Annotated in this window: 46 protein-coding genes and 2 pseudogenes (2 of these 48 only partly in view); 31 read left to right on the top strand and 17 right to left on the bottom strand. The window is 72.9% G+C overall.

The genetic code is table 11. The features are described from left to right. On the bottom strand, positions 1 to 1183 hold the 5' portion of the coding sequence (locus Pen02_RS23595) for a sensor histidine kinase (RefSeq protein WP_239141127.1). The gene continues 98 nt to the left of window position 1, outside the view; 1183 of the gene's 1281 nt are visible here — the first part of the coding sequence; its start codon is at positions 1181 to 1183; the stop codon falls past the left edge of the window. Positions 1184 to 1808: 625 nt separating this feature from the next. Between Pen02_RS23595 and Pen02_RS23590 the strand changes: the two genes are divergently transcribed. The 7 genes and pseudogenes from Pen02_RS23590 to Pen02_RS23560 form a co-directional block, all read left to right on the top strand. Then, positions 1809 to 3167 (top strand): glycoside hydrolase family 5 protein, encoded by a 1359-nt coding sequence (locus Pen02_RS23590; RefSeq protein ID WP_203868218.1) that lies wholly within the window; start codon positions 1809 to 1811, stop codon positions 3165 to 3167. Between the two features lie 4 nt (positions 3168 to 3171). Beyond that, a complete protein-coding gene (locus Pen02_RS23585) occupies positions 3172 to 5433 on the top strand; it encodes a 3-dehydroquinate synthase family protein (protein ID WP_203868217.1) in 2262 nt (753 codons plus the stop codon). Then, entirely contained in the window at positions 5430 to 7751 is a 2322-nt protein-coding gene (locus Pen02_RS23580; RefSeq protein ID WP_203868216.1) for an ROK family protein, read from the top strand. Before Pen02_RS23585 ends, Pen02_RS23580 begins: the two co-directional genes overlap by 4 nt. Next, positions 7748 to 9196 (top strand): hypothetical protein, encoded by a 1449-nt coding sequence (locus Pen02_RS23575; RefSeq protein WP_203868215.1) that lies wholly within the window; start codon positions 7748 to 7750, stop codon positions 9194 to 9196. The genes Pen02_RS23580 and Pen02_RS23575 overlap by 4 nt, the downstream gene beginning before the upstream one ends. After that, the gene (locus Pen02_RS23570; RefSeq protein ID WP_203868214.1) at positions 9193 to 10203 is read left to right on the top strand and encodes a Gfo/Idh/MocA family protein; all 1011 of its coding nucleotides are present in this window, start codon (positions 9193 to 9195) and stop codon (positions 10201 to 10203) included. The genes Pen02_RS23575 and Pen02_RS23570 overlap by 4 nt, the downstream gene beginning before the upstream one ends. Beyond that, positions 10200 to 11126 carry a sugar phosphate isomerase/epimerase family protein gene (locus tag Pen02_RS23565; protein ID WP_203868213.1) on the top strand — a complete coding sequence of 309 codons (927 nt, stop codon included), beginning with the start codon at positions 10200 to 10202 and terminating at the stop codon, positions 11124 to 11126. The genes Pen02_RS23570 and Pen02_RS23565 overlap by 4 nt, the downstream gene beginning before the upstream one ends. Continuing rightward, a pseudogene (locus Pen02_RS23560) lies at positions 11123 to 12127 on the top strand (Gfo/Idh/MocA family protein); the annotation flags it as partial. The gene Pen02_RS23565 and the pseudogene Pen02_RS23560, both read left to right, overlap by 4 nt. A gap of 42 nt (positions 12128 to 12169) precedes the next feature. On the opposite strand, the gene Pen02_RS41935 reads toward Pen02_RS23560, so the two are convergent. After that, positions 12170 to 13042: a glycosyltransferase family 2 protein gene (locus tag Pen02_RS41935; RefSeq protein WP_239141125.1), complete on the bottom strand. Its 873-nt coding sequence runs from the start codon at positions 13040 to 13042 to the stop codon at positions 12170 to 12172. Further along, on the bottom strand, positions 13039 to 13914 hold the full coding sequence (locus Pen02_RS23555) for a DUF6071 family protein (protein WP_203868211.1): 876 nt from the start codon (positions 13912 to 13914) through the stop codon (positions 13039 to 13041). The genes Pen02_RS41935 and Pen02_RS23555 overlap by 4 nt, the downstream gene beginning before the upstream one ends. A gap of 214 nt (positions 13915 to 14128) precedes the next feature. On the opposite strand from Pen02_RS23555, the gene Pen02_RS23550 reads away from it, so the two are divergent. Continuing rightward, positions 14129 to 15361: a winged helix DNA-binding domain-containing protein gene (locus tag Pen02_RS23550; RefSeq protein WP_203868210.1), complete on the top strand. Its 1233-nt coding sequence runs from the start codon at positions 14129 to 14131 to the stop codon at positions 15359 to 15361. Here the strand turns inward: Pen02_RS23550 and Pen02_RS23545 are convergent. Both Pen02_RS23545 and Pen02_RS23540 read right to left on the bottom strand, forming a co-directional pair. Then, complete coding sequence (locus Pen02_RS23545) at positions 15339 to 16610, bottom strand: MFS transporter (protein WP_203868209.1); 1272 nt, start codon at positions 16608 to 16610, stop codon at positions 15339 to 15341. The two genes, Pen02_RS23550 and Pen02_RS23545, sit on opposite strands and share 23 nt — an antisense overlap. A gap of 150 nt (positions 16611 to 16760) precedes the next feature. Continuing rightward, positions 16761 to 17558 carry a TetR/AcrR family transcriptional regulator gene (locus tag Pen02_RS23540; RefSeq protein WP_239141123.1) on the bottom strand — a complete coding sequence of 266 codons (798 nt, stop codon included), beginning with the start codon at positions 17556 to 17558 and terminating at the stop codon, positions 16761 to 16763. 89 nt (positions 17559 to 17647) lie between these two features. On the opposite strand from Pen02_RS23540, the gene Pen02_RS23535 reads away from it, so the two are divergent. The 3 genes from Pen02_RS23535 (at position 17648) to Pen02_RS23525 (ending at position 20647) form a co-directional block, all read left to right on the top strand. Beyond that, positions 17648 to 18628 (top strand): ATP-binding cassette domain-containing protein, encoded by a 981-nt coding sequence (locus Pen02_RS23535; protein WP_203868208.1) that lies wholly within the window; start codon positions 17648 to 17650, stop codon positions 18626 to 18628. Further along, positions 18625 to 19458 (top strand): ABC transporter permease, encoded by an 834-nt coding sequence (locus Pen02_RS23530; protein ID WP_307837727.1) that lies wholly within the window; start codon positions 18625 to 18627, stop codon positions 19456 to 19458. The genes Pen02_RS23535 and Pen02_RS23530 overlap by 4 nt, the downstream gene beginning before the upstream one ends. 346 nt (positions 19459 to 19804) lie before the next feature. Further along, complete coding sequence (locus Pen02_RS23525) at positions 19805 to 20647, top strand: alpha/beta hydrolase (protein WP_203868207.1); 843 nt, start codon at positions 19805 to 19807, stop codon at positions 20645 to 20647. Between the two features lie 106 nt (positions 20648 to 20753). Here Pen02_RS23525 and Pen02_RS23520 read toward each other — a convergent pair whose 3' ends face one another. The 5 genes and pseudogenes from Pen02_RS23520 to Pen02_RS23500 all read right to left on the bottom strand — a co-directional run bounded on the left by Pen02_RS23520 (position 20754) and on the right by Pen02_RS23500 (position 25114). Then, positions 20754 to 21032, bottom strand: coding sequence for a YciI family protein (locus Pen02_RS23520; protein ID WP_203868206.1), 279 nt, complete (start codon positions 21030 to 21032; stop codon positions 20754 to 20756). Between the two features lie 81 nt (positions 21033 to 21113). Continuing rightward, positions 21114 to 22037: a quinone oxidoreductase family protein gene (locus Pen02_RS23515; RefSeq protein WP_203868205.1), complete on the bottom strand. Its 924-nt coding sequence runs from the start codon at positions 22035 to 22037 to the stop codon at positions 21114 to 21116. Positions 22038 to 22174: 137 nt separating this feature from the next. Beyond that, on the bottom strand, positions 22175 to 22897 hold the full coding sequence (locus Pen02_RS23510; protein WP_203868204.1) for a methyltransferase domain-containing protein: 723 nt from the start codon (positions 22895 to 22897) through the stop codon (positions 22175 to 22177). Positions 22898 to 23140: 243 nt separating this feature from the next. Beyond that, a pseudogene (locus tag Pen02_RS23505) lies at positions 23141 to 23389 on the bottom strand (hypothetical protein); the annotation flags it as partial. Between the two features lie 87 nt (positions 23390 to 23476). Continuing rightward, positions 23477 to 25114, bottom strand: coding sequence for an ABC-F family ATP-binding cassette domain-containing protein (locus tag Pen02_RS23500; protein ID WP_203868202.1), 1638 nt, complete (start codon positions 25112 to 25114; stop codon positions 23477 to 23479). A gap of 107 nt (positions 25115 to 25221) precedes the next feature. Here Pen02_RS23500 and Pen02_RS23495 point away from each other — a divergent pair, with 107 nt between their 5' ends. From Pen02_RS23495 to Pen02_RS23485, 3 genes are all read left to right on the top strand, one after another. Beyond that, entirely contained in the window at positions 25222 to 25980 is a 759-nt protein-coding gene (locus tag Pen02_RS23495; RefSeq protein ID WP_203868201.1) for an ROK family protein, read from the top strand. 215 nt (positions 25981 to 26195) lie between these two features. Next, a complete protein-coding gene (locus Pen02_RS23490) occupies positions 26196 to 26564 on the top strand; it encodes a tetratricopeptide repeat protein (RefSeq protein ID WP_203860757.1) in 369 nt (122 codons plus the stop codon). A gap of 91 nt (positions 26565 to 26655) precedes the next feature. Further along, entirely contained in the window at positions 26656 to 26910 is a 255-nt protein-coding gene (locus Pen02_RS23485) for a Smr/MutS family protein (RefSeq protein WP_101368268.1), read from the top strand. Here Pen02_RS23485 and Pen02_RS23480 read toward each other — a convergent pair. Together Pen02_RS23480 and Pen02_RS23475 are read right to left on the bottom strand one after the other, a co-directional pair. After that, a complete protein-coding gene (locus Pen02_RS23480) occupies positions 26897 to 27475 on the bottom strand; it encodes an Ntn hydrolase family protein (RefSeq protein WP_203868200.1) in 579 nt (192 codons plus the stop codon). The two genes, Pen02_RS23485 and Pen02_RS23480, sit on opposite strands and share 14 nt — an antisense overlap. Before the next feature lie 89 nt (positions 27476 to 27564). Continuing rightward, positions 27565 to 27999, bottom strand: coding sequence for a GNAT family N-acetyltransferase (locus Pen02_RS23475; protein WP_239141122.1), 435 nt, complete (start codon positions 27997 to 27999; stop codon positions 27565 to 27567). A 118-nt stretch (positions 28000 to 28117) separates the two neighbouring features. Here Pen02_RS23475 and Pen02_RS23470 point away from each other — a divergent pair, with 118 nt between their 5' ends. Then, positions 28118 to 28687 (top strand): dihydrofolate reductase family protein, encoded by a 570-nt coding sequence (locus tag Pen02_RS23470; protein WP_203868198.1) that lies wholly within the window; start codon positions 28118 to 28120, stop codon positions 28685 to 28687. A 16-nt stretch (positions 28688 to 28703) separates the two neighbouring features. Here the strand turns inward: Pen02_RS23470 and Pen02_RS23465 are convergent, their stop codons facing one another. Further along, positions 28704 to 31922 (bottom strand): AfsR/SARP family transcriptional regulator, encoded by a 3219-nt coding sequence (locus Pen02_RS23465; protein ID WP_203868197.1) that lies wholly within the window; start codon positions 31920 to 31922, stop codon positions 28704 to 28706. A gap of 149 nt (positions 31923 to 32071) precedes the next feature. Here Pen02_RS23465 and Pen02_RS23460 point away from each other — a divergent pair, with 149 nt between their 5' ends. Further along, on the top strand, positions 32072 to 33634 hold the full coding sequence (locus Pen02_RS23460; protein WP_203868196.1) for a pectate lyase family protein: 1563 nt from the start codon (positions 32072 to 32074) through the stop codon (positions 33632 to 33634). A gap of 65 nt (positions 33635 to 33699) precedes the next feature. Here Pen02_RS23460 and Pen02_RS23455 read toward each other — a convergent pair whose 3' ends face one another. Continuing rightward, complete coding sequence (locus Pen02_RS23455) at positions 33700 to 34320, bottom strand: HNH endonuclease family protein (protein ID WP_372445655.1); 621 nt, start codon at positions 34318 to 34320, stop codon at positions 33700 to 33702. Positions 34321 to 34615: 295 nt separating this feature from the next. Between Pen02_RS23455 and Pen02_RS23450 the strand changes: the two genes are divergently transcribed. After that, complete coding sequence (locus tag Pen02_RS23450; RefSeq protein ID WP_203868195.1) at positions 34616 to 35590, top strand: hypothetical protein; 975 nt, start codon at positions 34616 to 34618, stop codon at positions 35588 to 35590. A 192-nt stretch (positions 35591 to 35782) separates the two neighbouring features. Here the strand turns inward: Pen02_RS23450 and Pen02_RS23445 are convergent, their stop codons facing one another. Together Pen02_RS23445 and Pen02_RS23440 are read right to left on the bottom strand one after the other, a co-directional pair. After that, positions 35783 to 36166, bottom strand: a complete 384-nt coding sequence (locus Pen02_RS23445; RefSeq protein WP_203868194.1) for a hypothetical protein — start codon at positions 36164 to 36166, stop codon at positions 35783 to 35785. A 170-nt stretch (positions 36167 to 36336) separates the two neighbouring features. Then, the gene (locus tag Pen02_RS23440) at positions 36337 to 37293 is read right to left on the bottom strand and encodes an FAD-dependent oxidoreductase (protein ID WP_203868193.1); all 957 of its coding nucleotides are present in this window, start codon (positions 37291 to 37293) and stop codon (positions 36337 to 36339) included. Between the two features lie 608 nt (positions 37294 to 37901). Here Pen02_RS23440 and Pen02_RS23435 point away from each other — a divergent pair. Continuing rightward, positions 37902 to 40223, top strand: coding sequence for a glycoside hydrolase family 9 protein (locus Pen02_RS23435; RefSeq protein ID WP_203868192.1), 2322 nt, complete (start codon positions 37902 to 37904; stop codon positions 40221 to 40223). Positions 40224 to 40585: 362 nt separating this feature from the next. Here the strand turns inward: Pen02_RS23435 and Pen02_RS23430 are convergent, their stop codons facing one another. Beyond that, positions 40586 to 42943, bottom strand: coding sequence for a M28 family peptidase (locus Pen02_RS23430; RefSeq protein WP_239141168.1), 2358 nt, complete (start codon positions 42941 to 42943; stop codon positions 40586 to 40588). A gap of 330 nt (positions 42944 to 43273) precedes the next feature. Here Pen02_RS23430 and Pen02_RS23420 point away from each other — a divergent pair, with 330 nt between their 5' ends. The 13 genes from Pen02_RS23420 to Pen02_RS23360 all read left to right on the top strand — a co-directional run. Beyond that, the gene (locus tag Pen02_RS23420) at positions 43274 to 43657 is read left to right on the top strand and encodes a hypothetical protein (RefSeq protein WP_203868191.1); all 384 of its coding nucleotides are present in this window, start codon (positions 43274 to 43276) and stop codon (positions 43655 to 43657) included. 205 nt (positions 43658 to 43862) lie between these two features. Beyond that, positions 43863 to 45089 (top strand): PP2C family protein-serine/threonine phosphatase, encoded by a 1227-nt coding sequence (locus tag Pen02_RS23415; protein ID WP_372445647.1) that lies wholly within the window; start codon positions 43863 to 43865, stop codon positions 45087 to 45089. Beyond that, entirely contained in the window at positions 45086 to 46783 is a 1698-nt protein-coding gene (locus tag Pen02_RS23410; RefSeq protein ID WP_239141121.1) for a sensor histidine kinase, read from the top strand. The genes Pen02_RS23415 and Pen02_RS23410 overlap by 4 nt, the downstream gene beginning before the upstream one ends. A gap of 29 nt (positions 46784 to 46812) precedes the next feature. After that, on the top strand, positions 46813 to 47265 hold the full coding sequence (locus Pen02_RS23405) for a response regulator (RefSeq protein ID WP_203868281.1): 453 nt from the start codon (positions 46813 to 46815) through the stop codon (positions 47263 to 47265). Continuing rightward, positions 47258 to 48079 (top strand): inositol monophosphatase family protein, encoded by an 822-nt coding sequence (locus Pen02_RS23400; protein ID WP_203868190.1) that lies wholly within the window; start codon positions 47258 to 47260, stop codon positions 48077 to 48079. Before Pen02_RS23405 ends, Pen02_RS23400 begins: the two co-directional genes overlap by 8 nt. A 287-nt stretch (positions 48080 to 48366) precedes the next feature. Beyond that, a complete protein-coding gene (locus Pen02_RS23395) occupies positions 48367 to 49341 on the top strand; it encodes a coiled-coil domain-containing protein (RefSeq protein ID WP_239141158.1) in 975 nt (324 codons plus the stop codon). Between the two features lie 36 nt (positions 49342 to 49377). Further along, complete coding sequence (locus Pen02_RS23390) at positions 49378 to 50943, top strand: fused MFS/spermidine synthase (RefSeq protein ID WP_203868189.1); 1566 nt, start codon at positions 49378 to 49380, stop codon at positions 50941 to 50943. Between the two features lie 137 nt (positions 50944 to 51080). Continuing rightward, positions 51081 to 52796, top strand: a complete 1716-nt coding sequence (locus Pen02_RS23385; protein ID WP_203868188.1) for a protein kinase domain-containing protein — start codon at positions 51081 to 51083, stop codon at positions 52794 to 52796. Between the two features lie 240 nt (positions 52797 to 53036). Further along, a complete protein-coding gene (locus Pen02_RS23380) occupies positions 53037 to 54242 on the top strand; it encodes a substrate-binding domain-containing protein (RefSeq protein ID WP_203868187.1) in 1206 nt (401 codons plus the stop codon). 3 nt (positions 54243 to 54245) lie between these two features. After that, positions 54246 to 54989 carry an ABC transporter ATP-binding protein gene (locus Pen02_RS23375; protein ID WP_203868186.1) on the top strand — a complete coding sequence of 248 codons (744 nt, stop codon included), beginning with the start codon at positions 54246 to 54248 and terminating at the stop codon, positions 54987 to 54989. Further along, positions 54986 to 55795 carry an ABC transporter ATP-binding protein gene (locus Pen02_RS23370; RefSeq protein ID WP_203868185.1) on the top strand — a complete coding sequence of 270 codons (810 nt, stop codon included), beginning with the start codon at positions 54986 to 54988 and terminating at the stop codon, positions 55793 to 55795. The genes Pen02_RS23375 and Pen02_RS23370 overlap by 4 nt, the downstream gene beginning before the upstream one ends. Further along, entirely contained in the window at positions 55792 to 56682 is an 891-nt protein-coding gene (locus Pen02_RS23365) for a branched-chain amino acid ABC transporter permease (protein WP_203868184.1), read from the top strand. The genes Pen02_RS23370 and Pen02_RS23365 overlap by 4 nt, the downstream gene beginning before the upstream one ends. A 158-nt stretch (positions 56683 to 56840) precedes the next feature. Further along, positions 56841 to 57671, top strand: the 5' portion of a protein-coding gene (locus Pen02_RS23360; protein WP_203868279.1) for a branched-chain amino acid ABC transporter permease. 303 nt of this gene lie beyond the right edge of the window; the window shows 831 of its 1134 coding nt (coding positions 1-831); it begins with the start codon at positions 56841 to 56843; its stop codon lies beyond the right edge, outside the window.

The following is a 57671-nucleotide window of genomic DNA, read 5'->3' as shown; positions in this document are numbered from 1 at the left end:
GTACGGCAGGTTCCGTCCGATGATCCCCGGTCGTCGGGCCCGGCACGACGGCCTCGACCGTGAAGATCCCCTCGTGGTTCGCCGTCCGGAGCACCCCGTCGGCGTCCGCGAGCCGGTCGGCGAGGCCGCGCAGCCCCGAGCTGTGCCGGTCCGGCGCGGCCGGCCCCGCCCCGTCGTTGGCGATCGTCAGCCGGTACCGGTCGGCGTCCCGACCGACCTCGATCCTGCACCAGGTGGCCCGGCTGTGCCGCAGCAGGTTGGTGCTCGCCTCGCGCAGTACCGGAGCCAACTGCGCGGCGACCTCCGCCGGTACCTGCCCGGCCGGTTGCCCGACCGTGCAGCGTACGCCGGAGGAGCGCAGTACCTCGGCGGTCGCGGCGAGCTGTTCCGGCAGGTCGACGGTGCGGTAGCCGTGCACCGCCCCGCGTACCTCGGCCAGGGCGGAGACGGCCAGCCGCTGCACCTCACCGGCCTCCCGGCCGGCCCGTTCCGGGTCCACCGGCGCGAGCCGGGCCACGAGTTCGGCCTTCAGCGCGATCACCGACAGGTGGTGTCCGAACAGGTCGTGCACGTCCCGGGCGAACCGCAGCCGTTCCTCGGTGGCGGCCAGCCGGGCCTGGGCGGCCCGGCCCTGCTGCGCCTGGACCAGCAGGTCCCAGAACCACACCTGGAACCAACCGATCGACGCGACGCCGAGCCCGATGCCGCCGGTGATCAGCAGGTGGTCCGGCACGTCGCCGCCGGTCCACCGGGCCACTCCGACCGCGACGGCGACGGTCGCCGCCACGCCCAGGGTCGCGGTCCACCGGCCGAGCAGCAGGGGCGCGGTACCCACGATCGAGGCGCCCAGCCAGGCCCAGGTCGGCCAGTCGCCGCCCGCGACCGGACCGACCAGGGGTACGGAGGCGACGGCGGTCAGCGTGTAGCCGAGCAGCGCGCGGCGTCGGGCCGGGCCGGTGAGCCAGGGCGTGACCAGCACGTACAGCGCCACTATCTGGGCGGTGGCGACGGCGACGACGCCGACCGAGCCGAGCACCCTCCACATCGGAGCAGGCTCCAGGGCCAGCCCGATCCCCGGCATCATCAGCGCGGTCAGCAGCGTGCCGACCAGCGCGACCAGGGTGGCGATCCGGGGCCGGCGCAGCCGCGGATCGCGCCCGGCCGGCTCGGGGTCACTCGCCACCCGGCCGATGGTATGCCGTCGCCCCTCGACGTCTTCTGCCTGTCCTACCTGGCCGAGCCGCTGCGCCGCCGACTTGCCGGTGGTGCGGAGAATCCCGATTCGCACCGGGCGTCACTTGTAGAGAAACGGGTCACGGCGGTGGGGTCGGCGGCGGCGTCGGATCAGGCGCCGTACGACGGATAGGACTGACCTCAACGCTCGTGGCCAAACCATTTTCCCCCCGAGGGTGTGCGGCGGGACCGGTCGGTTGGGATCGCTAACATCCCCGCGCAAAATATCGCCTCGGATCGCGTACGGGCAACACCTGCGGCGGACCGTCCCGGAACTCATCCGGCTGACGGAGCAACGCTCCGGGCTCGACAGGTGTCCCGTGGGAGCGCGTCCATTTGATCATGTCGGACCTCTTGACGATTGACTCCGCATCGTATTGAGTCAATATCGATCCGAACGGGCAATGCACCCGACGACGGGAAAGGCAGGGGGTGGCATGTCCGTGTCCCGGTTTACTTTGGCATGCCCCGGAGGATTTCTCCGGACCAATGGCGATCAAATAGTTGACGGCGACGGACAGCCGGTTATCTGGCGGGGCATTGGCCTCGCCGGTTGGCTCAACTTCGAGAACTGGATGACCGGTTTCCCGGCGTACGAGCAGGGGATGCGGGCGGCCGTGCGGGACGTGCTCGGGCCGGGGCGGGCGGCGTTCTTCTTCGACCGCTTCCTGGAACACTTCTTCACCGCCGACGACGCGCGCTTCATCGCCGGGCTGGGCTGCAACGTCGTCCGGATTCCGGTCAACTACCGGCACCTGGAGGACGACCGGCGGCCGTTCGAGATCGTCGAGTCCGGCTTCCACCACCTGGACCGGGCCATCGAGCTGCTCGCCGCAGCCGGCGTACGCACCATCATCGACCTGCACGCCCTGCCCGGCTGGCAGAACCAGGACTGGCACAGCGACAACCCCACCCACGTCGCCCAGTTCTGGCAGCACCCGCACTTCCAGGACCGGGTCGTACACCTCTGGCGGGCGATCGCCGGCCGCTACCGGAACGAGCCGTGGGTCGCCGCGTACAACCCGGTGAACGAGCCGGCCGACCCGAGCGGGCAGGTGATCGGGCCGTACTCGCGCCGGCTGGTCGAGGCGATCCGCGAGGTCGACCCGGAGCACATCGTGATCCTGGAGGGCAACCGCTACTCCAACGACTTCGACGTCTACGGCGAGCCACTGCCGAACGTGGTCTACTCGCACCACGACTACGCGCCGCCAGGCTACGTACCGGACGGCCGCTATCCGGGAGTGGCGCACCTGACCCACGTCTGGGAGTCGCCGGACGGCGTCGGCTACGAGCACGGCATCCTGCTGCCGGACCAGTCCCGGGACCAGTACTTCGACGCGGGTGTGCTGGAGCGGACCTATCTCAAGCGCAGCGAGTACATGCTCCGCACCGGCACTCCGGTCTACGTCGGCGAGTTCAACGCGGTCTTCACCGGCGACGCCGAGCAGGACCGGATGCGGCTCGATCTGCTCGCCGACCAGTTCGAGATCTACACCCGGCACCGGGCCAACTGGGCGTTCTGGCCGTACAAGGACATCGGGGTGGCGGCACCGCTGACCGTCGACCCGGACAGCCCGTGGATGCGCCGGATCCGGCCGATGGTCGAGAAGAAGGCCCGGCTCGGCGTCGACCTGTGGGGCGGTCGGCACGACCACATCCAGCAGGTGATGCGCCCACTCAAGGAACTCTTCGCCCGGGAGTTCCCGGACTACCTGCCGTTCCCGTTCGGCAGCGAGTTCCTGATCGGCCGGCTGGTGCCGCAGATCCTCTTCGCCGAGGCGCTGCTCCCCGAGTTCGGCGAACTGTTCCGGGGCATGGACGAGTCGGCGATCGACGAGATGATGCGTTCCTTCCGGTTCGACCGGTGCCGACCGCGTCAGCCGCTGGTCGACCTGCTGCGCCGGGCCTGCGCCCAGCAAGCGCCGGTGTGAGGCGATGTCACCGACAACCGGGGCGCCGGCCCTGGCCCGGACCCGCGACCTGCCCGGGCCGGCCACGGCGTCGGCACCCGGGCTGAAGGACGTACTCCGGGCCGAGCTGATCGACACCTTCGAGCTGCGGATTCGGCGGGACCTGTGGCGGCCGGGCGATCCCACCCTGCTGCGGACCTTCGGCGGCGCGCGACGGATCGTCGCCGTCTGCGACCGGCCGGACCGGGCCCGCCGGCTCGACGCCTATCTCGGGTACTGGCGGGAGCGCGGCGCGCTCGACCACCACCGGACCGTCGACGCCCGGGACCTCGCCGCGCCGGCCGGCCCCGATCCGGTACCCGTGCTGGTCCGGGCCGGCGTCGCGGCCGGGCTCGGCCGGCGGGACGCCTTCGTCTCGCTCGCCGGCCCACCGGCAACCGCCGCCACCGCGCTGGCCGCCGCGATGTACCGCCGGTACACCCGGGCGGTCCGGGTGCACGACGACCTGCCGGGGTTGCTGGCGTCGCTGCACCGGAGCGCCCGGGTGGTGGCCGGTGCACCGGCACTCGCCGCCGAGGCGCGCGATCCGGTGCTGCTGGTCGACGTGGACACCCTGCTCGCCGACCCCACCCCGGTACGCCCCGACGAGGAGTCGGCGTTGCGCCACCTCGCCGGCCACGACGACGTACTCGCCGAGCACCTCGACCGGGCCGGCGACCCGGCCGGCATCCGGCAGGCGGCGCTGGACGCGGTGGCCCGGCTGCTGCACCGGCACGGCCCGGACGACAAGCACATCTGGTCCCCGCCCCCGTGCCCGGCCACCGCCGAGGCACCGGCACCCGTCCCGCCCTCGCCGCCTGTCCTGCACCCAACGCCGGTCCTGGCCCCGCCGCCGGTCCTGCCTTCAACGCCGGTCCTGCCTTCAACGCCTGTCCTGCCCCCGACGCATCCCCGGCCGTCGGCGCCGGTCCTGCCGTCGGCACACGCGCGACCGTCGACATCGGAGTCGCTGCCGGCGCGGGTCTCCGGGCGGCGGGCGTCGAGCACGGCACCGGTCCGGGTGCACCGGAGCCGAGAGCTGGGCTACCGGGTCACCTTCACCACCGGCGTGCTCGACCCGGACAACGTGGCGCTCTCCGCACACCTGCCCGTCGGCGCCCGCGTGATGGCGGTGGTGGACGACTATTCGCCGTCGGTGATCGCCGCCGTCCGGGACGGGCTCGCCCGGCGGTGTCGCCAGGGTCGGCTGGCCGGCTACACGGTGCTGCCGGTGCGCAGTTCACCGCAGGGCAAGACGTACGACGCTGCCCGGCGGCTGCTCCGCCGGGTAGCCCAGCTCGGACTGGGCCCCGACGACCGGATCCTGGCGGTCGGCGGCGGTACGGTGCTCGACCTGGTCGGTTACGTCGCCGCCTGCCATCCCGGCGAGACGCCGTACCTGCGGGTGCCGACCACTCTGGTCGGGCTGGTCGACGCCGGGGTCGGGCTGAAGGTCGGGGTTGACCTGGACGGCCGGAAGAACCTGCTCGGGGCGTACCATCCGCCGCTGGCCTGCCTCTGCGACGCCGGGTTCCTGGCGACCCTGCCGGTCGAGGAGTTCCGGTGCGGGCTGGCCGAGATCGTCAAGATCGCACTGGTCCGGGACGCCCGCCTCTACGCCCTGGTCGAGGAGCACCACGCCGTACTGCGTGACCCCGACGCCGCTCCGGTGCTCGACGAGGTGCTCCGACGCGCGGTTGCCGCGATGCTGGTCGAGCTGGAGGAGAACCCGTGGGAGCGGCGGTGGCGCCGGCTCGCCGACTTCGGCCACGAGTTCGGGCACGTACTGGAGGAGCGGTCCGGCTACCGGCTCCGGCACGGCGAGGCGGTGGCGATCGGGATGGCACTCTCCTGCCGGTTGGGCATGGCCGCCGGGCGGCTGCCGTACGGGGTCGTCGAGCGCGTCGAGACGCTGCTGCGCCGAATCGGGCTGCCGACGTACGACGACTGCTGCGACGCAGACGGGCTGTGGCGGGCACTGCGCACCCAGGTACTGCCGCACAAGGGCGGCGAACTGCACCTGGCCGTACCGGTCGGGATCGGGGTCGGCGGGTTCGTCGACTCGATCGACGAGATCGGCCTGGCGGACCTGCGTCGCGCCTGGTCCACGCTGCGCCACCGGGCCGGTACGCCGAGCCCGGTGGCCACCGTCGAGACGCCGATTACGCCCACCGCCGCCGAGACGTCGATGACGCCGACCGCCGCCCGAGGGTCGATCACGCCGGCCTGGGCGTGGAGTGGCTCGTGACCGGGTCGGCGGAGTGCGGCGTGGTGGTCGACGTCGGCGGCACCTGGACCCGGCTGGCGCTGGCCGAGGCGGGCCGGCTGGTCGGCGAGGTGGTCCGGTTCGCCACCCCGACCCGCCGGGGCCGTCCGGAACTGCCGCTGGCCGCTGCCCGGGACGGCCTGCTGGACCGGATCGCCGAGGCGGCCGACCGGCTGCACCGGGCGGCCGAGCCCACCGGCCGGCGGGACCTCGGGGTCGCCTTCGGCGCGGTGGTCACCGCCGACGGGGTGATCCGGGACGCCAGCGTGCTGTGGCAGGCCCAGTCGGCCGGCTTCGACGTCCGGGCCGGGCTCCGGGCCCGGCTGCCGTGGGCCCGGGTGACGGTGTTGAACGACGTGGCCGCCGCCGCCTGGCACTACCGGCGACTCGGCCGGTTCGCCCTGGTCACCGTGAGCACCGGGGTGGCGGTCAAGGTCTTCGACGACCGGCTGCCCGGCACCGCCAAGCTGCTCTCCGACCCGGCCGGGCTGGGCGGCGAGATCGGTCACGTGCCGGTGGAGCCGAGCCGGCTGGCCGAGGTGCCCGGCGGGCCGACCGGTGCCGCCCGGCTCGGTCGGGCCGCCGCCGCCGGAGACCGGGCCGCCCGGGAGCGACTCGCCGACCTGGACCTGCCGTGGTGCGACTGCGGCGCGGTGGCCGACCTCTGCGGGTACACCTCGGGTCCGGCCGTGGTGCGGGCCGCGATCCGGCGGGCGGAGCGGGACCGGGCCGACTTCGCCGGCTCGGTACTGCACCGCCTGGTCGGCGGCGACCCGGCCCGGATCGACGCCGGAGCGTTGGCCGACGCCGCCCGTACCGGGGACGCCTTCGTCGCCGACGTGCTGCGCGGAGCCACCCGGCATCTCGCGGTGGCGCTGTTGCAGGTCTGCGCCCAGCTCGGGCTCCGCACGGTGGTGGTGGTCGGCGGGTTCGCGCACGGCGTCGGCGCCCCGTGGTTCGCCGCGCTGCGGGAGTGGTTGGCGGCCCTGCTCGTCGACGCCGGCTGGTTCCAGGGCTGGACCGCCGCCGACCGGGACGGGCTGCTGCACGTACCCGAGGACGCCGAGGCCGCGACGCTGGCCGGGATGGCCGGCTACCTCGCCGCCCGGGAGGCCGAGACCCGGGAGGTGGTCAAGCCGATCGGCGAGTCCCGGCTGGTGCTGACCACCGGCGCCCGGCCGCGCTGCGGGCGCGAACAGCTACTGCTCCGCCCCAGGTACGCCGGGCTCTGCGGCACCGACCTGCAGATCCTGCGCGGCGAACGCGGGCTGGAGCCGGGGGTGCTCGGGCACGAGTGCGTGGCCGAGGTGGTCGAGGTCGGCGACGCTGTTCCCGGGCTCCGGCCCGGCGAGCTGGTGACGCTCAACCCCAACCATCCGACCGACGACTACCTCAAGCTCGGCCACAACGTACCCGGGGTGTTCCGGGACATCCTCGTCAGCGACCTCGGTGCACTGGCCCAGGGGCAGCTCGTCGGGGTACCGGCCGGCTGCGGACCGGAGTGGGTGCTGCTGGAGCCGCTGGCGGCGGTGCTGCGGGCGCACCGGCGACTCACCGGGGACTGGGCCGGCCGGGACGTACTCGTGGTCGGTGCCGGCGTGCTCGGCCTGCTGCACGTCGCCGTCGCCCGCGCCCGTGGCGCCCGTACGGTGACCGTGGCGGGTCGGACCGACCGGCGGCTCCGGGCGGCGGTGCGGCGCGGACTGCCGACCCCGGACGCGGTACTGCCCCTCGGGCCCGGACTCGCCGCCGGAGTCCGATCGGCCACCGCCGGCCGGGGCGCCGAACTGGCGGTGGTGGCGGTGGCCGGCGACGGCGGGCCGGCGGCGACCGAACTCACCTGGCCGGCGCTATCCGACGGCGCCAGCCTGCACCTGTTCGGCGGCTTCCGGGCCGGCCGCCTGCTCCGGGTCGGTGGCGGTGCGGTGCTGGACCCGGGGCCGCTGCGCGCTCAGTGTGCGAGCCGGGTCGTCGACAACCCGGCCGGCGGCCGGTGCACAGTGGTCGGCACCCGGGGCGGGCGCGCGGGTGACTTCGCCGCCGCCCGTGAACTGCTCACCGCCTCCCCGGCCGCCGCCACCCTCGGCAGGGGAGGCACCCCGGACGCCCCGACCAGTCCCGCCCTCGACCTGACACCGCTGGTCAGTCATCTCGTCTCGCTGCCCGCGCTGCCGGAGGTGGCGACCGAGATCCTCGACCACGGCACCGTCTCGGGCTGCTCGCCGCTGCGGGTGGTGGTCGACTTCCGCCTCGACGGCACGGTGGTGTCGCCGGTGCCGGCCCGCCGGGGTACGCCGTGACCGCCCGGCACTGGGGACGGGAGCCGAGCGGTGCCGAACTGTGGGCGTACGTGCGGGCGGCCGCGAGCGGGGAGCGGCACGGGCCGGCCGGTACGGTCGCCGCGCTCGCCAGCCTCGCCGGGGCGCCCCGACTGGGCTGGGTACACCCGCCGGCCTGGCCCCGGGTGTCCCGGCTCACCGCCGGACGTGGCGGCGGCACACTGCTGCGCGGCAGCCGCCGGGCGGTCTTCGCCGGTACCGGCGGTTGGGCGTACGGGCTGCGGGCGATCGCCGAGGCGGTGCCGGGGCAGCGCGCGGTCCGGGTACTCGACTCGCTCGACCCGGAGACCGTGCAGCGGATGCTGGGCGAGGTGGACGGGCGGGTCGACAGCGTCGGGTTCGCGGTCAGCGCCTCCGGGCGTACCCGGGAAACCCGGCTGCTGGCCGCGACCCTGGCGGTGGCCCGGCAGCGGACCGGCGGTGACGGCCCGGCCTGGCTCTGCGAACGCGGCGGCACGCTCTCGCTGACCGGCGACCGCGACCAGGTGGCGCTGTATCACGCCCCGCTCTCGGTGCCGGCGCTGCTCGCCGCCCGGATGCTGAGCTGGCCGCACTTCGACGACACCTACCGGGCGTTCGCCGGTGCAGCCCGGAGCATCGGCGAGTGGGCCGGCGAGGAGTCGGCCCGGCTACCCGCCACCGGCCGGCCGAGGGTGCTGTTCCGGCTGCCGCCCGACGCCGGCCCCGGGCTGCGACTGTGGACGTTGCAGGCCGCCCGGCAGGGCTGGGGCGGCAAGTCCGAACGGTTCCGGCCGTGGCCGGACGTCGCGGTCGGGCCGGTCCCCGGCGCGGTGGTCGTCGACGTCGCGGCGGGCATCGCGACACTGCCCCGGCCCGGCGGACCGGCCGGCGCGGTCGCCGCCGCGATGGCCGCCTGCTACGCGGTCGCCGCCCTGGTCGCCTGCGTCGCGGTCCGGCACGGGTTGCGGTTCGCCACGCACGACGCGGTGGACCACTACAAGCGGCTGGTGCCGGTGGCACCGACCGCCGCCGACCGGCCCGTCGGCAGCCGCCCGGTCGCCAGCGCCGACGAACTGGCCGGGGTACTCGCGGACTGGCTGGCGAACCGGCCGGACCTCACCGCCGTGCACGTCGTCGGGTACGGCAGCGGTCCGGCCGGCGCGGTCGGCGCCGAACGGCTGGCGCAGCGGCTCGGCCGCCCCGTCGAGGTGCACGAGGGCAGCGGCTGGAACCACCACTCCTACCAACTGGTCTGGCACACCCGGTCGGTCGGGGTGGCGGTGCTGCTCGCCCCGTACGCGCCGGTCGGCACCGGGGACCCGGCCCTGGACGGTGCGCTGGCGGCGCAGCGGTACACCCTGGACGCCATCGCCGGGGCCACCTACCGGTCGCTCGCCCCGCGCAGCCTGCTGCTGGACTGGTGCGGCGGGGAGTTGGTGCCATGACGTTCCGGATCGGCATCGTCGGCGCCGGCTTCCTGGCCCGCCGGTCGCTGCTGCCGGCCATCGCCGCCGCCGACGATCTGCGGCTGGTCGCCGTACTCGATCCGGACGAGGCGGCGTTGCGGGCGGTCGCCGCCGAGGCACCCGGAATCTGGTGTGGTACGGACGCCCGCGACTTCCTGCGTACGCCGCTGGACGGGGTGCACGTGGCGACGCCGAACCGGCGGCACGCCGAGTACGCCTGCCGGGCGCTGGCCCGGGGCATCCCGACGCTGGTGGAAAAGCCGCTGGCCGACACCGTCGCAGGTGGACAGTGGATCCTGCGGGCGGCGATGGCCTCCGGCGCACCGGCGATGGTCGGCTACATGTCCCGGTACAACGCGTACAACCGGGCGGTGGTCGAGCTGGTCCGGTCCGGGCAGCTCGGCGCGGCCCGCTCGATCAGCGCCTGCCACCTCGGGCACCGGCAGGGGGACTGGCGCAACCGGCGGGCCGACAGCGGGCTCGGCTGCCTCGGCGACCTGGCCATCTATCCGCTGCTGACCGCGGTCGACGTCTTCGACGCCGCGCCGACGGCGTGCCGGGCCACCGGCTATCCGGCCGGCGACCGGGAACGGACCGAGATCTTCGTGGAGGCGACGGTCTGGTTCGGCGAGGAGCGGCGGCTCCAGGTCGAGTCGTCCTTCACCGAGCCGCCGGACGTCGGCGTCTCGCGGTACACGGTCGTCTGCGAACGGGGCCTGCTGGTGGTCCGGGACTCGTGGGCGATGGACTCCGGCGGCTCGGTGCTGGTCTGCGACGAACGGGGACGGCGCTGGCTGCGCCCCGAGCCGGTGGATCCGTACCTCGCCCAGTACCGGGTCTTCGCCGCCAGCGCGGCCGGCGAGCCGGTACCGGTCGAGGTGGGTGTCGCCCGCGGGCTGCGGGACCTGCGGGTGCTGCACGCACTCGAACGAAGCGTCGCCAACGGCGGGATGCGGTTGGCGTTGACCGGAGGGCAGAACCCATGAAGCTCGTCCTGCACAGCTACACCTTCCGCCGGTACCCCCTGCGGCACGTCTTCGCGGTCGCCGCGCGGCACGGCTGGGACGGCATCGAGCTGGTGCACTTCCACTTCGACCCGGCCCGGGTCGAGGCCGAGGTCGCCGACGCGGTCGCGCTCGGCCGGCGGTACGGGGTGGGGGTGCACTGCGTCGGCTACACCGGGGACTTCGTCGACGCCGACCCGGCCCGCCGGATCCGTTCGCTGAACCTGGTCGAGCGGACCATCGCGGCGGCGGCCCGGCACGGCATCGGCATGGTCAACGGCTGGTCCGGAACGCTGGAGCGGGACCCGGACGACTGGCGGGTCAACGGCAGCGCGCTCGCCGAGGAGGTGCACTACGAGCGGGCCGCCGACGGCTACCGCCGGCTCGGCGAGTACGCCGCCCGGCACGGCGTACGGGTGGGGGTGGAGGTCTATCCGGGCTCGGTACACGACACCGTCGCCGGTGCCGCCAAGCTGCTGGCGATGGTGGACCATCCGGCCGTGGTCGCCACCGCCGACCCCGGGAACGCCTACGTGGTCAGCCCGGCCGACCGGGATCCCGCCGTGCTCGACCAACTCGCCGGCCGGCTCGGCTACTTCCACCTGAAGAACCTGCACCCCGGGGGCGGACGGGCGGACTTCAACGTGGACACCGCCGACGGGGTACTGGACAACTACGCCTGGATCACCAAGGCGGCCTCGCTCGGCGTACCGGCGATCTGCGTCGAGTACTGCGGCGACGGCGACCCGCATCCACCGATCGCCCGGGCCGGCGACTACGTACGCGACTGCCTGGCGCTGCGCGACGACCTCGCCCGTCGGCACGCCGAGGCCGAGGCGGCGGAGGCGGCCGACCAACCGCTGCGGCGGGCGGCGCTGGCCGGTGCGGCCGGGCCCGCCCGGTGAGCCCGGCGGCCCCGCCCGGCCGGTTACCCGAGCGACCGGTCCGGTGGGGTGTGCTGGGTACCGGCTGGATCGCCGGTAAGTTCGTCGAGGACCTGCTGCGACTGCCGGACGCCGAGGTGGTGGCGGTCGGCTCGCGCACGGCCGAGGCCGCCGAACGCTTCGCCACCCGGTACGCCGTCCCGTACGCACACGGAAGCTGGGACGCCTTCGCCGCCGACGACCGGGTCGACGTCGTCTACGTCGCCACCCCGCACGCCAGCCACCACGCCGCGACCGCGCTCTGCCTGGCCGCCGGGCGGCCGGTGCTCTGCGAGAAGCCGTTCACGCTCAACGCCGGCCAGGCCGTCGACCTGGCGGCCCGGGCCCGCTCCGCCGGCCTCTTCCTGATGGAGGCGATGTGGATGCGGTGCGTGCCGGCGATCCGCCGGCTGGTCGAACTGGTCCGGGACGGCGCGATCGGGGTACCCCGGCTGGTGCAGGGAGACTTCGGTCTGGTGGGGCCGGTCGACCCCGGCCACCGGCTGCGGGACCCGGCACTCGGCGGCGGTGCCCTGCTGGACCTCGGGATCTATCCGGTGACCCTGGCCCAGCTGCTGCTCGGCGTGCCCAGCTCGGTCACCGGGGTCGCCACGCTCAGCCCGTACGGCATCGACGAGACCACGGCGGTGGTGCTCGGCTATCCGGACGGCGCACTGGCCACCCTCTCCTGCTCGATCGTCGCCGACACACCGTGGACGGCCGCGGTCTGCGGCAGCGCCGGTCGGATCGAGCTGGACCGGGGGTTCTTCCGGCCCGCCAGGCTGCGGCTGCACCGGGGCGACGACGAGCCCCGAACCGTCGAGGTGCCGTACCAGGGGGAGGGGTTCGGGCACGAGGCGGTCGAGGTGATGCGCTGCCTGCGGGCCGGGCTGACCGAGAGCCCGCTGGCAACCCTGGCCGACACCGTGGCGGTGCTCCGGATCCTGGACGACGTCCGGTCCCGCACCGGGGTCCGGTACGCCGCCGACGACGACTGGCCTGCGGGAGCCGGGTGGCCGGCCGGGTCAGGGGAAGACGACGCGTTGACGCAGGCTGCCGACGAGCCGGCCACAACGCATAGCGCACCGGGTCACCCAGACGGCCCGGGCCTTGCGGGACCGGACCAGGTCGGGCAGGTGGACGAGGAGCCAGCGCCACTCACGGGCGGCCGACCGGACCGAGCGGGGTAGCCCGGCGGCGGCGAAGTCCCGGTACAGCCGGGGGTGGCTCAGGCCGTACGAGTAGTACTGCCGGGCCATCTCCCGGAGCCGGCGACGCAGCCGGTAGTGCACCACGGCGTCGGGCAGCGCCCCGATCCGGTACCCGGCGAGTTGCGCCCGCCAGAAGAAGCTCACCTCGTCCGAGCCGTACGGGTAGGCCGGGTCGAAGCCGCCCAACTCCTCGAAGACGGCCCGGCGTACGCCGCAGTTGGCGCCGAGCGCGTACGGGAGGAAGTCGAATCCGCCCTGGAGCGAGCCGGCCGGCTTCTCGGGCCGGGTGGCCAGCGCGACGTCGTCGTTGAGCAGCCGCCGCTCCACATGTCCGCCGACGGCGGGGAACCGGGCGAGTCCGCGTACCATCTCGGCCACCCACTCCGGCGCGACCACGTCGTCCTGGTCGCAGAAGAGCAGCAACTCGCCCCGGCTCACCCGGCAGCCCTCGTTCCGGGCGTAGCTGGTGCCGGCCCGCAGCGCCGCCCGGTGCAGCCGGAGATCGGGCAGCCGGCCGGCGAAACCGGCGACGAGTTCGGCCGTACCGTCGGTGGAGCCGTTGTCGACCACGACGAGTTCCCAACGCCCGGGATAGGTCTGCCGGGACAGTGCCGCCAGTTGCGCGCCGATGGTGGCGACACCGTTGCGGGCCGGCATGATCACCGAGACCAGCCGTGCCGCACTCATCCGCCGCCCCGTCCGGTCACGCCGCTTCGTCCGGTCACGTCGTTGCTTCGTCCGGTCACGTCGCTTCCAGCGGTCTGGTCGGTCCGTCGGGTCTCGTTGCTTCCGCCGGTCAGGTCGTTCCGTTGGTTCAGTGGGAAGCGGAGCCGCTCGTCGCCGGCCAGCCAGTGCAGCATCGCGTCGGCGAAGTGCCGGTGTCCCTCGCGGAGCGGGTGGTCCCAGTCGCCGAACGGCACCCGGCCGAAGACCATCTCCCGGAAGGTCTCCTCCGGCCGGGGCGGCAGCCTGCCGAAGACCAGGTCGGCGCGGAGCGCGTGCATCACCGGTACCGCCTCGGCCGGGATCGGGTCGGGCAGGATCTCCCAGGCGAACGCGTACCGGCTCGGCACGCCGTGACCGGTGAGATGGTGCTCCAGCAGCAGCCAGTCCACGAAGAAGTTCACCGTCTCGCCGGTGGTGTTGAACAGGTGTCGCAGGTACGCCTTCGACGGCTTGTCCCCCTCGGCCGCCTTCCAGTCGGCCACCCGCTGCCAGTGCAGTTCCTCCGGCAGCGCCGGGCGTACTCCGAGGTCGGGGCGGACCGGTCCGTCCTCGATCCCGCCGTCGTAGTACTCGTTGCGGCTCAGTGCGGTCCACATGCCGACGAAGAGGATCTGGTCGTACCCGATTCCGTGTGCCGCCCGGATCGACTCCAGGTGCTGCACGGTGGTCCGGACGGCCCGCCGGTTGGAGCCGCCGTCGCAGGCCAGGTTGACCACGCCGATGCCCAGTTCCCGCCCGAGCACGGCTGGCCAGGCATCCCGGTCCGGCTCGGCCAACTCGGCGCCCCGGGCGAAGCTGCAACCGTTGACCACGAGCAGCCGGATCGTGCTCATGCGGCCGACCTCACCCCCGGTCCCCAGCTACATGGGAACGCTCCCACGCTACGACGAAGGTAAATATATCCAGTACCGTCGGGGTGGGCAACGCTGGTTCTACCGTTATCGGGGCTACGGGTAACGCTGCATCTGAAGGTCTCTGGTCAAGCCATGCCGGGCGCTGTCGGAGGGCGTCGATAGGCTCGGCCAAGGCAAAGCCATCAACCGGGGGATGACAGCGACCATGACAACGCTCGGCCGCCGGGCGCTCAACCGGGCGACCCTGCACCGGCAACTCCTGCTGAGCCGGTCGGACCGCACTCCGCTCGACGCGCTGACGCACCTGGTCGGGATGCAGGCCCAGACCGCACACACCTGGTACGTCGGCTTCTGGACCCGGCTGCGTGACTGCCGCCCCGAGGCGGTGGCGGAGCTGCTGACCGACCGGCGGGCAGTCCGGATCGCGCTGATGCGTTCGACCATCCACCTGGTCACCGCCGCCGACGCGCTGGCGCTGCGGCCCCTGCTGCAACCGGTGCTCGACCGAGGTCTGTCACAGGTCGCCGGCCGGCAGCTCACCGGGCTGTCCCGGGACGAGGTCGTCGTGGCCGGTCGTGGGGTGCTCGACGAGCGACCGCTCACTCTCGGGCAGCTCGGCGCGGCGCTGCGGCAGCGCTGGCCCGACCGGGATCCGGCCGCGCTGGGCCAGGCCGTCCGCACCTGGGTGCCGCTGGTCCAGGTGCCGCCCCGCGGCGTCTGGGGGCGCAGCGGTCCCGCCGCGCACCGCACCGTCGAGCACTGGCTCGGCGCCGTCCCGGCCGAGGACTCGCCGGTCGGCGCCGTGTCCTCCCAGGAGTCGCCGGTTGGCGCCGTGTCGTCAGAGGACTCGCCCGTCGGCGCTGTGCCGTCCCAAAACTCGCCGATCGGCGCCGTGCCGTCCCAGGACTCGCCGGTCGACGACCTCGTCCTCCGTTATCTCGGCGCCTTCGGGCCGGCGACCGTACGCGACGTGCAGGTCTGGTCCGGGCTGACCCGGCTCGCCGAGGTGCTGGAGCGGCTGCGCCCGAGGCTGGCCACCTTCCGCGACGAGAGCGGCGCCGAGCTGTTCGACCTGCCCGACGCCGTACGCCCCGATCCGCAGACCCCGGCGCCGCCCCGGTTCCTCTACGACTTCGACAACCTGCTGCTCTCGCACGCCGACCGGTCCCGGGTGGTCACCGACGAGTTCCGTTCCCGGTCCGTCGCCCGCAACGGCCAACTGCCCAGGGCACTCCTGCTCGACGGCTTCACCGCCGGGATCTGGACGACCGCCGTCGAGCGGGACCGCGCGATCCTCAGCGTCGAGTCGTTCGTCCGGCTGTCCGCAGTGGACACCGAGGCGCTGACCGCCGAGGGGACGGAGCTGCTCCTCTTCCTGGCCGGCGAGGAGTGCGTACCCGAGGTCAGGATCTCGGCTCCGGGGTGACCGGACGGGTCGGACGTTCCCGCTCGGAGCGGGGCCGGACCGCTCCGGCGGCGAGCGCGACGAAGAGCGCCAGCAGTGCCGGGATCGCCAGCGCGCGGGGCAGCCCGAACAGTTCGGCGACACCGCCGATCACCACCGGACCGACGAGGAAACCCAGGTAGCCCAGGCCGGCGACCCGGGCCAGCGCCCGGCCGGCCTGACGGGGATCACGGTTGCCGGCGGCCGAGAAGACCTGCGGCGCGATGCAGGACAGCCCGGCGCCGAGGCAACCGAACCCGACCAACCCGGCGACCGGGTGGTCGACGAGTAGGGCGCCGCCCAGCCCGAGGGCGGCGAGCACTCCGCAGCCGCGTACCAGGGCGACCGGCCCGAGGGCGGCGGCCAGTCGGTCGCCGACCAGCCGGCCTGCGGTCATCATGATCGAGAAGGCGGCGAACGCGGCGGCGGCGAAGCCCGGTCCGCTGCCCAGGCTGTCCCGGAGGTAGACCGTGCTCCAGTCGGCGGCGGCACCTTCGCCGACCAGGCAGCAGAACGCCAGTACGCCGAGGAAGAACACCCCGCCCGGACGACCGGCGGGCGGCTCGCCGGCCGGCCCGGCGGGCGAGGCTGCCGGCGGCTCCATGGACGGATCGGCGGGCGGGTCGGCGGGGTGTGCGGACACCGGGTGCCCGGGGGACGGCAGTGCCCAGCGGGCGGCCCAGCCGGCGGAGGCGACCGCGATCAGGGCGGTCGCCCAGAAGGTGACGGCGACGCTGGCATCGGCGCGGGCGAAGAGACCGCCGACCGCCGCACCGAGGAAGCCGCCGATGCTGTAGACCGCGTGGCAGGACGAGAGCATCGGTCGACCGCGCGCACGTTCGACCTCGACCGCGTTGGCGTTCATCGCGATGTTGAGGGTGCCGTGCACCGCGCCGAAGACGAAGAGCGCCAGGGTCAGCGTGGTCAGGGTGCCGGCGTACCCGGGCAGCAGCAGGCAGCCGCCCTCGGCGAAGGCCACCGGCAGCATCACCCGGGCACTGCCGTACCGGTCGACCAGGCGTCCGGTCAGTTGCATCCCGGTGATGGCGCCGGCGGCCAGCCCGAGCAGGCCCACGCTGAGCTGGCCGTCGGTCAGCCCCAGGCTCTCCTTCACCGCCGGGATCCGGGCCGTCCAGGTGCCGATCGCCATTCCGAAGAGCAGGAACAGCAACGACACCGCGACCCGGGCACGGCGCAGCGCGGCGGGGTCGTACGGGGACGGTGGCGGCACGGGTACCCCCAGCGGAAACCGAAGGAGTCTCAGCCAAGCACCGACGGGTCCGCCCGGCAAGCCCGCCCGCCGGGCCCGACGACTACCTTGCCCGCCTCCCGGCCCCGACGGTTACCCGCCCGCCCGCGCGGCTCCGGACGGAGGCGACGACTACCTACCCGCCCGGTTCCGGACGAACGCCTCGATCCCGTCCAGCATCCGTTGCAGGCCGAACTCGAACGAGCGGGTCGGGTCGTACGGGGCCTGGTACTCCTCGCCGGCCGCCGCGCCGACCCGGGCCGCCACCGGGTAGCGCTCGGGGTCGAACACCTGCGCCAGCAGGGGTTCGTAGCTCTGCCACCACTGTTCGGTGCTCATCCCGGTGCGCCGCTGCATCTGGGCGGTCTCCACGGCACCGCGTACCGCGCCGTGCACGTAGTCGGTGACCAGGCTGACCAGCAGGTCCATCTCGACCTCGGTCAGGCCCAGCCCGTCGACGGCGGAGAGTTCCCGGTCGTACTTCGCCAACAGGTTCGGGCCGAGCACCGGAACACTGGTCGCGACCTGGAGCAGCCACGGATGGCGGCGGTAGCGCTCGTAGCTCTCCCGGGCCAGTCGTTCGAGCCGGCCACGCCAGTCGCCGTCGCCATCAGCCACGCCGCCGTGCCCGTCGTGCCCGTCGTCGGCCTCGGCGGGCCGGGCGTGCACGGTGTCGAGCATCACGTCGACCAGCTCGGCCTTGCCCGGCACGTAGGTGTAGAGCGACATCGCGGTGACCCCGAGTTCGTCGGCGACCCGACGCATGGAGAGCCCGGCCAGCCCCTCGGCGTCGGCGATCCCGATCGCCGCCCGGACGATCCGGTCCACCGTGAGCTTGGGCTTCGGTCCCCGCCGGGGACGATCCGGTACGCCCCAGAGCAGTTCCATGCTCCGCTTCGGATCGCCGCTGCCGCTGTACTCCGTCGTCACCTCGTCATTCTCCCTGGCTTGAACTCCGTACAGCGTACGCTATAGTCTCCGGTCGGAACTCTATACGGTGTACGTGATTTGGGGTGGTCATGCACGGGACAGATCTGGCGATCCGCGCCGAAGGACTGCGTAAGCGGTACGGCGACCGGCACGCCCTGGACAGGCTCGACCTGAACGTGCCGACCGGCACCGTGCACGGCCTGCTCGGGCCGAACGGTGCCGGCAAGACGACGGCGGTACGCATCCTCACCACGCTGCTCCGGTTCGACGCCGGTCGCGCCGAGGTGGCCGGGTACGACGTCGCCCGCCAGCCCGAGCAGGTGCGCTACCGGATCGGGCTGGTCGGCCAGTACGCGGCGGTGGACGAGATCCTCTCCGGGCGGCAGAACCTGGCGATGTTCGGCCGGCTCTACCACCTGCCGGGTAGGGTCGCTGACCGGCGGGCGGACGAGCTGTTGCACCGGTTCGGGCTGGCGGACAGCGCCGACAAGCCGGTCGGGCGGTACTCGGGCGGGATGCGGCGCCGGCTCGACCTGGCCGCCGGGCTGATCCTGGCCCCGGCGGTGCTCTTCCTCGACGAGCCGACGACCGGGCTCGACCCGCGCGGCCGCAACGAGGTGTGGGCGGCGGTACGCGCACTGGTCGGCGCCGGCACGACGGTGCTGCTCACCACCCAGTATCTCGACGAGGCCGACCAACTCGCCGACCGGATCTCGGTGGTCGACGCCGGCCGGATCGTCGCCGACGGTACGCCGGACGCCCTGAAGAGCCGGCTCGGCGGCGACCGGATCGACGTCGTCCTGCACCGGGTCGACGACCTGCCGGAGGCCGCCACCCTGCTCGGCCGGATCACCGACGGCCCGGTCGTCCGCGACGACGATAACCGGCGGGTCAGTGCGCCGGTCGCCGACCGGATCGGCACCCTCACCGCGCTGGTACGCGGGCTCGACGAGCGGGGCGTCGCGGCCGAGAACATCGTGCTGCGCCGGCCGACCCTGGACGAGGTGTTCCTGCACCTCACGGACGCCGACCGCGAGTCCGACGAGCGCGACCGGGAGGTGGCACGGTGACCGCGACGACGACGATCCCGCCCGTACCCGGGCAGCCGGCGGACCGGCTGCGCTGGGCGGTCGTGGACAGTTGGACGATCACCCGCCGTGAGCTGGCCCACTGGATCCGCCAACCGGTGCAGATCGTCCTCGGACTGCTCTTCCCGATCATGGTGGTTCTGATGTTCGGCTACCTGTTCGGCGGCGGGATGGCAGTGCCCGGCGGTGGCGACTACCGGGAGTTCCTGATGCCGGGCATGTACGCCATGACCATGCTCTTCGGCATCGAGGCCAGCTACGCCGCGGTCGCCACCGACGCCTCCCGGGGGATCACCGACCGGTTCCGGGCGATGCCGATGGCCGGCTCGGCGGTGGTGGTCGGTCGCAGCGTCGCCGACCTGCTGCACGCGGCGCTCGGGCTGGCGGTGATGGTCGGCTGCGGACTCGCGGTCGGCTGGCGGTGGCACGGCGGCCTCACCGCCGCGTTGGCCGGGTTCGGGCTGCTCCTGCTGCTCCGGTTCGCCGTGCTCTGGATCGGTATCTACCTCGCCCTGCTGCTGCGCAACCCGGAGGCGCTGGTCGCGTTGCAGATCCTGGTCTGGCCGGTGCTGTTCCTCTCCAACGCCCTCGTCTCGCCCGAGACCATGCCGGGCTGGCTCGGCGTGCTGGCAGAGCTGAACCCGCTCTCCGCGACGGTTTCCGCCACCCGGGATCTCTTCGACAACCCGGGCTGGGGCGGCGGCTCCTGGCTCGGCCGGTACGCCGTGCCGCTGGCGCTGGGCTGGCCGATCCTGCTGACCGCGATCTTCCTCCCGCTCTCGGTACGCCTGTACCGGCGACTCGACCGCTGACCCCCACGCCTGCCGGCCGTCGTCTCCGCACTCGTGAGCAGGGGTACGGCCGGCCGGGCGGACCGGGGCTGGTGTGACCAGGGGGTACGGTCGGGCGGGGCGGGTTCACCACCGCCGAGGCGGGCGGAGCGTGGCGGGGCCGGGCGGCGGTGGCCCGGGTTGGGGCAGTCGGTCAGGGGTATCCCGGCAGTGGCGGCGCGGCCACGGTGCCCGGAGCGGTCGGCACCGGAAGCACGGCCGGCCGGAAAAGGACGGCACGCCCGGAATCGGTAGCGGACGGCATGCCCGGAAGGGACACAGGGCCGTCATCTCGTCGACCGGGCCCGACACGCCGGAAGAGGACGACATGCCCCTGCTGCCCACTGAACCGACCCGACCCGACACCGTCGTGCTGATCCACGGCCTGTGGCTGACCTCCCGGAGTTGGGAGCACTGGGCCGACCGGTACCGGAGTGCCGGGTTCCAGGTGCTGACCCCCGCCTGGCCCGGGATGGACGCCGACGTCGATACGTTGCGGCAGAACTCCGCGCCGATCGCCGAGCTGACCATCGGTGAGATCGTCGACCACTACGAGCGGATCGTCCGAGACCTGCCCGGTCCGCCGATCATCATGGGCCACTCGTTCGGCGGCGCGTTCGCGCAGATGCTGCTGGACCGGGGACTCGGCGCGGCCTGTGTCGGGATCGACTCGGCCCCGATCAGGGGAGTCACCCGGCTGCCGCTGTCGACCCTGCGGGCCAGCCTGCCGGTACTGCGCAATCCGGCGAACCGGCACCGGGCCGTACCGCTGAGCCTGGACGAGTTCCACTACGCCTTCACGAACACCATGTCCCGGTCCGAGGCCGAGCAGGTCTACCGGCGCTATCACGTACCCGCCGCCGGGAATGTGCTGTTCGACGCGGCGCTGGCGAACCTGAACCCCCGTACCGCGCTGCGGGTGGACTTCGGCAACGAGCGGCGGGCGCCGCTGCTGCTGATCGCCGGGGGCGCCGACCACGTGGTACCCCCGTCGGTGACCAGGGCGACCGCCGGCCGCTACCGCAAGTCGACCGCGGTCACCGGCTACAAGGAGTTTCCGGGCCGGCCGCACTACACGGTGGGCCAGCCCGGCTGGGAGGAGGTCGCCGACTACGCCCTCAACTGGGCCGTACAGGCGGCGCAGTCCGCCCAGCCGCAACCCCGCCACTAGCCAGCGACCGGAACGGCTCGGCTACCGAGACTCGGCTCCCGAACGGCTCGGCCGCCGGGACTCGGCCACCGGGAGTCGGCTCGGCTATCGGGGCGGCGGCGTGGCGCTACCGGGGCGGCGGCGTGCGGCCGACCACCGGTTTCCAGGGCCGTAGCGCCACCACGCTCACCCCGGTTGTCGAGTAGTAGGGGTCGGCGTCCAGAGCCTCCCGTACCGTCGGCTCGTCGGCGTCGAAGAGCAGCAGGGCGCCCGAGTCGTCCTCCCAGGGTCCGGCCGCCACCAGCCGGCCGTCGGCGTGCAGCCCGGCCAGCAACTCCCGATGGGCCGGTCGAGCCGCCAGCCTGGCGGTGGGGTCACCGGTGAAGCGAAGTTCCACAACGATCATGTGACGACCCTACGACCACCGGCCGGGCCGGTGGGGTAACCGCCGACACACCCGGCGCGGTAACCCCGATACACACAAATGTCAGGCGACCGCGATGGCGAGCTTGCCGACGGTACCGCTGTTGTTGAAGTCGGCGAACGCCTGCGGGACCTCGTCCAGCAGGTAGGTGCGGGCGATGGACGGGCGCAGCCGGTCGGCGGCGACCTCGGTGGCGAGGTGGTCGAGCACGATCCGGTCCGCGATCGCGTCGATCGGGGTGACGCTCAGTGCCCGGTCGCCGAGCTGCTCGGAGTCCACGCCGAGAGTGGAGGAGAACCGGCCGCCGGGAGTCACCAGGTCGGCGACCGACTCCGGATCACCGGCCAGGTGGACGGCGCTGTCCACCCCGTCCGGTGCGAGCTGCCGAACCTGTGCGGCCAGGTCGCCCCGGTGGTCCACGGTGTGCGCGGCGCCGAGTTCGTACAGCAGGTCGGCCTGCGGTCCGGCCTCGGCGGTGGCGATCACGGTGGCGCCGCGCGCGGCGGCGAGCTGTACGGCGTAGTGGCCGACCCCGCCGGTCGCCCCGGAGATCAGCAGCGTCTCGCCGTGCACCGGCGCGACCGCGTCCACGGTGGCCAGCGCGGCGACCCCGGCCAGCCCGAGTACCCCGGCAGCCCGGTAGTCGAGCCCGGCCGGCAGCGGCGCGAGGCCGATCTCCTCCGGTACGACGACGTACTCGCCGAACGAGCCGTCGCCGAGTCCCGGCTTGGACACCACGCCGAAGACCTTCTCGCCGGGCATGAACCCGCTGACGCCCGGCCCGACCTCGGTGACGATGCCGGCGAAGTCGCGGCCGAGGATCACCGGGTACTGGTGCTCGATCCCGCCCTTCAGGAAGCCTCCGGCGAGCTTGGCGTCGAACCCGTTCAGGGACGACGCCTGCACCTCGATCTTCACCTCGCCGTCACCGGGCGTCGGCTCCGGCATCTCCCGGACCTCCGGCATCGCCCCAAACGACTCAGACATGACGGCACGCATCTACCGGCCCTCCCCGAACGCTCGCCCGATCCGACACCGGTCCATTCCCGCCGGACCCCGCTACATGCCTGCCGGCCCCGCAGTGGCGGCACCTGCCGACCTGAACACGGTGAGAACGGGTCGGTTCAGTCGAAGAACCGGGCCAGGTGGCCGGGGTCCGGGCCGGGCTCGTCGGCGTCGAGCGGGGTCAGGTCGGCGAAGACCGACGCGCCGTCGCAGCCGGTGTGCAGCGGATACCACCGGGGCGCACCCGGATGGCGGTCGCACATGTGCTTGAACGTCTGCACGTCCAGCAGGCGTACGTGGGTCGGGTCGGCGACCGCGTTCACGTGCCCCCACCAGGGGCTCATCACGTGTAGTACGCCGCCGGGCCGGAGTACCCGGTGGCACTCGTCGACCAGGGTCAGGAAGTCGATCAGGTGCTCCAGGATGTGCACCGTGAAGATCACGTCGACCGAGTCGCCGGCCAGCGGCAACGGGCCGGAGAGGTCGGCCTGGGCGTCCACCCCCGGCGCCATCCGCAGGTCGAGCCCGAGGTTGCCGGGGTACTGCTTGGCGGCGCCACAGCCGAGATCCATCACCACCGGCTCCCGGCCGGCCACCCGTACCGTGGACCAGACCGCCAGTACGCCGTCCAGCCGGCCGACGAGTCGGCGTACCAGTGCCAGTTCGTCCCGGTCGGCGACCTCGCCGGTCAGGTGGGCGACGCCCCGGTCGAACCGTGCCTGCACCGCCGTGCCGCGCAACCGGTCGTCGTGCTCGACGAGATCGGCGTACGCCGTGCCGAGGAACCCGTCGATCGCCCGCAACCGTTCGCCGGAGGGCGCCCTGTGCAGTTGCGCGACCATCACCACCTCCCGGCCGGGGCTACCCGGAATCGTCCGGTCTACGCCTCGCCCCGCCGGGCCGGAGGCCGCCGGGCCGGAAGGGCACCGGGTCGGAAGGGCACCGGGTCGGAAGGGCACCGGGTCGGAAGGCGCCAGGTCGGGAGGTGGCCGTGCGGTCCCCGGGTCCGGGGGGCGTCAGCCGGTGGGTGCCCGCCGGCCGGCACGGCCCAGGTTGCGCAGCCTCGGCCGGGGCGCGACCGCCCGCAGCACCCGTTTCATGTGGTAGCGGTGCAGTTCGGCGCTGCCCTGCATGTTGCCGTCCTCGGTCACCGAGACGAGTTCCCAACCATCGGTACCGGCCCGGTTGAGGTGGGCGAGCGCGGTGTCCCCGTACGGAGACACGTCGAGCACGGCGCCGTCCGGGCCGTACCAGGTGTAGACGAGTTCCCAGCCGGTCTCGTCGATCCGGGGTTGGCGCCGGCGCACCAACAGGGCGTACTCCCATCTGAGCATGGCGTAGTTATTGCCCAGCAGGACGACGGAGGAAACGGCCGTCGATGCGGGGAGGAAGCGGCCGTCGACGCGGGCGGCGGAGCAGGATCAGGACTCGGTGACCCGGCCGCCGTCGACCCGGACGTGCCGGGTCGCCCGGAGCGTCTCCAGCATCCGGCGGTCGTGCGTGACCAGCAGCAACGTTCCGGGGTACGACTCCAGGGCCGATTCGAGCTGCTCGATCGCGGGCAGGTCGAGGTGATTGGTCGGCTCGTCCAGGACCAGCAGGTTGACGCCCCGCCCCTGGAGCAGGGCCAGCGCCGCCCGGGTCCGCTCGCCCGGCGAGAGGCTGTCTGCGGGCCGCAGTACGTGTGCCGCACGCAGCCCGAACTTGGCGAGCAGGGTACGCACGTCGGCCGGCGCCAGTTCCGGTACGGCGGCGCCGAAGGCGTCCAGCAGGGGCTGGCCGCCGACGAAGAGTCCCCGGGCCTGGTCGACCTCGCCGACCACGACGCCGGGGCCGAGCGAGGCGTGCCCGGCGTCCAGCGGCAGCCGGCCGAGCAGGGCCGCCAGCAGCGTCGACTTGCCCGAGCCGTTGGCACCGGTGATCACCACCCGGTCCGCCCAGTCCACCTGGAGGTCGACCGGGCCGAGGGTGAAGTCGCCGCGCCGGACGACCGCGCCGCGCAGCGCCGCCACGATCGCACCGGCCCGGGGCGCGGCGGCGATCTCCATCTTGAGCTGCCATTCCTTGCGCGGCTCCTCGACCACCTCCAGCCGCTCGATCAGCCGTTCGGTCTGCCGGGCCTTGGCCGCCTGCTTCTCGGTCGCCTCGGCCCGGAACTTCCGGCCGATCTTGTCGTTGTCGGTCGCCTTCCGGCGGGCGTTCTTGACGCCCTTCTCCATCCAGGCCCGCTGGGACCGGGCACGGGCCTCCAACGAGGCCCGGGTGTCGGCGTACTCCTCGTAGTCGGCGCGGGCGTGCCGGCGGGCCACCTCGCGTTCCTCCAGGTAGGCGGCGTAACCACCGCCGTACTGTCGGACCTGCTGCTGGTGCAGGTCGAGTTCGAGGACCCGGGTCACCGTCCGGGTCAGGAACTCGCGGTCGTGGCTGACCAGGACGGTGCCGGCACGCAGCCCGGTGACGAACTCCTCCAGCCGGTCCAGCCCGGCCAGGTCGAGATCGTTCGTCGGCTCGTCCAGCAGGAAGATGTCGTATCGGCTGAGCAGCAGCGACGCCAGCCCGGCCCGGGCCGCCTGGCCGCCGGAGAGCGCCGTCATCGGCTGCGCCAGGTCGACCGCCAGCCCGAGTTCGGCGGCGACCTGCTCGGCCCGCTCGTCCAGGTCGGCGCCGCCGAGGCCGAGCCAACGTTCCAACGCGGTCGCGTACCGGTCGTCGGCTCCGGCGGCGCCGTCGGTCAGCGCCTCGGTCGCCGCGTCGAGTTCGGCCTGCGCGGCGGTCACCCCGGTCCGCCGGCCGAGGAACTCCCGGACCGTCTCGCCGGGCCGCCGGTCCGGCTCCTGCGGCAGGTGGCCGACGGTCGCCGAGGGCGGGTTGAGCGCCAGGGTGCCGTGTTCGAGCGGCTGCCGGCCGGCCAGGGTACGCAGCAGCGTGGACTTGCCGGCGCCGTTGACCCCGACCACCCCGATCACGTCACCGGGGGCGACGACGAGTTCGAGGTCGGCGAAGAGCACCCGGTCGCCGTGTCCGGCGGCGAGGTCCTTGGCGATCAGTGTGGCGCTCATGAGACCTCAGATGCTATCCGGCCGTGAGGGCGTACTGTCCGGCCTGTCGAGGTGCGGTGTCCCGCCACCGGGGTACGGCCGGTCGGCGGAGGAGCACACTGATCCCTGTGATGACCACGTTGGCGGTCGACTGCGGTGGCGGCGGGATCAAGGCGTCCGTACTCGACGACGCCGGCACGATGCGGACCCGGCCGCTGCGGGTGCCGACCCCGTACCCGTTGCCGACCGCGCTCTTCGTCAAGACGCTGCTGGATCTCGGCGGCCGGCTGCCGGCGGCCGACCGGGTCACCGTCGGGATGCCCGGCATGCTCCGGCACGGCGTCGTGGTGGCCACCCCGCACTACGTCACCCGGGCCGGGCCGCGCACCAAGCCGGACCCGGACCTGGTCGCCGAGTGGTCGGGTTTCGACGTGCGCAGCGCGCTCACCGACGCGTTCGGCATGCCGACGCTGGTGCTGAACGACGCCGAGGTGCACGGCGCCGGTGTGGTCGCCGGGACCGGACTGGAGCTGGTGCTCACCCTCGGCACCGGGCTCGGCTGCGCGCTCTTCGACGGCGGCCTGCTCGCCCCGCACCTGGAACTGTCCCAGGCTCCGGTCCGGTGGGGGATGAGCTACGACACCTACATCGGCGAGCACGAGCGGCGCCGGCTCGGGGACGCCTTCTGGTCGCGTCGGGTCCAGGGAGTGGTGGAGGGGCTGCGCCCGGTCTTCCTCTGGGACCGGCTCTACCTGGGCGGCGGAAACTCGCGGCTGGTCCGGCCGGAGCAGGTGACCCGGATGGGCGACGACGTGGTGGTGGTGCCGAACAGCGCCGGCATCCTCGGCGGGGTACGCGCCTGGGAGCTGCGCTCCGGTCGGACCTGACCGGGTCCGCCCACCTGGCCCGCCGCCGCCCGCCCATCCGACAGACCTGGACACCGGAGGCGTTACCCGGCGGCGGTAGCGCACCTGGTGTCCAGGTCGACGGCAGGCCACGCCCTTCCGCACCGTCGTGATCTCGTCGGTCGGAACAGTCGCGCTGCTGGCGGTGTTGTGTCAGCGTCGGGGGGAAGTAGTCGCGATACGAGGAGGTGGGTCTAGTGGATCTTCTGGCCGAGTACCGGCGGGCGACCATGTACTTCGAGACCGGGGACCCGTCCGGAGCTGCCCGGTTGTTGGAGCCCATCGTCGAGGCCGAGCCCGACAACGCCTCCGTACGGCAGTTGCTGGCCCGTGCGTACTTCCAGTCGGCCCAGCTCGCCCGGGCCGAGGAGCACCTGCGCACACTGGTACAACGCGACCCGAGCGACCACTACGCGCACCATGTCCTCGGTCGCACCCTGGAGCGGGTCGGCCGCCCCGAGGAAGCCCTCCGGCACCTCCGGATCGCCGCCGCGATGTACGCGGAGAACGACGACTACCGGATCGCGCTGGAGCGCGTCGAGACCCGGGTCGGCGGCCGACGGTGACCCGCCGGAGCGGCGCGCCGGCCGTCGGCACCGCCCGGCCGGTGCGCCTACCATCGGGTGCCATGGACGCTGCCCGGCCGGGGACCCGCCGATGAAGCTCAAGCTCGACCTGCACGACATCTTCAACAAGGGCCACGACATCGACCGGGCACTGCGCGGGATCATGGACGAGGCGGTGGCCAAGAAGGCCACCATGGTCGAGATCATCCCGGGCAAGGGGTCGGGGCAGCTCAAGAAGCGGGTGCTCCGCTTCCTCGACCAGAAGGAGATCAAGCAGCTCTACCACCGGGTCGAGAAGGACTCCAAGAACTTCGGCCGGCTCTTCGTCCACTTCAGATGGAAGTAGCAGGCGTTTTCCGTCCGTCGGAGTCGAACCGGCGCGCCTTCTTGACCAGGAACGGTCCCCGGACACCCGCGCTGAACCGCTCCGCCGCCTCCAGGGCGATGGTGACCCGCTGCTTCGGCGGCATCGAGGTACGCGCGGTCGCGAACAGCGCTCCGAGGGCGATCTCGCTGCCGCAGCCGACCGCCGCGTACCCGTCCGCGCTCGCTCCCACCTGGTAGTCGTCCTCGACGGTGAAGAGCCGGCCGCGCACACCGACCAGGAACGTCCCGCCCTCCTCCCGGTCGTTGTCCCTCTTCGCCCAGCCGCCCTCCTTCAGACACTCGCGTACGGCGTTGACGAAGGTCGTCGCCATGAACCGGTCGAGGTTGCCGGCAGGAGTGGGCGCGACGAGGGCGTATCGGATGAGCTGTCCCATCCGGAACGAGGTGGTGAACCCGAACACGTACGGGCCGATCCGGAAGACCTTGGCGTCGGCGCGGACCGTCATCGAGTACCCGGAGACGCCGGCGGAGTCGCCGCCGATGTAGACGACTCCATCGTGGACCAGCCCGACGATCGCGGTCACGGCAACTCCTCATGGCAACGGGTCGTACCCGTTCAGGATGCCGCCCCGAACGCGAAAGGTCATCGCCTCTCGGAGTCGGAAGAGTGATGTTACGGCTGGGCCGGCAGTGGCTTGACCCAGCGCGACCACTCGGCCTGCGGCTCGTACCCCAGCGCCCGCCACGCCCGCTGGCCCAACCCGTTGTCGTCGAGCACCATCGCGTCGACCCGGATTCCGCCGAGCTGCCGGAACCGTTCCTCGGCCGCCTCCACCAGCAACCGTCCGACCCCCAGCCCCCGGCACTCCGGCGCCACCGCCAGCCGGTAGAGGTGGCACCGCCAGCCGTCCCAGCCGGCGATCACCGAGCCCACCGGCACCGAGTCCCGTACGGCGAGGATCAGCGCCTCGGGGTCGCGCGCGACCAGCCCGGCAACGGCCCGTGCCGTGTCGACGGGCCGGTGCGCGTCCTCGGCCGCCCTCCGCCACAGGTCGAGTACGGCCGGAACGTCGCCGGCATCCGCCGTCCGCAGGGTCACGTCAGCCACGGCTAGCACCGTAGGCCCGGCGGAAGGAAACCGTAAGGGGTTTCCAGCAGAGTGGGTTCATCAGGCGGGCGGCATCGGGGAGCGCCGGCAGGGGACCAGCACAGAGGAGCAGAGACCAATGCGAAAGCTCATCGAGTCGACCTTCGTCTCGTTGGACGGGATCATCGACGACACCCGCCCGTCCACCGCGTCCCGGGCCGAACCGCAGCACTGGGGCCAGCCGTACTGGGACGCCGACCACGCCGGCTACGCCGAGAAGCTGATGAACTCGGCGGACGCCCTGCTGCTGGGCCGGGTGACGTACCAGGGTTTCGCCGAGGCGTGGTCGTCCCGGGCCGGCGATCCCGGCGCCGACGCGATGAACGCGATGCCGAAGTACGTCGCCTCGCGCACGCTCACCGAGACGACCTGGAACGCCAGTCTGATCAAGGGTGACGTGGCCGAGGAGGTCGCCCGGCTGAAGGAGCAGCCGGGCCGGAACATCCTGAAGTGGGGCACCGGCGAGTTGGACCGCACCCTGGTGCAGCACGGCCTGGTCGACGAGTTCCACTTCTGGTACTTCCCGGTCGTCGTCGGCGCCGGCAAGCACCTGTTCGAGGGCGCCGGGTTCGACACCACCCATCTGAGGCTGGCCGACGTCGACCGGTTCGACTCCGGCATCGTCGTGCACGTCTACGTACCCAAGTAGGCCCGGCAGCCCGTCGTCAGGCCCGGTCCCGGTCTGCCAGCAGGGATCGGGCCTGATCGGTGCTGAGCGTGCCGCCCCGCGCGAACAGGGTGGCGAAGTCCGCCCCGGCGGCGGCCCGCACCGCTTCGGTGATCCCGTCCAGCTCGGCCCGGTCGAAGTCGGAGAACCGGTGCCCGGCCCCGCGTCGGGCGGCGTCGGCCGCCCCGAGCAGTTGCGCCGCCACGCCGATCGCCGGCCCGGACCCGTCGGTCCGCGCGTCCCGGACCAGCGCGTCCGCCATCCCGGTCAGCGCCGTCGCCGTCTCCGCTGGGGAGTTCTGTTCCCGGGCCACGTCGAAGGCTTCCTGGTGCCAGGCCAGCGCCGCCGCCGGGTCACCGCACTGCCCGGCCAGCATGCCCAGTTCGATCAGCACCATCGCCAGGTACGGCGGGTGGGCGTCACCGGTCTGCTGCTGCCGGGCGGAGGCCAGCAGCCAGCGCAGGTGCTGTTCCGCCAGGTCGAGCCGGCCGTCCCGACGGGCGGCGTACGCGAGTCCGATCGTGGCGAACACCTCCCCGGCGAGCAGCCCCTGTTCGGCGGCGAGCCGCCGCGCCTGCTCGGCGTGCTCCAGCGCACCCGGGTAGTCGCCGAGCCGCGTCGAGATCCAGGCCAGCCAGGCCAGTCGACCGGCCACGTCGGACCAGAGTCCCAACTCCTCGGCGATCCGTTGACCGTCCCGGCTCAGCCGGGCCGCCTCGGCCCAGTCGCCGGTCAGGTCCGCGTGCCCGATCAACCAGTCGGTCGCCTGGAGTACGCCCCAGTCGTCGCCCAGTTCGCCGAAGAGTTCGGCGCCGCGCCGGGCGTCGGCCTCCAGCGCGACCGGGTCGGCCCGCCAGTGCGCCAGCATCGCCCGGGTACTGAGTACCGCCGCCTCGCCCCACCGGTCCCCGGCCGCCCGGAACGTCTCCAGTGCCCGGGCCAGCAGCTCCCCGCTGGCAATCACGTCCCCGAAGTCGATGATCGACGCGGCCAGGAACCACTCGGCCCGCGCCTGCCCGAGCGGGTCCGCCACCTTCTCGTACCCGCGCAGCACCTCGGCGGCCTGCTCCGGGCCGGCCTGTCCCTGCCGCATCGCCAGGCCGGCGTGCCACGCCTCGGCGGTGGCCCGGACCGCGTCCGGCACCTCACCGGGTACGGCCAGCGCGGCGGCCAGGCTCCGCCGGGCCTCGGTGAGCCGGCCGCGCAGGAAGCGGTACCAGACCAGTGCCGTGGCCAGCCGCAGCGCCGGTTCGGCCGCACCCTCGCGCCGGAAGGTGTCCAGTGCGGCCCGCAGGTTCGCGGCCTCGGCGTCCAGCCGGCGCAGCCACTCCCGCTGGCCGGGCCCGCGTAGTTCCGGATCGGCCCGCTCGGCGAGCGCCAGGTAGTGGTCGGCGTGCCGACGCCGTACCGCCGTCTCCTCGCCGGCCTCGCGCAGCCGGTCGAGGCAGTACGCGGACACCGACTCCAGCAGCCGGAACCGGGGCCCGTCGCCGCGTACCACAAGCGAGCGGTCCACCAGCCCGGCGAGCAGGTCCAGCACCGTGCCGGACGGCGTGCCGGGGTCGGCACAGACCGTCTCGGCGGCGGTCAGGGTGCAGCCGCCTGAGTGCACGGCCAGCCGGCGCAGTAGGGCCCGTTCGGGTTCGCCGAGCAGCCGCCAGCTCCAGTCGATCACCGCGGCCAGGGTGCGTTGCCGGGCCGGCGCGTCGCGCGGTCCGGTGGCCAGCAGCCCGAACCGGTCCTGCGGCACCCGCAACCGGGCCGCCAGCTCCGGCACGCCCAGCACCGGTACCCGGGTCGCGGCCAGTTCCAGCGCCAGCGGGATGCCGTCCAACCGCCGGCACACCTCGGCCACCCCGGCCACCGTCTCCGGTGTCGGAGCCAGCCCGGCGCGGGCCAGGAACAGCCGTACGGCGGACGACCGGGCGAGCCGGTCCGGGTCGTCGGTGTCGGGAAGGTCCAGCGGCGGCAGGTCCCAGCGGGCCTCGCCGCGCAGCCGCAGCGGCTCCCGGCTGGTGGCCAGGACCCGCAGGCCGGGCGCGGCCGGCAGCAGCCCGCCGACCAGCCCGGCCACCGGCTCGATCACGTGCTCGCAGTTGTCCAGCACCAGCAGCATCCGCCGCTCCCGCAGCGCGGCGGCCAGCCGGGCACCCGCCGGCTCCGCACCGCCGGGCGCGTCCGGGATCGACAGTACGGCCAGCACCGGCTCGGCCGGGTCGCCCGACCCGTCCCAGGAGGTCAGGTCGACCAGCCAGACCCCGTCCGGGTACGCCTCGACCGCCGTCCGGGCGACCGCGAGGGCCACGCTGGTCTTGCCCACCCCGCCCGGGCCGGTGAGCGTGACCAGCCGGCCGGCGGCCAGCAGTTCGCGTACCCGCCGGACGGCGTGCTCCCGGCCGATCAGTTCGGTCACCGGCGCCGGCAGGGCCACGCTGGGCAGGAGTCGGCGGCGGGCGGGTGCCGGTGCGTTCTCGGCCGGGTCGCCGGCCAGGATCGCGCGGTGCAGGGCGGCGAGTTCCGGCCCCGGATCCAGGCCCAGTTCGTCGGCGAGGCCGCGCCGCAGTTCCTGGAAGCTGTCCAGTGCCTCGCCCGTGCGGCCGGACCGGTGCAGGGCCCGCAGGTGCGCCGCCCGCAGCCGTTCCCGGTACGGGTGCCGGGTCACCTGCTCGGCCAGCTCGCCGACGAGTTCACCGTGTTCGCCGAGGTCCAGCCGGGCCTCCGCGTACGCCTCGACGGTGGTCAGCCGCTGCTCCTCCCACCGGGCCACGGCGGTACGGGCGAACTCCTCGTCGGCGAAGTCGGCCAGGGCGCCGCCCCGCCACAGCGCCAGCGCGTCGGCGAGCAGCCCCGCCCGGGTACGCGGGTCGTCGGTCGCCTGTGCCTGCCCGACGAGTGCGGTGAACGTTCCCGCGTCGACGGCGTCGGGGGCGGTGCGCAGTTCGTAGCCGGGGGCCTGGGAGACCACCAGGTCCCGGGCGTCCGGCTCGGCACCGGCCAGTGCCCGGCGCAGTTGCGAGACGCGTACGTGCAGCGCGGCGGTGGGGTCGGCGGGTGGTGTCGTACCCCAGAGGTCCTCGACCAGTCGGTCCACCGAGACCGGCCGTCCCTGTCCGACCAGCAGGTCGGCCAGGAGGGCCCGGACCTTGCGGCCGGGGATCGTGACCGGCTCGCCGTGGTCGGTCCAGACGGCCAGCGGCCCAAGCACTCCGAATCGCACCGACCCAGGTTACGGAAGCCGGCGGACAGGATCTTGCCATTTCGATAGACGGCGTTCTATCCTCGCTTTGGAAAGCGCTTTCCTGGCGCTGGTGGATCGACCTGGTGGAGCCGATCCGGATTCGAACACGAAGGAGAGGCGGAACGAGGATGAGACGACCAGCCGTACTACGACTCTGTGCCGTGCTGGCCACCACGGCCGTCGCGGCGGCCGTCGGGGTGACCCTGACCGTGCCCGGCGCGTCGGCGGCGACCGGCGGCGTCACCGGGTACGCCACCCAGAACGGCGGGACCACCGGCGGTGCGGGCGGGCAGACCGTCCGGGCCAGCACCGGAACCGCGATCCACGCCGCCCTGTGCGGGCGGGCCAGCAGCAGCACCCCGATCGTCATCGAGGTCACCGGGACCATCAACCACGGCAACACCACAAAGGTCTCCGGCGACAGTTGCAACACGGCGGCCGGCGTGATCGAGCTGAAGCAGATCAGCAACGTCTCGATCATCGGCGTCGGCGGCGGGGCCGTCTTCGACCAGCTCGGCATCCACATCCGCGATTCCAGCAACATCATCATCCAGAACGTGACCGTCCGGAACGTGAAGAAGTCGGGCTCGCCCACCTCCAACGGTGGTGACGCCATCGGGATGGAGAGCACCGTCCGCAACGTCTGGGTCGACCACGTCACGCTGGAGGCGTCGGGCGGGGAGGCGGAGGGCTTCGACGGCCTCTTCGACCTGAAGGACAACGTCCAGTACGTGACGCTCTCCTACAGCATCCTGCGCAACTCCGGCCGGGGTGGCCTGGTCGGGTCCAGCGAGAGCGACCGCGCCAACGGGTTCCTCACCTACCACCACAACCTGTACGAGAACATCGACTCCCGTACGCCCCTGCTGCGTGGCGGCATCGCGCACATCTACAACAACTCGTACGTGAGCCTGCACGAGTCCGGGATCAACTCCCGGGCTGGCGCCCGGGCCAAGGTGGACAACAACTACTTCCGGAACTCCAAGGACGTGCTGGGCACCTTCTACACCTCGGAGGCCGGCTACTGGCAGGTCAGCGGCAACATCTTCGACAACGTGACCTGGTCCGCCCCGGGTGAGGACACCAACCCCGCCGGCCCCAACCCGCAGTCCAACACCACGGTCAGCATCCCGTACCCCTACACCCTCGACGGGGCGAGTTGCGTGCCGAACATCGTCAGCCAGACGGCCGGGGCCAACAGGGGCAACCAGGTGTCGAACGGCAACTGCGTACCGACCACGCCGACGACCGGGCCGACCAACCCCACGCCCCGGCCGACCACACCCACCCCGACCAACCCCGGTACGCCCACCCAGCCGCCGAGCGGGACCAACCTCAGCCTCGGGGCCGGTGCCGACGGCTCCAGCAAGGCCAGCGGGACGAGCTACGGCAACGTGCGGGACGGCGACATGGGCACGTACTGGTCGCCGGCCGGCGCGACCGGCTCCATCTCGATCAAGTGGGGCTCGGCCACCTCGGTCTCCAGGATCAACATCCGGGAGGCGTCCGGCGCGGCCGGCGGCATCGGGTCCTGGCGGGTGCTCAACGCCGACACCGGTGCGGTGCTGACCTCCGGCAGCGGGGCGGGCGTGATCACCTTCGCGCAGACCTCGCTGAAGAAGATCACCTTCGACATCACCAGTTCGAACGGCGCGCCGAGGGTCGCCGAGTTCGAGACCTACGCCGGGTAGCGGCGCGGTCCGAACCCGGACCGGCCGGCCCCGACATCGTGGTCGGGGCCGGCCGGGTCACGGCGTCAGGAGGTGCAGGTGTTCAGCATGGTCTGCAACGCCGACTTCTCCGCCGACTGGAGGTGCAGGCCCCAGTTGTACTTGGTCCGGATCCACATCTTGGCGTACGTGCAGCGGTAGGCGGTCCGGCTCGGCTGCCAGGTGGACGGGTCCTGGTCGCCCTTGGCCTGGTTGACGTTGTCGGTGACGGCGATCAACTGCGGGCCGTTCAGGTCGTTGGCGAACGACTGGCGGCGGCTGGTCGCCCACGAACTAGCCCCGGACCGCCAGGCTTCCGCGAGGGGCACGATGTGGTCGATGTCGACGTCGGCCGGATTGGTCCAGGTCGCCCCGTCGTACGGGCTGTACCAGCTACCCGAGGTCGGGTAGCAGGAACTGTCCACGCTCACCCCGCTGCCGTCGCGCCGCAGCACCGTCTCCCGGGTGTTGCAGGCACCGCTGATCGTGATCCAGTGCGGGAACAGGTCCCGGCTGTAACCGGTCATGGCGCCCTGGGTGGCGACGGTCAGCGCGTTCAGGTTGGACTGGGCGGTGGCCTTGGACGGGATGCCGGGCGGTGTCGCGCCGGCCGGGGTCGCGACCAGCAGGGACGCGGCGATCGCCGCGGTGGCGGCGGTGACGGTGATCGTCAGCCGGATACGGCGACGTCGGATGTGGAACACAGGTGCCTCCCGGGGCTCTGGGGGTACGGGAGCCCTCAACGTTGCGGACCGGCGTGTCCGGGCCGCTAAGGCCATGTAACCGGCCATCGACGCGCATCGGAAGGCTCGGCGGGGCACAAGATCTTTTCTGTCGCTCGCCGGGGCCTCCGCTGTCGGCAATCCAACCCGACGGTGTCGGCCGGCCGGCTGTGTCGGGTGTCGACGGTGGGCTGGGATATCCGAGCGGGGGTCGTGTTTCCGGTTCCGGTGGGGTGGTGCGATGCCGACGTACGCCGACCTGCGGGTGGAGTCGTGGTGGAACCGCGAGGTCGTTACGGCCGAGCTGGACTGGCTCGGCGACGAGCTGTGCCGGCGTACCGGTCGGCCCCGGAGCGCCTGCGGGACGAAGGGCGACAACCGGCACCTGCGGGGCGCGCACCGGTCACAGGAGTGGATCCTCCGCTCGCGGTACGCCCGGTCCCGGTCGTACACCGTGCAGTCCGGCCTGACCGCCCTCCAGCGCCGGTACGTCTGCGGGGTCGACTTCACCCCGGGCGCGTGGGGCAGCCGGAACAACGAGCGGCTCATGATCGCCCAGACCGGGCGGCTGATCCGGGCCATGCGGGCCGGCCAGCTCGACGAGGTCCGGGAGGTCTTCGGCACCACCAACGGGCACACGGTGACCGGCTGGAGCAACGTCGCCAACCGGCGTACCTCCTCGGACCGGAGTCACCTTGAGCACTGGCACCTGACGATCGACCGGCGGCACTGTGCCGACCGGAGCCTGATGAGACGCATCGTCGCGATCGTGCTCGGCACCGAGCGAACGGTCCGGACCGCACCGAGGCCGGCCGCGCCCGCTCCGGTGCGGACGACGCCGGTCGTGCCGGTACGACGGAAGGAGGACGGGGTGAGCAGGGAGAACGTGATCGACGGGCTGCGGACCGCGCAGCCGTACCAGTCGGCGGGGGTCGGGCGACTCGCCAAGCGGATGGGCATGAAACCGGTGTCGCAGCGGGCGCTGTCGGAGTACACCTGGGCGACCGTGCAGAACCTGGCGACCCAGCAGGCCGTACTGCTCGCGAAGCAGCAGGAGTTGCTCGGTCGCGCTCCGGTGGACGAGCAGCGGATCATCGACGGCGTGCTGGCCGGCCTCGGCGCCCGCGACCTGGACGACGTCGCGACGGCGCTAAGGGCGGCCTTCGGGGACCGGACCGCCGAACTGGCCGCCAAACTGACCCGGCCCGACGGCTGAACGCGCGGCCGGGCACGAGGCGACCGGCGAGGACCAATCCTGTCCGGCGGACCGGACGCGCTGATCCGGTCCGTCGGACTAGTGCCCGAGCAGTGCCTGGCGGGGCCGGGGTGACGGGAGCGGGTACCGCCGAACCGGGCGGCGGCCCGTCCGGTCCGGGACGGGCCGCCGCCCGGCGCCGACCCTGGTCGGTCAGGCCGGCTGGCTGGTCCTGGTGCTGGGCTGGCGCGGCGACTGGTTGCTGGTCCCGTTGGTGGAGACCGCCGGGGCCGCCCCGACACCCAGTACGGTCAGCGCGGCCAGCAGCAGCGCGATCCACTCGTTGGAGTCCAGTCCACCGAGGATCACCGTGGCCAGTACCTGGAGCACGCTCAGCACCACGGCGACAGCGGTCTTGCCCCACCGGTACTGCGGAGTCAGCGGCACCAGGTAGACGCCGATGGCGGTGGCGGCGGCGATGGCGATCTGCACCGCCTCGTCCGACTCGATGCGCTGGTCACCGGAAAGGGCTCCGTACGCGACCGTGAGCGCCGCTCCGGCGACGGCGGCGATCGCCTTGCCGTACTTACGGATCATGGGATTCTCACCGTACCTCTCCGGTGGCGGGTCAACCGGACGCGGACCTTACCGGTTGTCGTGGCGTCATGGTGTAACAGTCCGGTGCCGACTGTCAGTCGGATATCCGCCGTTCCACAGTCGGACTTCCTGCCTGCGGAAACACGTCAACGCGAATTGTGCGCCCGTCGTCAGGTCAACTCGCTGAGCGCGAGTACCTCGTCGGCGCATCCCCAGGAAAGGGCGAGCCCGGAGCCGCCGTGACCGTAGTTGTGGATGAGCACATTGCCGTCCACAAGATCGCGCTCGATGCGTACGCTCGGCCGGCTCGGCCGCAGTCCGACCAGGATGCGCCGGACCCGGGCGGAGCGGAGCAGCGGCTCGACGGCCGCGCACCGGTCGACGATCGCCGCTGCCCGGGCCGGGTCCGGGGTCAGGTTCTCCGAGCCGGGCGTGGCGCTGCCGCCGAGTACGACGTAGTCGTCGTGCGGCAGGATGTAGGTCATGTCCTCGTGCTCGGCCCAGTCCTGGAAGAACGTGTGGATTCCCGGATTGTCGACGACCACCAGTTGTCCCCGGGTCGGAAAGACCTGGTCGTCCGGAACGAGATAGCGGGCACCGAGTCCGGTGCAATTCACCAGCACCCGGGCGGCGCCGGCCAGTTCCTTGAATGAGCCCACCGTGCCGATTTCGATAGGGACGCCGTAATCGCCCAGTCGCCGGGTGAGATATCCCAGATAACGCGGCATGCTGACCAGTGGACTCGTGTATCGCCACCCGCTGACGTAGCCGGGCGGGAGTTGGTCGGCGGGACAGGGCTCGAAGTCGCTGAGGTCGCGGACCCAGGCCGGCGGGTCCAGTGGGAACGGCGCCACCTCCAGGCCACGGACGAGTCGGACGCCGGACGACCGGTCCTTGGCGATCTCCTCCAGGATGAGCCGGGTCTGCTCGCTCCAGTGCAGGATGCGTTCGTCGGCCAACTCGTACGGCCCCCAGCTCGCCCCGGCGGACGCGGAGGTCGTCTCCTGCGGCGGGCGCGCGGCCCGGATCTGGACGTGCAGCCCCGCCTCGGCGAGCCGGACGGCGGTGGACAGCCCGATGACGCCCGCGCCGATAACCAAGACGTCGGGTCGTCGGGATGCCGCCATTAGGCCATATTAACGGAGGTCTTACCGGTCCAGTGTTCGTCAGCTGCCGGATACCCGGTTGCGGAGACGGGGTCGGACACCCTAGGGCGTCAATATTGATTCGCCCGCGCCGGCATCGGCTGGAAATTGCAGCCGCGAATTACCGTGGGTGGCGGAAGGCCCGGTCGTCCGGCCGGTCGAAATTGCCGGAGACCAGGAGTTTCGATTCGAGCGCCGGCTTCGGCAACTACTCTGCGTTGTCAAAGGGTTCCGTGCGGTTGTGGGGCCGCTCCGACCTCGGGCGGAGCCGACCCGACTTCGGGCGGAGCCCGGCCCGGCGGGTCGTCCGGTACGGGGGTGTGTCGTCCGCCGTGGAGTGTCGGGTGGTGGGCCGATCGGTCGGCGTCCGGGATGGACGGTGCGACGCTGTCCCGCTTCAGTGGGATTTATCGCGGTCAACCGGTGTGGTGCGCCGGGGCGACCGGTTGACAGGCCGGAAACTCGATGTCAATCTCCCGGTAGCCCGGACTGGGAGCGCTTCCATCGATCTTGCTCCACGTCGTGCCACCCCCTGCCCGGCGCGGTACCGGCCAGCCACCGGCCACCGCCCGCCCACCGGAAGGAATGACGTGCTCAGACCCCGCTCGCCGCGTACCGTTCCACCGAACCTCGTACCGAAGGGCTCGCTCGCCGCCGCGACCGTCGCGGCACTCGCCGCCAGCCTGCTCACCGCACCCGGCGCGTCCGCGTACGCCCCGGCGGCAGCCGACGAGGCACCGGAGCAGATCGTCAACGGCACCTTCGACAACGGCCACGCCCCCTGGTGGGGCACCGCCAACCTCACCCTCGACTCCAGCACCGGCCAGCTCTGCGCCGGGATACCCGGCGGCACCGTCAACCCGTGGGACGTGATCATCGGCCAGGACAACGTCGCACTGGTCGCCGGTGAGTCGTACGAGTTCCGGTTCTTCGGCCAGGCCACCCCGAACAAGGTCGGCCGGGCGCTGGTCCAGTTGCCAGTCGACCCGTACACGCAGTACCTGTCGGCGAGTCCCGAGCTGAGCGTCTCCGGCAACGACTACCGCTACACCTTCACCTCCCCGGTCGACCTGCCGAACGCCCAGGTCGCCTTCCAACTCGGCGGCAGTGTTGAGCCGTGGACGGTCTGCCTGGACAACATCTCGCTGACCGGCGGCGCCGAACCGGACGTCTACGTTCCCGACACCGGCCCGCGGGTGCGGGTCAACCAGGTCGGCTACCTGCCGAAGGGGCCGAAGAACGCCACAGTGGTCACCGAGGCGACCGGCGCGCTGCCCTTCCAACTCCGCGACGGTGCCGGCCGGCTGGTCAAGCAGGGCCGGACCACGCCGCGCGGCGTCGACCGCTCCTCCGGGCAGAACGTGCACACCATCGACTTCGGACACTTCACCCGACCCGGCACCGGCTACACGCTGACCGCCGACGGCGAGACCAGCCGTCCGTTCGACATCGGCGCCGACTTCTACGAGCAGTTGCGTACCGACGCGCTGAAGTTCTACTACACCCAGCGCAGCGGTACCGCGATCTCCGACGCGCTGCGCCCCGGCTACGGCCGCCCGGCCGGACACGTCGGAGTGGCGCCGAACCAGGGCGACACCTCGGTGCCCTGCCAGCCCGGCGTCTGCGACTACACCCTGGACGTCTCCGGCGGCTGGTACGACGCCGGCGACCACGGCAAGTACGTGGTCAACGGCGGCATCTCGGTGCACCAGTTGATGAGCGAGTACGAGCGCTCCACCCGGGCCGGCACCGGCCAGCCGTGGAAACTCGGCGACCGTACGCTGAACCTGCCGGAGAGCGGCAACAAGGTGCCGGACATCCTCGACGAGGCGCGCTGGGAGCAGGAGTTCCTGCTCAAGATGCAGGTGCCGGCCGGTAAGCCGCTGGCCGGGATGGCCCACCACAAGATCCACGACGATTCCTGGACCGGCCTGCCGCTGCTGCCGCACCTCGACGACAAGCGGCGCGAACTGCACCCGCCGTCCACCGCCGCCACGCTCAACCTGGCCGCCACGGCTGCCCAGGCGGCCCGGGTCTTCAAGCCGTACGACCGGCGGTTCGCCGACCGCAACCTGGCCGCCGCGAAGACGGCCTGGACCGCCGCGAAGGCCAACCCCGAGCGGTACGCCGACCCGGCCGACGCCAACGGCGGTGGCGCCTACAACGACGCCGACGTCACCGACGAGTTCTACTGGGCCGCCGCCGAGCTGTACCTGACCACCGGGGCGAAGGAGTACCGCGACTTCGTGCTCGCCTCGCCGCACCACGCCGGCGACGTGTGGCGGGAGCGCGGGATGGACTGGGGCAACACCGCCGCGCTCGGTCGGCTGCAACTGGCCACGGTGCCGAGCAACCTGCCGGACCGGGCCCGGGTACGCGCCTCGGTCGCCCAGGGCGCCGACCGCTATCTGGCCACCCTGAAGGCCCACCCGTACGGGATCCCGTACAACCCGTCGGACAACCTCTTCGACTGGGGCTCCAACAACCTGATCGTCAACAACGCGATCGTGCTGGCCACCGCGTTCGACCTGACCGGGAAGGACCGCTACCGGGACGGGGTGCTGGAGACCATGGACTACGTCCTCGGCCGCAACGCGCTGAACCAGTCGTACGTGACGGGCTACGGCGAGGTGGCTTCGCGCAACCAGCACAGCCGCTGGTACGCCCGCCAGCTCAACCCCGACCTGCCCAACCCGCCCCGGGGTACCCTCTCCGGCGGCCCGAACTCGGCCATCCAGGATCCGGTCGCGCAGCAGAAGTTGCGCGGCTGCGCGCCGCAGTTCTGCTACATCGACGACATCGAGTCCTGGGCGACGAACGAACTGACCATCAACTGGAACGCACCGCTGTCCTGGATCGCGGCGTTCATCGCCGACCAGGACAACGGCGACGCCGGAAACCACCGGCACTGACCCGCGACGCGGGCATGGGCTCCGGCCGGCGGCGGATCGCCACCGGCCGGAGTCCCGACCCACCGCACCTGGCCCGTTGTGATGGGTGGGTCGTCGCCGGACATCTCGGATGTCCTGTTACTGAAGGCGCCGACGGGCACGGATCCGTTACACCGGACTCGCCGCCCGGCAACACCGATACCGGCACCGCCGGCCCAGCGGCGCGACAACCGCCCAGGTCGTCGGCGTTGGGGCAGCCGTCCAGGCGGTCGGCGGACGGGCAGGAACCCGGATCGTCGGCGGTGGAACAACCGTCCGCGTTATCGGCGGACGGACGGCAACCGGGGTCGTCGGAGGTGGGACAGCCGTCGACCCCGGCGGGGTCAGAGTGGATACGTCCGGGCCACCGCGACCAGTTCGGAGCTGTGCGAGCCGACGATGCCGACACCGGGCGGCCGGGGGCGGAACCCGGGCAGCCCGGCCAGGCCGTCGCTGGCGTCCATCGCCCGCAGCCGGACCGGGCCGCTCCCGGTCGGCCTCAGCCGCAGCTCGACCTCGAACCCCTCGGCGGGCGGTGCGTGGAAGACCACGCCGAACGGACCCGGCCCGTCGACTCCGACCTCCCGGCCGGCGACCCGGGCCGAGACGACGGTGGCGGTCGCCGGGTCGACGTGCAGCGAGGCGAACCGTACCGGTCGCTGCGGGACGAGCCGGAGACGCAGCGTACGCAGCCCGGCGTCGGTGACGTCGGCGAGCGGGTCGAGCCGGGGCGGGGGCAGGGTCGCCGGCTCGGCCGGACCGGCGAGCGCCTCCTCGTCACCGAAGATCGGGAACGTGTCGCCGATCCGGGCCGGGCCGTCGACGTACTGGTCGGTCCAGGGTTGCGGGTCGGTCTCCTCGCTGATCCAACGGGCGGTACCGGTGTCGGTGTCCAGCGCGTACATCAGGTGGGTCGGCACCGGATGCGCGGCGTCGAACCGGTCGACCGCGAGGCCGGTGCCGGTGCAGAGCACGGTGCCGAGCAGCGCGGCCAGGACCGGCAGCCCACCGCGCCGCCGGGCCCGCAGCGCCGCCATCCCGCGCTGGCCGCCGGCCTCCGGGTGCAGCAGGTCGACCACGGGCAGCGCGGCCAGCCCGAGCAGCACCGCGAAGAGCGCACCGACGCCGCCCATCGCCATGCCGAGCGCCGGGAAGAGCAGCACCACGGTGGGCAGCAGCAGGAGTACGCCGACCGCCGCGCCGACGGTCACCGCGACCACCGCCCACGGACCGTCCTGGCGTACGGCCAGCGCCACCAGTCCGGCCAGTACGCCGGCCAGCGCCGGCAGGGTGGTCAGGTACGACCCGCCGGGGGCCAGTACGGCGAGCAGCACCCCGAGTACGGCCAGCCAGCCCAGCCCACCCACGGCGAGCGCCGCCGGCCCGACACGCCGTCGGGTCAGCGCGTACCAGCCGAACAGCACCCCGGCGGCCAACGCCACCACCGCCAGCCGATACCACAGTGGACGGTACGGGTCGAGCAGCGTGGCGTAGCCGGGCCGGATCGCGGTGACCGCCGCCCAGAGCAGTTGCGCCCCGACCGGTGCCAGCACGATCGGCAGCAGGGCCAGCCCGAATCCGGCCGCGAGCCGGGGCCAGGAGGCGCGTCCGCGCCGCCGGACCACCCAGGCCAGTACGCCGACTCCGGCCAGCGCCAGCAGCGCGAGCGGCAGGGTGAGCCAGCCGGGGTACCGGGCCAGTCCGCCGGGGAGCGGGAAGTAGGTGGCGTCCCCGTCGGCCGGCAGCTTGGTCAGGTCCACCGCGCCGAACTCCCGGGCCAGCGCCAGCGCGTTCGCCCCGTGCTGTTGCAGGCTGCCCCGGTCGACGTTGGCCGGGGTGTCCAGCGGGGTGTGGTAAAGCGCGGCGCCGTCGATGTAGGCCGCGTTCAGCCCGGTGAAGCCGTGGTCGAGGAACGCGGTGAAGTCGGTGTCGTTCGGCAGCAGCCGGTAGACCTCGACCGCGAACGACGTGCCGACCGGGTACGGCGCGGCCCGGCCGAAGACGCCCACCAGGCCGGCGTTGCGCAGCGAGGTCTCGAACATGATCACCGGTCCGGTGCTGCCCCGCGCCTCCAGGTTGAGCACCACGCCGCCCTCGGCGGCCAGCGGATGGTCGGCGGCGAACGCCGAGGCGCCGCAGAGGCAGGCCTCCTCGGCGTCGGTGAAGACCAGTACCACGTCGTTGCGGGGGCGGGGGCCGGCGGTCAGCGCCCGGGCCACCTCCAGCAGGGCCGAGGTGCCGGCCCCGTCGTCGTTGCCGCCCGGACCGACCTGCACCGAGTCGTAGTGGGCGACCAGGAAGACCCGGCCGGTCGGGTCGGTGCCGGGGATCCGGGCGACCACGTTGCGTACCCGGGCCAGCGTGGCGCCGCCCGAACCGCCGCTGAGCTGGCCCGCCTCCTTCGCCACGGTGTCCTGGACCTCCGGGGCGATGCCGAGACCACGCAGCGTGCTCTCCAGGTGCCCGCGTACCCGGTCGGCGGCCGGGCTGCCCGCCGGGTGGGTTTCCGCCGCGATCGTCCCGAGATGCCGGTACGCCCGTTCCGCACTGAACTCGTCGGCCGGTGCGTCGGCACCGTGTGGGCTCGGCGTGGCGATACCGAGCGCACTGACCACGCCCACCACCAGCAGCGCGGCCACCGCCGCCAGCGCGGCCAGTGCCCGACGCCGGGGCCGGAGCAGCGCCCGCTCGGCGGGGCGGATCGTGCTCGGTCGGCCGGTGCTGGCCCGGTCTGTACCAACTTGGCCGCTGCCGGGCAGGTCCGTGCCGGCTTGGCCGGTGGTGGTCGGGGCGTCGGCGGACGGCGGTTCGGCGCCCGATGGTTCGGCCGGCGACGCGTCGGCTTGCGGCGGTTCGGCGGAGGGTGGTTCGGTCGGCGGCGGTTCGGCGGACGGCGGTTCGGCGGGGGACTGGGGTGCGGGGGTGGGCACGGGTGCCTCCAGGGGTCGGCAGCGACTGCCATCATCGCGGTCGGCCGGCGCCCCGACCGGCCGGGTCACCCTGGTGGCGGCCGGTCGCATAGCGTGATACGCATGTCCACGTACAAAGCGCCCGATCCTGTCGCCGTGCTGCGTGACTTCGTCGCGCGGGTGGCGCCGTACGACCCGGAGCCGCAGGCCGAGCCGGTCGGCACGGTCGAGGTCCGGTCGGCCGGAGACGCCGGGACGATCCCGCTCACCCCGCACCTGGCCCGAGCCCTGGCCGAGGCGCTGGCCGGCTACCGGGACCGCGCCGACCGGGGCACCTGCGCGAGCTGTGGCGGCCGGAGACTCGACGAGAACCTGCACTGCCTCGACTGCGGCCGGCTGCACGGGGTGCTCGGCCAGGTGATCGCCCACCAGGCCGAGCAGGTACGCCTGCGGTACCCGACCGGCCCGGCGGACGCCGCCACCGGCTCGGCGGACGGGCCGCTGTGACATCGGGGCACGATGTCGGCGCTACCTGTGTTGTGTGGCAGCGTTGGGTGGTACAGGATCGGCGCGGATCGTCGTCGGCGACGGCGAGCCGGGGCAGGCACCGGCCAGCGGGGGGACCTGGTGCCCGACCGGCCCGGTCGTGATGGTCGTGGCGGCGAGGAACGGAGCGAGGAGGCGTCGTGACGGAGTGGAGGGGGGCCGCCCGGTGACCGGGTCGTCCGTCGTACCCGCGCCGGCGTATCCGCACGGCGGGCTCGGGCGGCACGCCAAGCTGCCGCCCCGGGAGCGGCTGCGGGTGCTGTTGATCGAGGACGACGATGCCGATGCCTTCCTGGTCGGGGAGCTGCTCGCCGAGACCGAGGCCGGCATCGAGTTGCTCGTCGCGAACAGCCTGAACGCCGCCCGCCCGCAGATTCCCGGCGTCGACTGCGTACTGCTCGACCTCGGCCTGCCGGACGCGCAGGGCCTGGACGGGCTCCGCCAGGTACTCGGGATGTCCACCGGCGCCGCGGTCTGCGTGCTCACCGGCCGCTCCGACGAGCACCTCGGCGTCGGCGCCGTCGCCGAGGGTGCCCAGGACTACCTGGTGAAGGGCCAGGTCGACGGGGTGCTGCTGGCCCGGTCGCTGCGCTACGCGGTGGAACGCAAGCGGGCCGACGAGAACACCCGGCGGCTGCGCGAGGTGGAGCTGTTGCAGGCCGAGTCCGCCCGCCTGGAGCGTGGCCTGCTGCCCCAGCCGCTGATCGACACCGACCTGGTGCAGGTGCAGCCGTTCTACCGGCCCGGCCGGCACGAGGCGCTGATCGGCGGCGACTTCTACGACGTGGTGCAGACCAGCCCGGACCGGATCGACCTGATCGTCGGGGACGTCTGCGGGCACGGGGTGGACGAGGCCGCGCTCGGCGTCGAACTCCGGGTCGCCTGGCGCGCCCTGGTGCTCGCCCGGGTCCCCGACGAGCAGGTGCTGCCGGCGCTGGAGCAGGTGCTGATGAGCGAGCGGTCGGCGCGGGAGATCTTCGCGACCGTCGCCGCCGTCCGGCTCGACCTGGCCGGCAACCGGGCCACCGTCCGGCTCGCCGGACATCCGCCACCGTTGCTGCTCTCCGGCGGCCGGGTGGCACCGGTGCCGGCGCCGCACGGGCTGCTGCTCGGCGTACGGCCCCGGCCGCCGGTCGCCCACGAGTTGCGTTTCGACAGCGAGGACTGGTCTCTGCTGATGTACACGGACGGGCTGATCGAGGGACGGGTCGGCGACGGTGACGACCGGCTGGACGTACCGGGGCTGAGCGGCCTGGTGGCCGAGCCCCGGGCCCGGCAGGTGGCCCTGCCGGAGCTGCCGGGCTGGCTGGTGGAGCGGGCCGAGGAGCACAACGGCGGCCCGCTCTCCGACGACGTGGCGATGCTGCTGGTCAGTCGGGGGGAGGGCCGGTGAGGAAGCCGAGCAACTGGACCCTGCGTCGCAGGGTCACCGCGCTCTGTGTGGTCGTCGGAGTGGTGCTGGGCCTGCTGGCGGTCGGCGCGGCGGTGGTCGCCACCAACAACCGGGCCCACCTGGACACCCTGCTCACCAAGACCGGGCCACTGCGCACCGACGGCCAGGCGCTGCTCAGCGCCCTGGTCGACCAGCAGACCGGGGTACGCGGCTACGCCGTCACCGCCAACGACGCCGACCTGGCGCCGTACCGGGAGGGCGTGCAACGGGAGGCGGCGCTGATCGCCTCGATGGACGCCCTCCTCGACGACCAGCCGGAGATCCGCCGCGAACTGCACACGGTGCGCGACCACGCCCGGCAGTGGCGGGAGGTGGTGGCCCAGCCGGCGATCGAGCTGACCGTGCGGAGCGGGCCGGAGGCCGCCCAGGCGCACCTGACCACCCAGACCAGTGCCCGCTTCACCGAACTGCGCGGCGAGGTGCAGGCGTTGCAGGACTCGATCCTGGAACTGCGCAACACCGTCGCCGACCAGGCCCGCCGGACCGGCAACACCCTGGTACTGCTGCTGATCCTGGCCGCGATCGTGGTGGTGCTGGCCGGGCTCGCCCTGCTGACCTCGCTGAACCGGCTGGTCATCGGCCCGGTCACCACGCTGGCCGGCCAGGTGCGCGACATCGCCGCCGGTGACTACCAGCGGGACATCGAGCACGTCGGCCCGCCGGAGCTGGCGGCGCTGGCCGGTGACGTCGACGCGATGCGCCGCCGGATCGCCGCCGACCTCGACGAGGTACGGCAGGCCCGGGAGCGGATCGAGTGGGTCAACAGCCAACTGGAGAAGCAGGCCGAGGAACTGGTCCGGTCCAACCGTGACCTGGAGCAGTTCGCGTACGTCGCCTCGCACGACCTCCAGGAGCCGCTGCGCAAGGTGGCGAGCTTCTGCCAGCTCCTGCAACGCCGGTACGCGGGCAAGCTCGACGAGCGCGCCGACCAGTACATCGCGTTCGCGGTCGACGGGGCGCAGCGGATGCAGCGCCTGATCAACGACCTGCTGGCGTTCTCCCGGATCGGTCGGCTCACCACCGGCTTCACCGACGTGGACCTGGACGCGGTGATGACCGACGTCGCCGGGCAGACCGAGGCCAGCCGGCGGTACGTCGACGGCGAACTCACCTGGTCGGACCTGCCGGTCATCCGGGGCGAGGAGACCCTGCTGACCAACCTGATGGCGAACCTGGTCGGCAACTCGCTCAAGTTCCGCCGGCCGGACGTCCCGCCGAGGGTGCACGTCTCGGCCCGGCGGGTCGGCGACGAGTGGGAGATCAGTTGCCAGGACAACGGCATCGGGATCGAGCGGGAGTTCGCCGACAAGATCTTCGTGATCTTCCAGCGGCTGCATGCCAAGGACGCCTATCCGGGTACCGGCATCGGGCTGGCCATCGTCAAGAAGATCGTCGAGTACCACGGTGGCCGGGTCTGGGTCGATCCGGACGCGGTGACCGAGGGCACGATGATCCGGTTCACCCTGCCCGTACCGCCGGAGCTGCGGGAGCCGGCGGAGCCGCCGGTGGCGTCCGGGGCCGAGGGGGACGGGCCGGCCACCGCTGTTCCGGGTGCTCAGGCCGGGACCGAGGCCGACGCCACACCGCCGGGGGAGTCGGCCCGGCCGGCCGGTGACATGAAGGAGACTGTGTGACGGATGAGTGGAGCGACGAGGAGGGGCCGATGACGGCACCGGCGGACGGCAGGAGCCCGATCGAGGTGCTGCTGGTCGAGGACGACCCCGGCGACGTGCTGATGACGCAGGAGGCGTTCGAGGAGCACAAGCTGCGCAACCGGCTCACCGTGGTCTCCGACGGCGCCGCGGCGCTGGCCTACCTGCGCCGCGAGGGCGAGTACGCCGACGCCGTACCGCCGGACCTGATCCTGCTCGACCTCAACCTTCCCCGGCGGGACGGCCGGGAGGTGCTGGCCGAGATCAAGCGCGACGAACAGCTCTGCCGGATCCCGGTGGTGGTACTCACCACCTCCCAGGCCGACGAGGACATCCTGCGCAGCTACCAGTTGCACGCCAACGCGTACGTGACGAAGCCGGTCGACTTCGAGCGCTTCATCTCGGTGGTACGGCAGATCGACGAGTTCTTCGTCAGCGTCGTGAAGCTTCCGCCGCGTGGCTGACCCCGAGTCGTTGCTGGTCGAGGAGGTCGGCGCGCTGCTGCGCCGGGCCGCCGCCGACGCCATCCTGCCGATGTTCCGGCACCTCGCCGACGCCGACGTGGCGGAGAAGGCTCCCGGTGAGGTGGTGACGGTGGCCGACCAGCGGGCCGAGGAGATCATCACGGCCGGGCTGCGCCAGCTCCGGCCGGATTCCGAGGTGGTCGGCGAGGAGGGGGTGGCCGCCGACCCGGCCGTACTGGACCGGCTGGTCGGGCCGGCCGAGGTGTGGCTGGTCGACCCGTTGGACGGTACGGCGAACTTCGCGGCCGGGCGGGAGCCGTTCGCGGTGATGGCGGCGCGGCGCCGGTCCGGGCGTACGGAGGCGGCCTGGATTCTCGACCCGATGGCGGACCGGCTGCTGGTCGCGCGGGCCGGGGACGGGGCGTACCGGGACGGGGAGCCGGTGCGGACGACCGGTGAACCGCTGGCGGCGGAGTCGCTGCGCGGTGTGGTGGCGACCCGGTTCCTGCCGCCGGAACTGCGCGCCCGGGTGGCGGCCGGCGAGGGGCGGATCGGTGCGGTGCTGCCCGGCCAACACTGCGCCGGTCAGGAATACGCGGATCTGGTGGAGAACCGACAGCATTTCGCGATCTTCTGGCGGACCCTGCCCTGGGACCACGCCCCGGGCGCGCTGCTGGTCGAGGCGGCCGGCGGGGTGGTCCGGCGGCTCGACGGGACCGCCTACGACCCGGCCGACACCCGGGCCGGCCTGCTGGTCGCGGCCAACGAGTCGATCTGGGAGACGGTGCACGCCACCCTGCTGGCCACCCCCTGACTTGGCGGTAATAAGTCTGTTTGCCTGCCATATAGCCCTTTCTTGTGATATCGCGGTACGTCGTAGCTGGGCCGACAGCGCGGCCCGGTTCGGGTAGGCTGACCGGCGGTCTCCGCCAGGTGGCACCGTCGAGGGTGCCGACGGTGGCCGCCGCCGAATGGTCACTGTGGATCCTCCGGGGTCGGCGGCCTACGGAAGGAACGGCTTTCGTGCGCAGAACGGCCATCGTCCGGCCGCAGGGCCCACGCCGGTTCACGGCGCTGCTCGTCGCCGCCACGCTGCTCGTCATGACCCCCACCGCCCTGGTCGGCACGACCGCCGCTCCGGCGGTCGCCGCGCCCAGTTCGCCGGGCGACGAGGGTGGCACCAAGAAGCTCCGGGACGCGCTGGAGTCGGCCTCGAAGGGGCACATCGAGGCGACCGCCAAGCTGAACAGCTCCAAGAAGCGGCAGACCCAGCTCGGCGGGCAGCTCAAGCAGGTGCAGGCCCGGGTCGCCACCCTCACCCAGGAGGTGGGGGTGATCGCCGCCGAGACCTACCGCCGGGGCCGGCTCAGCCCGATCTCGGCCCTGCTGAACAGCGCCTCCCCGCAGTCGTTCGTGGAGAAGGCGGCCGGGCTGGAGATGATGGCCCAGCGCGACGACCGGAAGCTCCGCGAACTCGCCGAGTCGCTCGACGAGGCCACCCGGGCCAAGAACGCTATCGACGCCGAGGTCCGCGAGCAGCAGCGCCAGGTCGAGGTCATCGCCAAGAAGAAGAAGGACGCCGAAAAGGCCCTCGCGTCCGTCGGCGGCAACCCGAGCGGCGGCCTGATCAGCGCCAACTCGCCGCTGGCCAAGCCCGCGCCGCGCAACTCCGACGGCTCCTGGCCCAAGGAGTCGTGCAGCATCGACGACCCGACCACCGGCAGCGGCTGCATCACCCCGCGCACCCTGCACGCGCTGAACCAAGCCAAGGCCAACAACTTCAAGCGGCACTCGTCCTGCCACCGCAGCGGTGGCGGCGGTGAGCACCCCAAGGGCCGCGCCTGCGACTTCTCGGCCGCACCGGGTGGCTTCGAGAACGTCGACGCGAGCGGCGGCGACCGCACCTACGGCAACAACCTCGCCGCGTTCTACGTCAAGAACGCCGACCGGCTCGGCGTGCTCTACGTGATCTGGTACAGGCAGATCTGGATGCCCGGCAACGGGTGGCGGGCGTACAACGGCAACGGCGATCCGGCCTCCGACCACACGAACCACGTTCACCTGTCGATGTTGTAGCCCGGGGCCGCCGGGCGGATGCGTACCATCGCTGCGATGGACTCTTCACCACCCGAGGCGGCGGACACCGCCACCGTCGCGGACGAGCCGGCCGGGCCACCGGCCCGAGCCCTGCCGACCGGCCTGGCGGCCACCCTGGTCTTCGTCGCCAGCGGCGCCGTACTGGTCCTGGAGACGGCGTCGCTCCGGCTGGTCGGGCCGTACGTCGGGGTCACCCTCCAGGTCACCAGTTCGGTGATCGGGGTGGCGCTGGCCGCGATCGCGTACGGCGCCTGGATCGGCGGCTGGCTCGCCGACCGCCGTGACCCGCGCCGGCTGCTCGCCCCGGCGCTGGTACTCGCCGGCATCTGCACCGCGCTGACCCTGCCGATCGTCCGGTACGCCGGTGAGGTGCTGCGCGGCGGAGCGGCCGTCGGCATCCTGCTGCTCACCGCGCTGGCGATCTTCCTGCCGGCGGCACTGCTCGCCTCGATCACCCCGTTGGTGGTCAAGCTGCAACTCGCCGACCTGCGGCAGACCGGCCAGGTGGTCGGCCGGCTCTCCAGCATCGGCACGCTGGGTGCGATCACCGCCACCCTCGGTACCGGATTCGTGCTGGTCGCCGCCCTGCCGAGTACCGCGATCATCATCAGCCTGGCGGTGCTGCTCGGCGCGACCGGCCTGGTGCTCGCGGTCTACCTGCGCCGGCAGTCCCGGGACACGCTGCCGAAGCCGTCCCGGGTCACCGCCGCGGCGGCCGTACTCGGCCTGGCCGGTGCCTCGCTCTCCGCTGTCGCGCCGACACCGTGCGACGTGGAGACGGCGTACCACTGCGCCTCGGTCGAGGCGGATCCGGACAACTCCACCGGGCGGCTGCTGGTGCTCAACTCGGCCTGGCACTCCTACGTGGACCTGGCCGACCCGCAGCACCTGGAGTTCGAGTACACGCAGTGGATCGGTGCGGTCGCCGACATGATGGCGCCGCCCCGGGCGCCGCTTCAGGCCGTACACCTCGGGGGTGGCGGTTTCACGATGCCGCGCTACCTGACCGCGACCCGGCCCGGCACCCGCAACGAGGTCTACGAGATCGACGGCGGGCTGGTCGAGCTGGGCCGCCGCGAACTGGACGTACAGACCGGTCCGGAGCTGCGGGCGCGGGTCGGCGACGCCCGGATGCTGATCGGGGAGCGGCCCGCGCAGAGCGCCGACCTGGTGGTTGGGGACGCGTTCGGGCACCTGGTGGTGCCCTGGCACCTGGCGACCCGGGAGATGGCCGCCGAGGTCCGCCGGGTGATCCGACCCGGCGGGATCTACGCGCAGAACGTGATCGACCACCCGCCGCTGCGCTTCATCCGCTCCGAGGTGGCCACCGTGGCGGCCGAGTTCCCGCACGTCGCACTGATCGCCCCGCCGGCCGCGCTGGCCGGCTCACAGGGGGCGAACTTCGTCATCCTCGCCTCCGACCGGCCGCTGCCGCTGGAGCCGGTACGCGAACGCCTGATCACCTCGGCGGACGGTCCGGTCACCGTGCTCTCCGGCACCGCGCTCGACGAGTTCGTCGACGACGCGATCGTGCTGACCGACGAGTACGCCCCGGTCGACCAACTGCTCGCCACCGCCTGACCGCCGGCTCGCCACCCGCCTGACCGCCGCCCCGGCCGACCCCGGGGCACGGACGGCGGGGTTCCGGCCGAATACTGATGAAGACGAATCGGTTCCGAGAGGTGTAGTCCGGCCCGGTCGGGGCAACAGAGTTTCCCATGACCGGGTGGGGCAGGTGGGTGGGGGCGGAGCGGCACGGCACGGAGTTGGTCGGTGACCGCTATCGGCTGGTCGAGGAACTCGGCGAGGGCGGCATGTCGGTGGTCTGGCGCGGCCACGACGAGGTGCTCGGCCGGCCGGTGGCGGTGAAGATGCTCGCCCCCCGGCTGAGCGCCGACCGGAGTTTCCGGGACCGGCTCCGGACCGAGGCCCGGGCCGCCGCCCGGCTCTGCCACCCGCACATCACCGGCGTCTACGACTATGGCGAGTCGATCCGGTACGGCCGGACCGTGCCGTACGTGGTGATGGAGCTGATCGACGGCGAGTCGCTGGCGAGCTGGCTCGACCGGGAGGGTCCGCTGCCCTGGTGGGACGGGGTGGTGCTCGGCGCCCAGGTGGCCAGCGCGCTGGCCAGCGCACACGCCCGGGGCGTCGTGCACCGGGACATCACTCCCGGCAACGTCATGCTCGCCGCGATGGGTGCCAAGGTCGTCGACTTCGGGATCTCGGCGCTGGTCGGCGAACGGGACGGCGACGGCGAGGGCGGGCTGTACGGCACGCCCGCGTACGTCGCCCCGGAGCGGCTGAACCAGGGCGAGGTCTGTCCCGCCACCGACGTGTACGCGCTCGGCCTGCTGCTCTACCGGACGCTGACCGGCCGGATGCCGTGGCAGGCGTCGACCCGTACCCAGGTGCTGCGGGCGCACCTCTACGCCGAGCCGGCACCGCTGCCACCGGTACCCGGGCTGCCGGACGAGGTGGCGTCGACAGTTCTCCGCTGCCTCGCGAAGGCACCGGAGGAGCGGCCGGGAAGTGGCGAACTCGCCCGTACGCTGGCCCGGGCGGCCGGGGTGGTGCTGCCGGTGGCGGCCGGTCAGCCGGGGCCGGCCGACACTGCCGAGCCGGCACCGGTGCGCTCCCGTCCGGCCACGTCGGCGAACTCGGAGACCGCGATCCTGCCCGGCCCGGCGACCGGGCCGCTGCCGCTGCCCGGCCGGCGCCGCTGGTCCCCGGCCGTGCTCGGCAACCGGGTCCGGGTCGCGGCGGTCGGCGTCGGACTGCTCGCGGTCAGCGGGGCGGTCTGGGCGGGTACCGGCGACGGCTCGGTGACGCCCGCCGGGGCGAACGCGGCGACGAACCTGGCGATGGGCGGCTCGGCCTCCTGCCGCGTCGACTACGTGCTGCGCGCGGACACCGGCCGGTCGTTCCAGGCCGACGTCACCGTGACCAACCTCGGCGCCGCGGCGGTGCGGGACTGGACGCTGCGCTTCACGTTTCCGGGCGAGCAGATGCTCACCCGGGACCCGTCGCCGGAGTCCCGGCAGCAGGGCCGCGACGTGCTGCTCCGACCCGCCGGGTCCGAGACGGCGCTGCCGGCCGGCGGTGCCGTCCGATTCGGGCTGGTCGGCAGCCACGCCGGCAGCAACCCGCTGCCGGTCGAGTTCCGGCTCGGCGAGACCGCCTGCGCGGCCCGGGTCTCCGGGGTGCCCGGCGAGACCGGCGAGACCGGCGAGACCGGCGGCGCGGCGGCCGGCGCCGAGGTCGGGATGACGACTCCGCAGACCCCGGCGACCCAGTCCCAGTCCCAGTCGGACCGGCTGGCCCGGCCCGCCGGGAACACCGGTCCCGGCGCCGAGTCCGGACCGAAGGACAAGGGACCCGGTCCGGGACCGGGCAAGCCCAAGGCGCCGAAGCCCAAGCACGGCCACGGCTAGGAGGCCCGGGACTCCGACACCCGGGACCCCGAGGACGAGGACCGCACCGGCCGGGGCCGCGAGCACGGCCAGGGGCCCGGACCGGCTCGGGCGGGTCGATCGGGTACCCGCCGGGAGCCTGTCTGCGCCGGCCATCCTCTGCCGGTTACTTGTGGGTTTCAGCCACATAGCACGTGGGTGACGTCACCCCTACCGTGGGCCGACAATGCTTCTCCCAACTCGGCCTCACGTGGAGCGATGATGACGGTCCGGACGACGCGGCGGGTACTGGTCACCGCCGCCACGCTGCTGGCAGGGGCGCTCGCCGCGACCGCCTGCGGCAGCCCGCAGGACACCGCCGAGGGCGGTGGCGACAGTGCCGCCCCGGTCAAGGTCGGCCTGGTCTACTCCCAGTCGGGGGCGCTGGCCAGCTACGGCAAGCAGTACATCGAGGGCTTCCGGGCCGGGCTGGCGTACGCCACGAACGGCACCAACAAGATCGGTGAGCGTACGGTCGAGGTGACCGAGGTCGACGACGCGGGCGACCCCGCGAAGGCGGTCTCGGCGGCGAAGGACCTGATCGGCAAGGGCCACAAGATCCTCGCCGGCTCGACGGCCTCCGGCGTCGCCCTCCAGGTCGCCCCGATCGCCGCGCAGAACAAGGTGCTCTTCATCTCCGGGCCGGCCGCCACCGACGGCGCGACCGGGGTCAACAAGTACACCTTCCGGTCCGGGCGGCAGTCGTACCAGGACGTGCAGACCGCGAAGTCGTTCATCGGCGACGCGGCCGGCAAGAAGGTCGTGGTCTTCGCCCAGGACAGCGCGTTCGGCAAGAGCAACGAGGCGGCGGTCAAGGCGGTCATCGGCGGTGCCGGTGCCACCGTGAGCAGCGTGCTCGCCCCGGCCAGCGCCACCGACTTCACCCCGTTCGCCAGCCAGTTGACGGCGGCCAAGCCGGACCTGCTCTTCGTGGCCTGGGCCGGCACCACCGCCCCGGCGATGTGGCAGACCCTCGACCAGCAGGGCGTACTCAGCTCCACCACCGTGGTCACCGGGCTGGACATCCGGGCCTCCTGGCCGACGTTCGGCGCGGCCGGCACCAAGATCTCCTTCCTGTCGCACTTCTTCGACGGCGCCGCCGACAACCCGGCCGCGCAGGCGGCCAAGCAGGCCGTACCGGGCGGGGTGCTGGACCTGTTCCACCCGGACGGGTTCGCCGCGGCCCAGATGATCGTCCGGGCGGTGCAGGAGGGCGGCGACGACGTCGACAAGATGGTCACCGCGCTGGAGGGCTGGAGCTTCGACGGGATCAAGGGCAAGATGACGGTCCGCGCCGAGGACCACGCGCTGCTCCAGCCGATGTTCCAGGCCAAGCTCAGCGGCACCGGCGACGCGATGAAGGCGGAGTCGCAGAAGGTGCTCACCCCGGACGAGACGGCGCCGCCGGCCGGAACGATGAAGGGCTGAGGTGTGCTCGCCACCCGCGATCTGACCTGGCGGATCGGCGAGGTCGCCATCGTCGACCGGGTCGACCTGGCGCTGGCACCCGGGGAGTTCCTCGGGGTGATCGGCCCCAACGGCGCCGGCAAGACCTCGCTGTTCAACCTGGTCTCCGGCCTGCGCCGGCCCACTGCCGGCCAGGTACTGCTGGACGGTACGGACATCAGCACGCTGCCGCCGTACAAGCGGGCCCGGCTCGGGCTGGGCCGGACGTTCCAGGCGTCCTCGGTCTTCGGCTCGCTGAGCGTGCGGGAGAACGTCCGGTTGGCCGTGCAGGCGCACCGGGGTGGCTCGATGAAACTGTGGCGGCGGGCGGCGGCCGACCGGGAGGTGGTCGCCGCCGCCGACGCGGCACTGGACCGGGTCGGCCTCACCCACCGGGCCGAGGCGCTGGCCGGCACCCTCGCACACGGCGAGAAGCGGAAGCTGGAGATCGCGCTGCTGCTGGCCGGCGAGCCGAGGGTGATGCTGCTCGACGAGCCGATGGCCGGGGTGAGCGCCGAGGACGTACCGGAGCTGGTGGCGGTGATCCGGTCGTTGACCGGCGACAGTGGCCGGGCCGTACTCATGGTGGAACACCACATGGACGTGATCCTCGGGCTCGCCGACCGGATCGCCGTGATGCACCACGGTGCGCTGCTCGCCTGTGACGTCCCGGCGACCGTGATGGCCAACCCGGTGGTGCAGGAGGCATACCTAGGTGAGTCCCTATGAGTGAGACTCCGATCCTGACCGTTGCCGACCTTTCGGTACGGATCGCCGGGCTGCACATCCTGCAAGGGGTCTCGTTCACCGTCGCGCCGAGCGGGGTGACCGTGCTGCTCGGCCGCAACGGCGTCGGCAAGACCACGACACTGCGGGCGATCCTCGGGCTGACTCCGCGCGGCGGCGAGGTACGCGGCACGGTGCGCCTCGGCGACCGTTCGCTGGCCGGCGAGCCGACCCACCGGCTGGTCCGGGACGGTCTCGGCTACGTACCCGAGGACCGGTGCGTCTTCGCCGGCCTCACCGTGACGGAGAACCTGCGGCTCGCCGAGCGGCGCGGCGGCGTTCCGGCGTACGACCGGGTTTTTGAACTGTTTCCCGAGCTGAAGCGGCGCGGACGGCAGCGGGCCGGCTCGCTCTCCGGCGGTCAGCAGCAGATGCTGGCGATCGGCCGGGTGCTGCTCAACGACAACCGGCTGCTGCTGGTCGACGAGCCGACCAAGGGGCTGGCGCCGAAGGTGGTCACCGAGGTGGCCGAGGTGCTGGAGCGGGTCGCGGTCGCCGTGCCGGTGCTGCTGGTCGAACAGAACCTCGCGGTGGTACGCCGGCTGGCCGACGACGCGGTGGTGCTGGCCGCCGGCCGGGTCGCCTGGTCCGGCGCCGCCGACGAACTGCTGCGGGAGGCGGAGTTGACCAGATCCCTGCTCGGCGTCGGCGTGGCCGGCGAGCCGCACGCCCCTGCGGCTACCGCAGGTGTGTCGCAGCCGGTGCCCGCCGAGTCGGCGCCGGTCGACCGGGAGGTGTCGGCCGGATGAGCACCATCGTGCTGCTGACGCTGACCGGGCTGGGACTGGCCGCGCTCTACTTCCTGGTCGCCTCCGGGCTCTCCCTGGTGTTCGGGCTGGCCGACGTGCTCAACTTCGCGCACGGGCTGTTCCTCTCCGTCGGGGCGTACGCCACCTGGTGGGCGGCGGGGAACCTGCCCGGTGCCGGCCCGTCAGGGTTCGGTTTCGTGCTCGCGGTCGCGTTCGGTGTCGCCGCCGGTGCGGTGGTGGGGATGGCGGTCGAACTGGTCATGATCCGCCCGCTCTACTCCCGCACCATCGAACAGGTGCTGGTCACGGTCGGGCTCTCGCTGGCCGGGGTGGCGCTGCTCCAGGCCACCTGGGGTGCGGACCCACGTCCGTTCCCGCGCCCGGACTGGACCCAGCGGGTCACCCCGGTACTCGGTGCCAAGGTGCCGAACTCCGGCATCCTGCTGATCCTTGCCGCCGTACTGGTGCTGGCCGCCCTGCTCGGCTTCCTCCGCTACACCCGGTACGGCCTGGTGATCCGGGCCGGGGTGGAGAACCGGGAGATGGTCACCGCGCTCGGCATCGACGTCCGGAAGGCGTTCACCCTGGTCTTCGCGATCGGCGGGGCGGCTGCCGCGCTGGCCGGCGCGCTCGGCGGGGTCTACTTCGGCTCCGTTTCGCCGAGCCAGGGCGGCTCGCTGCTGATCTTCGCCTTCATCGTGGTGGTGATCGGCGGGATGGGTTCGGTGGTCGGCTCCGCGTACGCCGCTGTCGCGGTCGGCCTGCTCCAGCAGTTCGTCAACTACTACGGAACTTCGGGTGCCGGAGACATCTGCGTGGTCGCGCTGCTGGCGATCGTGCTGCTGCTCCGCCCGCAGGGCATCGCCGGACGGGCGGCGACGACGTGACCGGCGGCGACGAGGTGACCGGTGGGGCCGGCGTGAGCGGCGGCGACGGCGTGACCGGCGACGGCGTGCGCGGCGACGGCGTGACTGGGCGGACCGAGGAGACGGGCCGCCTCCACCGGGCGGGTTCCGACGTGCAGGGGCGGACCGAGGAGGCCGGGATGACGACCGGGTTGAAGACGGCGGTGGCGGACAACCCGCCCGCCGCACCGCCGACCGCCGGTTCCGTGCCGGTACCCCGCCGGAACTGGCGGTCGGCCCTGCGGACCTGGTCACCCCTGCTGGTACTGCTGGTCCTCGCGGTGCTGCCGTACTCGACGGTCTCCGTACCGGGGGTCTTCGACGGGCCGCTGAACGGGCCGGGGACGCTGCAACTGCTGGCCATCTGTCTGGTCTTCGGTGGGCTGGCCGCCGGCTACGACCTGCTGTTCGGCCGGACCGGCATGCTCTCCTTCGGGCACGCGCTCTACTTCGCGGCCGGCGTCTACGGCACCGACATCCTGGTCACCAAGGCCGGTCTGCCGCTGTGGCAGGCGGCGCTGCTGACCCTGGTCGGCGGCACCACCCTGGCCGCACTGCTCGGCGCGGTCGCGCTGCGTACCGCCGGGATCGCCTTCGCCATGGTGACCCTGGCGTTCGCCCAGGTCGGCGCGATCCTGGTGGCCCGGGACTTCGGCGGGCTCACCGGTGGCGAGGAGGGGCTGTCGCTGGACGTCTCCGGCCTGCCGGCGATGCTGGTCGGAGTCGGCAACACGGTCAACCTGTACTGGCTGGCGCTGGCCTATCTTGCCCTGGTCGTCTTCGTGGTGCACCGGGTAGCCGGCTCGCCGACCGGTCGGGTACTCGCCGGACTGCGCGACGACGAGCGCCGGATCGGGGTACTCGGGCTCGACCCGTACCGGTTCAAGCTGCTCGCCTTCACCCTGGCCGGCGGGCTCGCCACCGCCGGTGGGGCGATCTACTGCCTGCTGGTCGGCGGCGCCTCGCCGCAC

It is taken from the genome of Plantactinospora endophytica (assembly GCF_016862915.1).
In the GTDB taxonomy this organism is placed as follows: Bacteria; Actinomycetota; Actinomycetes; order Mycobacteriales; family Micromonosporaceae; genus Plantactinospora; species Plantactinospora endophytica.
Note: the sequence above shows the minus strand (reverse complement) of the source record. Positions and strands in the feature narration are given on the sequence as shown.

Coding starts and splice junctions, on each gene's coding strand:
- Pen02_RS23440 (WP_203868193.1), bottom strand. CDS start 37,293: ATGGCGGCATCCCGACGACCCGACGTCTTGGTTATCGGCGCGGGCGTC.
- Pen02_RS23525 (WP_203868207.1), top strand. CDS start 19,805: ATGCCCCTGCTGCCCACTGAACCGACCCGACCCGACACCGTCGTGCTG.
- Pen02_RS23395 (WP_239141158.1), top strand. CDS start 48,367: ATGACCCCCACCGCCCTGGTCGGCACGACCGCCGCTCCGGCGGTCGCC.
- Pen02_RS23500 (WP_203868202.1), bottom strand. CDS start 25,114: ATGAGCGCCACACTGATCGCCAAGGACCTCGCCGCCGGACACGGCGAC.
- Pen02_RS23510 (WP_203868204.1), bottom strand. CDS start 22,897: ATGGTCGCGCAACTGCACAGGGCGCCCTCCGGCGAACGGTTGCGGGCG.
- Pen02_RS23485 (WP_101368268.1), top strand. CDS start 26,656: ATGAAGCTCAAGCTCGACCTGCACGACATCTTCAACAAGGGCCACGAC.
- Pen02_RS23470 (WP_203868198.1), top strand. CDS start 28,118: ATGCGAAAGCTCATCGAGTCGACCTTCGTCTCGTTGGACGGGATCATC.
- Pen02_RS23535 (WP_203868208.1), top strand. CDS start 17,648: ATGCACGGGACAGATCTGGCGATCCGCGCCGAAGGACTGCGTAAGCGG.
- Pen02_RS23390 (WP_203868189.1), top strand. CDS start 49,378: ATGGACTCTTCACCACCCGAGGCGGCGGACACCGCCACCGTCGCGGAC.
- Pen02_RS23460 (WP_203868196.1), top strand. CDS start 32,072: ATGAGACGACCAGCCGTACTACGACTCTGTGCCGTGCTGGCCACCACG.
- Pen02_RS23550 (WP_203868210.1), top strand. CDS start 14,129: ATGACAGCGACCATGACAACGCTCGGCCGCCGGGCGCTCAACCGGGCG.
- Pen02_RS23570 (WP_203868214.1), top strand. CDS start 9,193: ATGACGTTCCGGATCGGCATCGTCGGCGCCGGCTTCCTGGCCCGCCGG.
- Pen02_RS41935 (WP_239141125.1), bottom strand. CDS start 13,042: ATGAGTGCGGCACGGCTGGTCTCGGTGATCATGCCGGCCCGCAACGGT.
- Pen02_RS23450 (WP_203868195.1), top strand. CDS start 34,616: ATGCCGACGTACGCCGACCTGCGGGTGGAGTCGTGGTGGAACCGCGAG.
- Pen02_RS23370 (WP_203868185.1), top strand. CDS start 54,986: ATGAGTGAGACTCCGATCCTGACCGTTGCCGACCTTTCGGTACGGATC.
- Pen02_RS23565 (WP_203868213.1), top strand. CDS start 10,200: ATGAAGCTCGTCCTGCACAGCTACACCTTCCGCCGGTACCCCCTGCGG.
- Pen02_RS23380 (WP_203868187.1), top strand. CDS start 53,037: ATGACGGTCCGGACGACGCGGCGGGTACTGGTCACCGCCGCCACGCTG.
- Pen02_RS23385 (WP_203868188.1), top strand. CDS start 51,081: ATGACCGGGTGGGGCAGGTGGGTGGGGGCGGAGCGGCACGGCACGGAG.
- Pen02_RS23585 (WP_203868217.1), top strand. CDS start 3,172: ATGTCACCGACAACCGGGGCGCCGGCCCTGGCCCGGACCCGCGACCTG.
- Pen02_RS23420 (WP_203868191.1), top strand. CDS start 43,274: ATGTCCACGTACAAAGCGCCCGATCCTGTCGCCGTGCTGCGTGACTTC.
- Pen02_RS23365 (WP_203868184.1), top strand. CDS start 55,792: ATGAGCACCATCGTGCTGCTGACGCTGACCGGGCTGGGACTGGCCGCG.
- Pen02_RS23590 (WP_203868218.1), top strand. CDS start 1,809: ATGACCGGTTTCCCGGCGTACGAGCAGGGGATGCGGGCGGCCGTGCGG.
- Pen02_RS23555 (WP_203868211.1), bottom strand. CDS start 13,914: ATGAGCACGATCCGGCTGCTCGTGGTCAACGGTTGCAGCTTCGCCCGG.
- Pen02_RS23515 (WP_203868205.1), bottom strand. CDS start 22,037: ATGTCTGAGTCGTTTGGGGCGATGCCGGAGGTCCGGGAGATGCCGGAG.
- Pen02_RS23405 (WP_203868281.1), top strand. CDS start 46,813: ATGACGGCACCGGCGGACGGCAGGAGCCCGATCGAGGTGCTGCTGGTC.
- Pen02_RS23520 (WP_203868206.1), bottom strand. CDS start 21,032: ATGATCGTTGTGGAACTTCGCTTCACCGGTGACCCCACCGCCAGGCTG.
- Pen02_RS23445 (WP_203868194.1), bottom strand. CDS start 36,166: ATGATCCGTAAGTACGGCAAGGCGATCGCCGCCGTCGCCGGAGCGGCG.